Source organism: Capnocytophaga haemolytica (assembly GCF_001553545.1).
GTDB classification, from domain to species: Bacteria; Bacteroidota; Bacteroidia; order Flavobacteriales; family Flavobacteriaceae; genus Capnocytophaga; species Capnocytophaga haemolytica.
The window spans coordinates 902,672-960,342 of record NZ_CP014227.1 but is presented as its reverse complement, the minus strand read 5'-3'; the positions used below and the strand labels follow the sequence as shown (position 1 = coordinate 960,342).

General features: G+C 43.9%; 51 protein-coding genes (2 of these 51 running past the window's edge). 16 read left to right on the top strand and 35 right to left on the bottom strand.

Translation table 11 applies throughout. The features are described 5' to 3' along the window. From tig to AXF12_RS04250, 11 genes are all read right to left on the bottom strand, one after another. Window positions 1–332: the start of a trigger factor gene (gene tig / locus AXF12_RS04300; RefSeq protein ID WP_066428624.1), read on the bottom strand. The gene continues 1,006 nt to the left of window position 1, outside the view; only the first 332 of its 1,338 coding nucleotides appear in the window; its start codon is at window positions 330–332; its stop codon lies off the left edge, out of view. Between the two features lie 135 nt (window positions 333–467). Then, a complete protein-coding gene (locus AXF12_RS04295) occupies window positions 468–3,497 on the bottom strand; it encodes a PD-(D/E)XK nuclease family protein (RefSeq protein WP_066428620.1) in 3,030 nt (1,009 codons plus the stop codon). Window positions 3,498–3,566: 69 nt separating this feature from the next. Further along, the gene (gene lepA, locus AXF12_RS04290; RefSeq protein ID WP_066428619.1) at window positions 3,567–5,363 is read right to left on the bottom strand and encodes a translation elongation factor 4; all 1,797 of its coding nucleotides are present in this window, start codon (window positions 5,361–5,363) and stop codon (window positions 3,567–3,569) included. A 73-nt stretch (window positions 5,364–5,436) separates the two neighbouring features. After that, entirely contained in the window at window positions 5,437–8,340 is a 2,904-nt protein-coding gene (locus tag AXF12_RS04285) for a glycoside hydrolase family 3 N-terminal domain-containing protein (RefSeq protein ID WP_066428616.1), read from the bottom strand. A 94-nt stretch (window positions 8,341–8,434) separates the two neighbouring features. Continuing rightward, the gene (locus AXF12_RS04280) at window positions 8,435–9,490 is read right to left on the bottom strand and encodes a hypothetical protein (RefSeq protein ID WP_066428614.1); all 1,056 of its coding nucleotides are present in this window, start codon (window positions 9,488–9,490) and stop codon (window positions 8,435–8,437) included. Window positions 9,491–9,496: 6 nt separating this feature from the next. Beyond that, on the bottom strand, window positions 9,497–9,847 hold the full coding sequence (locus AXF12_RS04275; RefSeq protein WP_066428612.1) for a hypothetical protein: 351 nt from the start codon (window positions 9,845–9,847) through the stop codon (window positions 9,497–9,499). Between the two features lie 95 nt (window positions 9,848–9,942). Further along, a complete protein-coding gene (locus AXF12_RS04270) occupies window positions 9,943–10,401 on the bottom strand; it encodes a hypothetical protein (protein WP_066428611.1) in 459 nt (152 codons plus the stop codon). A 2-nt stretch (window positions 10,402–10,403) separates the two neighbouring features. Beyond that, entirely contained in the window at window positions 10,404–11,645 is a 1,242-nt protein-coding gene (locus AXF12_RS04265) for a type IX secretion system plug protein (protein WP_066428609.1), read from the bottom strand. Between the two features lies 1 nt (window position 11,646). After that, window positions 11,647–12,210, bottom strand: coding sequence for a Maf family nucleotide pyrophosphatase (locus AXF12_RS04260; RefSeq protein WP_066431764.1), 564 nt, complete (start codon window positions 12,208–12,210; stop codon window positions 11,647–11,649). 93 nt (window positions 12,211–12,303) lie between these two features. Beyond that, entirely contained in the window at window positions 12,304–13,293 is a 990-nt protein-coding gene (locus tag AXF12_RS04255; RefSeq protein WP_066428607.1) for a glycosyltransferase family 2 protein, read from the bottom strand. After that, window positions 13,290–13,742, bottom strand: coding sequence for a type I restriction enzyme HsdR N-terminal domain-containing protein (locus AXF12_RS04250; protein ID WP_066428606.1), 453 nt, complete (start codon window positions 13,740–13,742; stop codon window positions 13,290–13,292). The genes AXF12_RS04255 and AXF12_RS04250 overlap by 4 nt, the downstream gene beginning before the upstream one ends. 38 nt (window positions 13,743–13,780) lie before the next feature. Between AXF12_RS04250 and holA the strand changes: the two genes are divergently transcribed. Continuing rightward, window positions 13,781–14,788 carry a DNA polymerase III subunit delta gene (gene holA, locus AXF12_RS04245; RefSeq protein WP_066428604.1) on the top strand — a complete coding sequence of 336 codons (1,008 nt, stop codon included), beginning with the start codon at window positions 13,781–13,783 and terminating at the stop codon, window positions 14,786–14,788. Here holA and AXF12_RS04240 read toward each other — a convergent pair. Both AXF12_RS04240 and AXF12_RS04235 read right to left on the bottom strand, forming a co-directional pair. Continuing rightward, the gene (locus AXF12_RS04240) at window positions 14,769–15,707 is read right to left on the bottom strand and encodes a D-2-hydroxyacid dehydrogenase (protein WP_066428601.1); all 939 of its coding nucleotides are present in this window, start codon (window positions 15,705–15,707) and stop codon (window positions 14,769–14,771) included. The genes holA and AXF12_RS04240 overlap by 20 nt on opposite strands. Before the next feature lie 25 nt (window positions 15,708–15,732). Then, entirely contained in the window at window positions 15,733–16,014 is a 282-nt protein-coding gene (locus AXF12_RS04235; protein WP_066428599.1) for a GNAT family N-acetyltransferase, read from the bottom strand. Window positions 16,015–16,131: 117 nt separating this feature from the next. Here AXF12_RS04235 and AXF12_RS04230 point away from each other — a divergent pair, with 117 nt between their 5' ends. After that, window positions 16,132–16,809, top strand: coding sequence for an alpha/beta hydrolase (locus tag AXF12_RS04230; protein WP_066428597.1), 678 nt, complete (start codon window positions 16,132–16,134; stop codon window positions 16,807–16,809). On the opposite strand, the gene AXF12_RS04225 is transcribed toward AXF12_RS04230, so the two are convergent. The 8 genes from AXF12_RS04225 to AXF12_RS04190 all read right to left on the bottom strand — a co-directional run bounded on the left by AXF12_RS04225 (window position 16,796) and on the right by AXF12_RS04190 (window position 25,408). Continuing rightward, entirely contained in the window at window positions 16,796–17,806 is a 1,011-nt protein-coding gene (locus AXF12_RS04225; RefSeq protein WP_066428594.1) for a 3-oxoacyl-ACP synthase III family protein, read from the bottom strand. The genes AXF12_RS04230 and AXF12_RS04225 overlap by 14 nt on opposite strands. A 33-nt stretch (window positions 17,807–17,839) precedes the next feature. Next, the gene (locus tag AXF12_RS04220; protein WP_066428593.1) at window positions 17,840–18,802 is read right to left on the bottom strand and encodes a type I phosphomannose isomerase catalytic subunit; all 963 of its coding nucleotides are present in this window, start codon (window positions 18,800–18,802) and stop codon (window positions 17,840–17,842) included. Between the two features lie 133 nt (window positions 18,803–18,935). Continuing rightward, window positions 18,936–19,301, bottom strand: a complete 366-nt coding sequence (locus AXF12_RS04215) for an ApeI family dehydratase (protein WP_066431762.1) — start codon at window positions 19,299–19,301, stop codon at window positions 18,936–18,938. 5 nt (window positions 19,302–19,306) lie between these two features. Next, window positions 19,307–19,924, bottom strand: coding sequence for a flexirubin biosynthesis protein LolB2 (gene lolB2, locus AXF12_RS04210; protein WP_066428591.1), 618 nt, complete (start codon window positions 19,922–19,924; stop codon window positions 19,307–19,309). A gap of 4 nt (window positions 19,925–19,928) precedes the next feature. After that, a complete protein-coding gene (gene lolA2 / locus AXF12_RS04205) occupies window positions 19,929–20,543 on the bottom strand; it encodes a flexirubin biosynthesis/transport protein LolA2 (protein ID WP_066428589.1) in 615 nt (204 codons plus the stop codon). Next, window positions 20,540–21,274 (bottom strand): polysaccharide deacetylase family protein, encoded by a 735-nt coding sequence (locus tag AXF12_RS04200; protein WP_066428583.1) that lies wholly within the window; start codon window positions 21,272–21,274, stop codon window positions 20,540–20,542. Before AXF12_RS04200 ends, lolA2 begins: the two co-directional genes overlap by 4 nt. Then, window positions 21,271–22,239 (bottom strand): beta-ketoacyl synthase N-terminal-like domain-containing protein, encoded by a 969-nt coding sequence (locus AXF12_RS04195; RefSeq protein ID WP_066428582.1) that lies wholly within the window; start codon window positions 22,237–22,239, stop codon window positions 21,271–21,273. Before AXF12_RS04195 ends, AXF12_RS04200 begins: the two co-directional genes overlap by 4 nt. Then, the gene (locus tag AXF12_RS04190) at window positions 22,229–25,408 is read right to left on the bottom strand and encodes a cytochrome c biogenesis protein (RefSeq protein WP_066428581.1); all 3,180 of its coding nucleotides are present in this window, start codon (window positions 25,406–25,408) and stop codon (window positions 22,229–22,231) included. Before AXF12_RS04190 ends, AXF12_RS04195 begins: the two co-directional genes overlap by 11 nt. Before the next feature lie 217 nt (window positions 25,409–25,625). Between AXF12_RS04190 and nhaD the strand changes: the two genes are divergently transcribed. Beyond that, a complete protein-coding gene (gene nhaD, locus AXF12_RS04185; protein WP_066428580.1) occupies window positions 25,626–26,948 on the top strand; it encodes a sodium:proton antiporter NhaD in 1,323 nt (440 codons plus the stop codon). Between the two features lie 95 nt (window positions 26,949–27,043). Here nhaD and AXF12_RS04180 read toward each other — a convergent pair whose 3' ends face one another. Genes AXF12_RS04180 through modA form a run of 3 tightly spaced genes read right to left on the bottom strand, consistent with a single transcriptional unit; the run spans window position 27,044 to window position 29,103 of the window. After that, window positions 27,044–27,658 (bottom strand): ATP-binding cassette domain-containing protein, encoded by a 615-nt coding sequence (locus AXF12_RS04180; RefSeq protein WP_074860782.1) that lies wholly within the window; start codon window positions 27,656–27,658, stop codon window positions 27,044–27,046. Then, the gene (gene modB, locus AXF12_RS04175; protein ID WP_066428578.1) at window positions 27,655–28,332 is read right to left on the bottom strand and encodes a molybdate ABC transporter permease subunit; all 678 of its coding nucleotides are present in this window, start codon (window positions 28,330–28,332) and stop codon (window positions 27,655–27,657) included. The genes AXF12_RS04180 and modB overlap by 4 nt, the downstream gene beginning before the upstream one ends. A 6-nt stretch (window positions 28,333–28,338) precedes the next feature. Next, on the bottom strand, window positions 28,339–29,103 hold the full coding sequence (gene modA / locus AXF12_RS04170; RefSeq protein ID WP_074860779.1) for a molybdate ABC transporter substrate-binding protein: 765 nt from the start codon (window positions 29,101–29,103) through the stop codon (window positions 28,339–28,341). Window positions 29,104–29,828: 725 nt separating this feature from the next. On the opposite strand from modA, the gene AXF12_RS04165 reads away from it, so the two are divergent. From AXF12_RS04165 to AXF12_RS04140, 6 genes are all read left to right on the top strand, one after another. After that, window positions 29,829–30,233: a DoxX family protein gene (locus AXF12_RS04165; protein WP_066428577.1), complete on the top strand. Its 405-nt coding sequence runs from the start codon at window positions 29,829–29,831 to the stop codon at window positions 30,231–30,233. A gap of 88 nt (window positions 30,234–30,321) precedes the next feature. After that, window positions 30,322–31,554 carry a 3-phosphoshikimate 1-carboxyvinyltransferase gene (locus AXF12_RS04160; protein WP_066428576.1) on the top strand — a complete coding sequence of 411 codons (1,233 nt, stop codon included), beginning with the start codon at window positions 30,322–30,324 and terminating at the stop codon, window positions 31,552–31,554. Between the two features lie 172 nt (window positions 31,555–31,726). Then, window positions 31,727–32,032 (top strand): HU family DNA-binding protein, encoded by a 306-nt coding sequence (locus AXF12_RS04155; RefSeq protein ID WP_066428575.1) that lies wholly within the window; start codon window positions 31,727–31,729, stop codon window positions 32,030–32,032. A 260-nt stretch (window positions 32,033–32,292) separates the two neighbouring features. After that, entirely contained in the window at window positions 32,293–33,834 is a 1,542-nt protein-coding gene (locus AXF12_RS04150; protein ID WP_066428574.1) for an Rne/Rng family ribonuclease, read from the top strand. A 62-nt stretch (window positions 33,835–33,896) separates the two neighbouring features. Then, entirely contained in the window at window positions 33,897–34,568 is a 672-nt protein-coding gene (locus AXF12_RS04145; protein WP_066428573.1) for a uroporphyrinogen-III synthase, read from the top strand. An 82-nt stretch (window positions 34,569–34,650) separates the two neighbouring features. After that, the gene (locus AXF12_RS04140) at window positions 34,651–37,047 is read left to right on the top strand and encodes a DUF2339 domain-containing protein (protein WP_066428571.1); all 2,397 of its coding nucleotides are present in this window, start codon (window positions 34,651–34,653) and stop codon (window positions 37,045–37,047) included. A 16-nt stretch (window positions 37,048–37,063) separates the two neighbouring features. Here the strand turns inward: AXF12_RS04140 and AXF12_RS04135 are convergent, their stop codons facing one another. The 8 genes from AXF12_RS04135 to AXF12_RS04100 form a co-directional block, all read right to left on the bottom strand. Then, on the bottom strand, window positions 37,064–41,560 hold the full coding sequence (locus AXF12_RS04135) for a hypothetical protein (protein WP_074860776.1): 4,497 nt from the start codon (window positions 41,558–41,560) through the stop codon (window positions 37,064–37,066). After that, window positions 41,557–43,398, bottom strand: a complete 1,842-nt coding sequence (locus tag AXF12_RS04130) for a TonB-dependent receptor (RefSeq protein ID WP_143325009.1) — start codon at window positions 43,396–43,398, stop codon at window positions 41,557–41,559. The genes AXF12_RS04135 and AXF12_RS04130 overlap by 4 nt, the downstream gene beginning before the upstream one ends. A gap of 130 nt (window positions 43,399–43,528) precedes the next feature. Further along, a complete protein-coding gene (locus AXF12_RS04125) occupies window positions 43,529–43,981 on the bottom strand; it encodes a MoaF-related domain-containing protein (protein ID WP_143325008.1) in 453 nt (150 codons plus the stop codon). A 21-nt stretch (window positions 43,982–44,002) separates the two neighbouring features. Further along, window positions 44,003–45,085, bottom strand: a complete 1,083-nt coding sequence (gene gcvT / locus AXF12_RS04120; protein ID WP_066428564.1) for a glycine cleavage system aminomethyltransferase GcvT — start codon at window positions 45,083–45,085, stop codon at window positions 44,003–44,005. Window positions 45,086–45,223: 138 nt separating this feature from the next. Then, entirely contained in the window at window positions 45,224–46,105 is an 882-nt protein-coding gene (locus tag AXF12_RS04115) for a DUF6048 family protein (RefSeq protein WP_074860773.1), read from the bottom strand. Continuing rightward, complete coding sequence (locus AXF12_RS04110) at window positions 46,071–46,550, bottom strand: DUF6452 family protein (protein ID WP_066431752.1); 480 nt, start codon at window positions 46,548–46,550, stop codon at window positions 46,071–46,073. The genes AXF12_RS04115 and AXF12_RS04110 overlap by 35 nt, the downstream gene beginning before the upstream one ends. A 16-nt stretch (window positions 46,551–46,566) precedes the next feature. Then, window positions 46,567–47,322, bottom strand: coding sequence for a S24 family peptidase (locus AXF12_RS04105; RefSeq protein WP_066428563.1), 756 nt, complete (start codon window positions 47,320–47,322; stop codon window positions 46,567–46,569). A gap of 376 nt (window positions 47,323–47,698) precedes the next feature. Beyond that, window positions 47,699–47,953, bottom strand: a complete 255-nt coding sequence (locus AXF12_RS04100; protein ID WP_143325007.1) for a hypothetical protein — start codon at window positions 47,951–47,953, stop codon at window positions 47,699–47,701. Between the two features lie 416 nt (window positions 47,954–48,369). Between AXF12_RS04100 and AXF12_RS04095 the strand changes: the two genes are divergently transcribed. The 4 genes from AXF12_RS04095 (at window position 48,370) to AXF12_RS04080 (ending at window position 51,870) form a co-directional block, all read left to right on the top strand. Then, window positions 48,370–48,927 carry a porin family protein gene (locus AXF12_RS04095; protein ID WP_231909950.1) on the top strand — a complete coding sequence of 186 codons (558 nt, stop codon included), beginning with the start codon at window positions 48,370–48,372 and terminating at the stop codon, window positions 48,925–48,927. A 197-nt stretch (window positions 48,928–49,124) separates the two neighbouring features. Continuing rightward, a complete protein-coding gene (locus AXF12_RS04090; RefSeq protein ID WP_066428557.1) occupies window positions 49,125–49,415 on the top strand; it encodes a hypothetical protein in 291 nt (96 codons plus the stop codon). Then, on the top strand, window positions 49,399–49,809 hold the full coding sequence (locus AXF12_RS04085) for a PIN domain-containing protein (RefSeq protein ID WP_066428555.1): 411 nt from the start codon (window positions 49,399–49,401) through the stop codon (window positions 49,807–49,809). Before AXF12_RS04090 ends, AXF12_RS04085 begins: the two co-directional genes overlap by 17 nt. 24 nt (window positions 49,810–49,833) lie before the next feature. Further along, a complete protein-coding gene (locus AXF12_RS04080; RefSeq protein WP_066428554.1) occupies window positions 49,834–51,870 on the top strand; it encodes an HD family phosphohydrolase in 2,037 nt (678 codons plus the stop codon). 25 nt (window positions 51,871–51,895) lie between these two features. Here AXF12_RS04080 and AXF12_RS04075 read toward each other — a convergent pair whose 3' ends face one another. The 3 genes from AXF12_RS04075 to AXF12_RS04065 form a co-directional block, all read right to left on the bottom strand. Then, entirely contained in the window at window positions 51,896–52,663 is a 768-nt protein-coding gene (locus AXF12_RS04075; RefSeq protein ID WP_066428552.1) for an exodeoxyribonuclease III, read from the bottom strand. Window position 52,664: 1 nt separating this feature from the next. Next, window positions 52,665–53,321 carry a deoxyribose-phosphate aldolase gene (gene deoC, locus AXF12_RS04070; protein ID WP_066428551.1) on the bottom strand — a complete coding sequence of 219 codons (657 nt, stop codon included), beginning with the start codon at window positions 53,319–53,321 and terminating at the stop codon, window positions 52,665–52,667. A gap of 243 nt (window positions 53,322–53,564) precedes the next feature. Beyond that, entirely contained in the window at window positions 53,565–55,694 is a 2,130-nt protein-coding gene (locus AXF12_RS04065; protein WP_066428550.1) for a S46 family peptidase, read from the bottom strand. Window positions 55,695–56,026: 332 nt separating this feature from the next. On the opposite strand from AXF12_RS04065, the gene AXF12_RS12250 reads away from it, so the two are divergent. From AXF12_RS12250 to AXF12_RS04055, 3 genes are all read left to right on the top strand, one after another. Beyond that, window positions 56,027–56,200, top strand: a complete 174-nt coding sequence (locus tag AXF12_RS12250) for a hypothetical protein (RefSeq protein WP_159429707.1) — start codon at window positions 56,027–56,029, stop codon at window positions 56,198–56,200. A 356-nt stretch (window positions 56,201–56,556) separates the two neighbouring features. After that, window positions 56,557–57,345, top strand: coding sequence for a DUF6291 domain-containing protein (locus AXF12_RS04060; protein WP_066428549.1), 789 nt, complete (start codon window positions 56,557–56,559; stop codon window positions 57,343–57,345). A 61-nt stretch (window positions 57,346–57,406) separates the two neighbouring features. Further along, window positions 57,407–57,671 carry the 5' end (the start) of a hypothetical protein gene (locus tag AXF12_RS04055; protein ID WP_066428548.1) on the top strand. 617 nt of this gene lie beyond the right edge of the window, so the window shows 265 of its 882 coding nt (coding positions 1–265); the start codon lies at window positions 57,407–57,409; its stop codon lies beyond the right edge, outside the window.

Genomic DNA, 57,671 nt, shown 5'->3' with positions numbered 1-57,671 from the left:
AGCTCAAAGTCAAAGGTATAGTCGTCGGCATTCTCATCAAAAGCGTTCTTTTCGACAGGCAGTGGGTTGCCCAAGTACTCGACCTTCTCATCAGCTAAGTACTTGCCTAAGCTATCTTGTAACAATTTGTTGATCTCGTCAAACTTCACTGCCGAACCATACTGCTTCTTAATCATACCCGCAGGTACGTGTCCCTTTCTAAACCCAGGTATATTTGCAGTTTTTCTGTAATTATTGAGCACTTTCTCTACTTTATCAGCGTAATCGCTCTTCTCAATCGCCACTGTTACAACAGCGTTCAAGGCATCGGTTTGCTTCCTTGTGATATTCATTTTCTTAAATATTTGTGTCTATTTTTTTTCAGCGGGCAAAGGTACAACTTTTTATCGAAGTACAAAAATATTTTATACTTTTTAAAAAGCAGCAAGCAGAAGTTACTATTCCGCATCTATCAGAAAAACACCTCTCTACATCTCTACAAAAGGCACCTGATCGCTAAAAATCTCTAAGAGTAACGCACGCGTTTGCTCCCAGTACTGAGCGAGGATAGCACTGTCAACTATGTAATTATTAGGCGCTTGCTTATAATCCTCCGCACTCTTATCTTTCTTGGTATAAAACCTGAGCAACCCCTGATTCAGTCGCTTGAACGAGATATTCCCCACCGTGAGATCCTCCTGCACTGCAAAAGTCTTTCTGTACATATAGGCATAGGTAAGCAGCTGGAACGCCTTGCTGTACTTCACGTCTTTGAGCAGCAGCTCCCACTTATCTGCATCGGTGATCCCCACGTCGCTACTCTCTACCACACCCGTCTTATAATCAATGATATGCAGTACACCATCGCGCCTATCCACACGGTCGACGATCCCCCTGAGGTTCACCTCAAAAGGAAAGCCATCTGCCTGCGTACCCAACGGCACTTTGAGCCCTTTTTCCAGATAAAGCACCTCAATACGCTCACGCTTCACCTGCTCGCATTCCATATCTAAAAAACGGTGTAAATACTTATCTATTACATTGAGAATAAGCAAGTTTTTTCCAGTCTTAAAGTCCGCATTGTGGTACTCCTCCTCAAAGAAATGCTCAATGAGCCGCTCAGTCTTCAATCGCTTTCGCATCTCGTGGATATCCCCCTCAGTAAGGTATCGCGGCTGCCCACTGCCCTGCTGCGAAAGATAAGGCTTGTACAAGCTCTCCAGTGTGCTGTGCATTATTTTGCCAAACGTGCGCGCCTCAACTGTCTCCTCAACGCTGTCCTCTTCGTATACCTCTAAGAGGTTTTGCTGGTAAAAAATCATCGGGTTGCGTACGTAGTTCGTTATTGCCGAAGGTGATAACCCCTTCTCAGCCATCTCTTTAAGCCGCTCCATCACCGCAGCCGTTTTGACTACTTCGAGCTTTTGAGCCCCCACAGGATACACCTCAGGCACCTTCACCTGCACCCAATCTTCCTTATGCGCCTCGGAAATGCGCCCCCGCTCAGTGAGCAACTGCAATATAAACCGACTTCGTTCCTTACTCTTCAAGCTATCCGTCTCAGTATCATAGAGTAAGTGTACCTTACGCGCCCGCTGCAAAAGGCGGTAGAACGTATAGCTATACACCGCATCACGTCCTTTAGCTGTAAAAAGATCGAGCTCCATACGCACATCGTAAGGGATGAACGAGTTTCCACTTTTTCCTTTGGGAAGAATTCCCTCATTAAGTGAGGTAATAATCACATTATCAAAGTCTAAACTCCTACTTTCAAACAAGCCCATTATCTGCAATCCTTCAAGCGGCTCGCCTACAAATTGCAGCTGATCTTTTTGCAGAACCTCCAAAAAGAAGTGATATAGCGTCTTTACCGTATCAATCATCCGATACGTGTGTTGCAAAGCCTTGAGTTGCTCAAAAAGCTCATAAAAACGATATAAACTCTCAAGGGTAATCTTATGTGGAAGCGCCTCAGCAGCCACCTGCTCCCTAATCGCCTCGGCAAGCGCCATTGCATTATTGATCAAGGTAGAGATAAAGTCACCATCCTTTTCAGGAAAGAGTAGCACAACACTCTCTTGCACAAGCCCTTCTGTAGCCTCCAACAACTGATGGCGGGTCACATAGCTGTAATTATGCGCATTGATATACCCCGTGATCGCCCTGACCACCTCGCCCCCAAGAAGGTTGTACACAAACGGCTGGGTGATCAGCCCCAGCACATCCTTATAGTAAAACCGCCCTGTGAGATGCAACCTAAAATAGGAAGCGAACACGTCACGGATCGGTAACTGTTCCAATGGGTAGCCCATCGTGATGTTCACCAAGGAAAGTGGCTGCACTGTCCGCATCAGCTCAGAACGCAAGCGCGCATTGGGTACCACCAAAACCGTCTTCTCGAGCGCTGTAAAGGTTTTCCCTTTTAAAAGGGCGAGCACCTCTGCAAGTTTTTTGTCTTTTGTATCAATGTATTCCTTAGAAGCGTCTTTCATCTCAGGCTCCTTCTCAACTACTGATACACTGAGTGATAGCAACGGCATCACCGCTTCTAATACAGGCAAAAGCAGTTGTTCATCACCCAGCACAATAGCAGTGCGCTCCAGCGAGGCAATAGTGGTGGTTTCCTTAGGAAGAAGTTCAGGTAAAATCTCGGCTATACAGTGCGCCTGATTGATGCTTTTCGGCACCCCTGTGATATGTATTTCTTTATTGTTCTTGTAGTTATCGCTTTCCCACTTAAAGCTGCGCCTACCCATCAGGTAAGCGTCCCAGCCTTTGTACTTGCGAATAAAATAACCCGCATCGTGCTCTTTATCTTTGAGAAAATAAGTGTCTATATCCCAGTAAATCTCACCGCGAAGTGTGTCTAATATATTGATGATGAGCTTTCTCTCTGCTTTAGTAAGCGCATTGAAGCCCACGAAGATAAATATTTTGTCCTTGTTCTCACGCAAGAAAGGATCGATAGCCTCATTAGCCTTGCGTGCGATAAATCCCTTGTAAGCCTGTCTCCTCGTGGTGAGCTTCTCCTCAAAAGCGTGGTAATAGCTCCCCAGTTCCTTCCAAAACTGCAAATATTCCTGCTGCATCGCAGTGAGCTCATCCGCACCCGACCAGTGCTCTGCTTCTTTGAGCAACTGCATATAAGGGAATATACGCTCAGGAAGCACTAAGTTCTCATCAATCTCGTTGAAATCTTGCAGCGTGGTACTGCCCCACGAAAGAAATTCCTCAAAGGTGTTGGGTTCTTCGCCTGACTGCTCTTTTACAGTGCGATAGCTGTCGTAAAACTCAAAGAGCAGCGGTAAAGGCTCCATCTCCTCAAATCCTGAAATACGCTCAAAAAGCTCACTGATACTTACAAAAGTAGGCGCAAAGACGGTCCCTCGTACCTGTTGTGCGAAGTAATTGCGTAAAAACACAATCGAGCGCTTATTAGTGGTGACAAACACAAGGTGCTCTTCCTCACTGCTAAACTGCTCTAAAACATCGGTAATAACCTCTTCTAAGTAATTCATTTTATATCAGTAATCAGAAGTAAGAGATCAGTAATCAGTATTTTAGGAATATGTGTTACTCTCTAAACACTAATCATTCAACTTCAACACTGCCATAAACGCACTTTGCGGTATCTCCACATTGCCCACTTGGCGCATACGCTTCTTCCCTGCCTTTTGCTTTTCCAAGAGCTTGCGCTTACGCGAGATGTCGCCCCCGTAACACTTGGCAGTAACGTCCTTGCGCAAGGCTTTGATAGTCTCCCGCGAGATGATCTTTGCCCCAATAGCCGCTTGTATGGGTATGTCGAACTGCTGACGCGGAATGAGTTCGCGCAGCTTCTCACACATCTTCTTGCCGATGTTGTAAGCGTTGTCGGCGTGTATGAGTGCCGAAAGCGCATCGACAGAGTTGGCATTGATAAGGATATCTACCTTCACCAAGTTGGACGCCCGCATCCCAATAGGCGAGTAGTCAAACGAAGCATAGCCCTTGGAGACGGTCTTTAAGCGATCGTAAAAGTCGAAGACAATTTCCGCCAGCGGCATATCAAATGACAGCTCCACACGCTCAGGGGTGAGGTAGTGCTGGTTGGTGATCTGCCCACGCTTCTCAATACAAAGACTCATCACTTGCCCTACAAAATCCGACTTCGTGATGATGCTCGCCTTGATATACGGCTCCTCAACTCTATCCAACTTCGAAGGGTCGGGCAGGTCGGAAGGGTTGTTTACTACAATCACCTTCTCGGGTTCTTTCTTGGTAAAAGCGTGGTAACTCACGTTGGGTACGGTGGTGATCACCGTCATACCAAACTCGCGTTCCAGTCGCTCTTGCACGATCTCTAAGTGTAGCATACCGAGGAAACCGCAACGGAAGCCAAAGCCTAAGGCTGCCGAACTCTCAGGGGTAAACACCAGCGAGGCATCGTTGAGTTGCAACTTCTCCATTGAGGCACGCAACTCTTCGTAATCTTCGGTATCTACGGGATAAATCCCCGCAAAGACCATCGGCTTTACGTTCTCAAAGCCATCAATCGCCTCTGCACAACCATCAACGGCTGAGGTAATCGTGTCGCCCACTTTCACCTCGCGCGCATCTTTAATCCCCGTGATGAGGTAACCCACATCGCCTGCCGAAATCACCTGCTTAGGCACTTGATTGAGTTTTAAGGTGCCCACCTCATCGGCATCGTATACCTTGCCATTGCTCATAAACTTGATCTTCTGCCCTTTGCGTATCTCACCATTCATCACACGGAAGTAAGTCTCCACCCCACGGAAGGAGTTGTACACCGAGTCGAAAATGAGGGCTTGCAGCGGAGCCTTTGGGTCGCCCTTAGGGGCAGGAATACGCTCAATAATAGCTGCTAATATATCCTCCACACCCAAGCCCGTCTTGCCGCTGGCAGGGATAATATCCTCAGGCGAGCAGCCAAGCAAATCGACAATATCGTCCTTCACCTCCTCAGGGTTCGCGCTGGGTAAGTCTATTTTGTTGAGTACGGGTATAATCTCCAAGTCGTTCTCCAACGCCAAATAGAGGTTAGAGATGGTCTGCGCCTGAATGCTCTGTGCGGCATCAACGATGAGCAGTGCCCCCTCGCAAGCAGCAATGGAGCGCGACACCTCGTACGAGAAATCCACGTGGCCAGGCGTATCGATAAGGTTCAGGATGTAGGTCTCGCCCTTATAGGTGTATTCCATCTGTATGGCGTGGCTCTTGATAGTGATACCGCGCTCGCGCTCGAGGTCCATATTGTCGAGCAATTGGTCTTGCTTCTCGCGTTCGGTAACCGAGTTGGTAAAATCGAGCAAGCGGTCAGCCAAGGTACTCTTGCCGTGGTCGATATGGGCTATAATGCAAAAATTACGAATATGCTTCATTTATCTAATTGAAAAAAGTGTATTTATAAAGGTGCAAAAGTAAGCATTTTTTCTGAAATAGCAAACTAAAAAACTACTGCATTGCTTGGTACACCACGCGTTGTATGCGCTGACGGATGTTCTTATTCACTAATAGCTTGCTCTCCGAAGGATAAGTGCGGTTGGAGAGAAAAACAATCACAATCTCGTTCTCAGGGTCAGCCCAAGCGTAAGTGCCCGTGAACCCCGTATGCCCGAAGCTGGTCATTGGCACGCACCCACACGTAGGTCCCGCAGTGCCCAACTGAGGCTTATCAAACCCCAACCCACGGCGGTTGCCTTCTGTACAGAAATAGCAAGTGTTAAATACCTTTATAGCCTGTGGTTGCAAAAACCACTCGCCACCGTAATAGCCTTGTTGTACGTACATCTGCATCACTTTGGCTACATCGTCGGCAGTGCCAAAAAGCCCTGCGTGTCCACCCACCCCACCGAGCATTGCTGCCCCTTGGTCGTGCACGTGCCCACGCAGTATCTGATAGCGAAACGACCGATCTTCCTCACTTGGGGCTATATTTCCCTCAGAAAAACGCCTCAGGGGGTTGTAAAGCAGCTGATAGGCACCCAGCCCACGGTAAAAGTACTTCTCCACCACTTCCTCCAAAGGCTTCTTTTCTTTCTTCTCAATAAACTTCTTAAAATAATAAAACGAGAGGTCGCTGTACAAGTATTTCTTTGTGGCAATCAGTTCACTCTCGTCGATGCGTTTGTAGATACTATCAATATAGCTCTCCTTCATATAGAGGTTCTTAGCTACTTCTATGGGGAACTCTTTGCTCTGCGTAGTGCTGTAATACTCGGGCGAAGGCTTTTTGTCCTCACCGAGGGTACGCCTGTAAAACGGTATCCACGATTGCAGCCGCGCATAGTGCGAAAGCACATCCTTCATTGTCAGCTCGCCCTTATTGGTATGCCTGAGCTTGGGCAGGAGGTCTTCAAAAGTATTCACAGGCTTAAAATCGCCCTTTGTGTATAGCCGCATCAACTCTGGCAAGGTGGCAAGTATCTTAGTAAGCGACGCCAAATCGTAGAGCGTGTTGTCATTCACTTGGTTGTTAGGGTTGTAGTCCAGCGTACCGAAGTTCTTCCGATACACAATGCGCCCGTGCTTGGCTACCAATATCTGCATTCCTGGGGTCATACGCTCACGTAGCGCTTCCTTAGCGATCGTATCAATCAAACTGAGACGGAGCGAACTAAAGCCTGCATTCTCAGGCATTGAGTACCCCAGCCTACCTATCTTCTGCGTTGTGATAGAAGTACCTACAGGCAACTCAGGATGTGCCGTCACAGGCAGTACGCCTCGCCCTTCAATAGCCCCAAAGATCAGCTCTGCGGCTTTCTGCTGAGCTACTTTATGGTTCTGATAAGCAAATACAATAGCTTTTATCGGCGCCAAGTGCTTCACATCAAGCATCGCATAAGGACTGGTGAAAACACTCAGTATTACTTTCTTCTTCTTAGCGATGTACTCAAGCCAACGCAACTCATTAGCGGTAAACTTGTACCCATCCCACGGGGTCTTGTCACTCTTGTGCAGCCCTATAACGATAGTTTCATAAGGCTCGATAGCTGCATAGAGCTGTGCCTCATCCTTAGGCTCAATAAGGGCTACCTCGGCATATTTGCGTAGCGCCTTGTAGAACTCCCATCCACTGGCATTGCCAAACTTCACATAGGCAATACGACGCTTTTCCAAGGCTTTCAGCGGCAGAATGTCCTCCTTGTTCTTCCCCACTGTGAGCGCATTCTCAAACAAACTCTCAGTGAGAAGGTCATCATCCAAAGTGTGTAACCTTCCAGACAATGCCGAGGGGTCAATAGGGTTAAAAGTCGTCAGCCCCACTTTATATTTAGCCATCAGTATCTTCTTAACCGAATATGCCAGCCGCTCCTCAGTGATCTTACCATTGTTGTAAGCCTTTTTCAAAGCCTCAAAGCCCTTGGGCACATTCGAGGGCATCAGTAAGATATCGTTCCCCGCTAAGAAAGCCGCTACTTCCACCTCACCCACAGGCAGATAGTCAGCCACCCCCTTCATTCCGAGCGCATCGGTAAAGATCAGCCCCTCATAGCCGAGCTGCTTCTTGAGCAAGTCAGTAATAATCGCTGACGACAGTGATGAAGGCAGCCCCGCTTTCTTCTCCAGCGAAGGAACGTTCAAATGTGCCACCATCACGCTGGCAACCTCATCCTTTAACATCTTAAACGGGTAGAGCTCCACCTGCCCAATACGCTCAGCCGTAAAGCCAATAGTAGGCAACGTCTTATGCGAATCGGTAGCTGAGTCGCCGTGCCCAGGAAAGTGCTTAGCACTGCCCAGCACCCCCGATGCTTGCATTCCCCGCGTAAAAGCCAGCCCCTTCTGAGCTACATTCTCCTTGTCTTCACCAAAAGACCGATTGCCAATAATAGGATTGTTGGGATTGGTGTTGATATCCACGTCAGGCGCAAAATTGAACTGCATCCCGAGTGCCTTGCAGTGCGCCCCAATACGCCTCCCCGTACGCTCAATCAAGCTATTATCTTTGATAGCGCCAAGGGTCATATTCCAAGGGAAAGCATAGGTAGAGTCCAGCCGCATCGCAAGCCCCCACTCCGCATCCATAGCCATAAAGAGCGGAATGCGCGAAAGCGCCTGATACTCATTGGTGAGCCGCGCCTGACGACGAGGACCTCCCTTCGAGAAGATAATCCCTCCGATGTGGTACTTCTTGATAAAATCCTTGATCTCCTCAGCCTTCTTTGTGCCTATATGGCTGGAAAATACCGACACCATAAACAGCTGCCCAATCTTCTCATCAAGACTCATCTGGCTATATGTCTGCTCCACCCACAGCCGTTGAGCCGCAGCATCCTCGGAGGTAAGAGGTGTCTTTATTTGAGCGTTAAGCGTTTGAATAAGAAGTAGTAAGCATATTGATAAAGTTCTTTTCATATTCGTCTTAAATCTGTGTGATAAATTGCGTGCTCGCAAAACGGCTGCAAAGATAACACTTTTTGGCAAGATAACCAAAAAAAGCACACACAATCTAATCGCTCACCTGCACCTCAAGGGGCACTTTCACCTTCCCTACTCGAAAATGCGCCTGAATCGTATCCGACGGCTTCCTCTTCAAGTCGAGCTCCAATGCAGGCACCCCACCACCCGAAAGCGAGTCGATAGCCCTCAGCCCTCTGAGCATTTGCTCCAAATCAAAAGTCAATTTTCGGTTGTTCCCACTGTAAGAACCTGTCTGTTCATAACTCCATTCAAGGTAAATTTCATCAGGTAACGCACTGAAAATGCTATCGGTAGCCTGCTTCTCAAAATCATAATTGTCAAAAGAGTGCTGCGGATAGGTATGAAAATAAATGCTAAAATGATCCAATGCGCTTTCCTTCGCCCAGCTGCCCAAGCGCCAGTGATAACGCCCCGCAAAAGCCTCAGGGTGTGCCAATTTATTAGCCACGTACGCCTCCACCTGCTCATCATCAGAATCCTTGAAGAAACTCACTTGCTCAGCACTGATCTTCTTAGGAGAAAAAACCGCCAAAACTTTACGATCGAGTCGCTCAATACCACCCGTATAAGTGTAGTCCTCAGGATCCTCATCCTCAAAATGAGGATCTTCCTCCCAAGCAAGACGCGCCCCCACCGAAAGCTCCACCTCAAAAGTAGGCAACACACGCAAGTACAACGAAGCATCCCTCGGTAACGATTTCACCTCAGCACGCAAACGCGCATAAGAATAGCTCCCCCGAAAGCGATAGCACTGCCCATTGGCAAAACTCAGCCACTCCAAATGAAACACATTGGGCAAAGACCTCTCCGAACTGCCCAACCAAACTACATCATCCTCAGTTACATAAGCCCTCCTATGAAAGTAACACGGAGAGCCCATTTCAGCTTCCTGAGCCTTCTGGTAATAAGCATCACCCCCATAGAGGTATAAATCACTACCACTGCTGTTTATCAACACTATATCCCACTTATGCTTACCCCAGAATCCTCTGAAGAACAACGGATTGAGCAAAAAGAAACCCAAAACCACTATCACGCCCAGCAGCGCAATATTAAGAACCGTATAACGAGATTTTCCCCACATAACTCACTAAATAAAACCACCCCCAGAAAATAGCGCCACGAGAATTAAGTAACCTACCACCCACAGTATCCATATCGAAAAAAGAATGATAACCAGCACTTTAAGCGTTCGCCGAGAAATGCTCTCTTTGGGTGCCATACGGAAAATCACATACCAAAGCAACATCACGGTCGTATAGCCAGCAAAACCAGCAAAGTCATCGAGAGCATAATATGGAAAATAATCCGTAATATAATCGCTATCAAGCACTTGAAAAAGCAATACCCCTACTACCACCGACAGCCCCACAGCGAGCCATAGCTGTGCCCCTTCATCTACCTGAGTAGCCTTAACTCCCTCTATTTGATCCTTTTCCATTGCATATCATTAGTTTAAAAAGAAAGGCATTTCACTTCTACCTCTGCTTCAAAACTGATAATAAGTTCATTACAGGAGATAGAAGTGTAGAAAACCTATGGTATCTCACCTAAGAAAGTATAATTCTCATTAGCAAACTTCATAATTTCCCGATGATTTCCTATAAATTCATCAGATATTCTAAACAAGGGAAAATTACTCCTATAAAATACAGCATAATGATAAGTAACTCCCTTTAAATAGAAACTACCTGTGTAAAAACCTTGTATTTGTATCTTAGGATAACGCAATTTACTCCTACCCCAAAAATCTAACAATGTAATTCCATCTTTCTCTATCCGTATTCTTGTCATTTTTTCTCTAAATACCACGAAAAAAGATAACATAAGTGAACAAATCGCAAAAAGAAAGAAAAAAAACACCCACAGCTTCCCCTCATAAGAGGATTGTATGAAAAGGACAAGTAAAAAGACTACTGAAGCCAAAATTTGAATATGAACTGTCCAAGAATATTCACTCTGTACATAAGTAGTACTGTTTTTCTCCTTTTCCATCACTACATCGAAATGTTAGCTCCACTGGCTGATCCTATACCTACAACTTCATCATAAAGTGCTCCTGGTGCGCGATAGTAAACAAGTATGAGATAAACATTCTCCGTTTGGTAGAAGTTCCCACCTATTTCATTAAAATCTATACTTTTTTTGTCCTTTGTAGCAAATTTATAATTATAAAAACCCTGTTTCAGAAGTACTTTACCTTTAAAAATACCATCTTTTTCATCATAAGTGAGTTTATACTCATCTTTTAGCTCATAATTTGAAAATTTTCCATATACATACACTTCTTTTCCCCACAAAGAAGATTTCCCTTCAAGCGAAAAGTGTACCCAAGTATAGTCAGCCTCGTTGCTGGCATTTTGTCCATTGAGTGTGTTGATGAGAAAATCGCCGTTGATGTCAGGAAAATAGGTATACACACTCGTAGCTCTACTCTGATTAGTAAATAAAAAACTATTGACAAGCTTCGCACGCTCTAACCTATAAACGCCTGCCGTTGCTGTATGTATATCTTTGCTATCAAAGTTAAAATACTCATTTCCTCCCCAGAACGAACTCTCTTTATCGTAGCGATACGACAAATCTACACCCGTAATATATTGCGGTTTGAGGTTATTTATCGCATTATCCCAGCGATAATTCTGCAATATAGATACTTTTACGGCAACTTTGGGATTATCCAACCTGAAATCCTTCTGATTTATAGAAAAATGCACCGTCTGTTTAGTATCGAAGTATTGCAAATCGCGCATACGCTTTACTTCTGCACTCACTCCAACCTTAGGAGTATAAATTACGAAGCGCCGAGAAAATAATTCTGTACCATAACTATCCGTTATCGATAGTAAATAGTTTCCAGAAAGTGTAATACGAGTAAGTTCATTAGGAAAAGTTACTCTATAGTGAGAATAAAGCTGCAAAGTACCATAAGAATTACTCTCTGGCTGAATAGGTTGTCCATCTAACCCTTTGAGATAATCGCTTTTCAATAGTTGAGAAGGCGTCCAGTCAGCATTACAATGTGTAATTTTATAGTAATACGTCTGTTCATCTCCTCCTAAATCATCAAATTGTAGACTAAATGACTCATTTTTTCGTACAATTGGGAATTGATTTTTTTCATTCCCATCAGCTTTAAAGATAATTGTCTTAATAAACTCAGGAGGCGACTTCTCTACGAGCACCTGTGCTGAAATATTTATAGGTAACCACAATATAAGATATAAAAAATACTTCATATCATTTCATTTTAGTAAGATAATCATAAATAATATGGGTAGGTAGCCCCACTACATTATTATAAGAACCCTCAATAGAGGCTACTACTGCTGCCCCAATAAAGCCTTGAATGGCATACGCTCCTGCCCAATCAGTTACGATGTAAGTGCGCAAGTACCAATCGATTAGTACCTCACTAATAGGGTTAAATGTAACGCGACTGATGCAATGTGCCACCGTTTGGCTTTCTTTGGTAGTGAAGCACACTGATGTGATCACTTCGTGGGTTTTTCCCGATAGAGATCGCAGCATTTCGGCTCCCTCACCGATATTTTTAGGCTTGCCAAAAGCCTTTCCTTCGTGCCAAACGATGGTGTCTGCGGTAATCACAAGGGTATCATCTTCAATGTCCTCTGCATAAGGTTGAGCCTTTAGCTTTGCCAAATAATCGGTGATTTCCTCTCGTTGTAGATGGCTCGGATACACCTCTTCAACGGGGCGTACCTCCACATCAAACCCTATAATGAGTTCACTGAGAAGCTCTTTCCTTCGTGGCGAGGCTGAGGCTAAAATAATATTCTTTATCACAGTCCACTAATTTTTGCAAAAGTATAAAATAAAACGGAATACAAGCCCCTTTATCAAAAAAAATCAATAAGAAGTCACACCCCTAAGCCTTTATTCCAATTGTGTATAGCGTTTCTTACCTTTTATAAAATACGCCCAAACCACTGATTTTAAGGCGTAATACTGTTGCAAAAGCTCCTTAGGTCGCTTCCTCTTGAAGTGAAAAAAACGACCATAAAAAGCCCAATGCGCCCGCACTATAGCCCACATAAAAGATGGCTTTCCTTGAAAAAGAAAACGAACCCCCGCCACCCCGTCAAGCAACATACGCAACAAAAGTGTAGTATACAAACCTCGTGAAGGTAAATTCTTTAACAACATAAAAAGACTATTACGAAAGTTGAGAAACGTCTTTGTTGTACTCTGCGACGAAAGTGTTGCCCCCCCTACGTGCCATACGCTACTCTCCCCACAGCAAAGAACCTTCTTGCCCAAGTGATGTGCCCGCCAACAAAGGTCAATCTCCTCCTGATGAGCAAAGAAATCTTCATCAAAACCAGCAAGCTGCCAGAAGACTTCCGAACGAATAAAAAAGCACGCCCCTGAAGCCCAAAAAATAGGTATATCACTGTCATACTGACCGTTATCCTCTTCAACAACATCAAACACCCGTCCGCGACAATAGGGGTAACCATACTTATCAATAAAGCCCCCAGCAGCCCCAGCATATTCAAAACGCTCAGGAGCTTTCTCATCGAGGATCTTAGGTTGTACAATAGCCACATCCTGCCGCTCAAACAGCTCTTTGATCGGAGAAAGCCACCCCTCCCCTACCCTTACATCTGAGTTGAGCAAGCAGTACACATCCGCTTCAACAGACTTTAAACCAACATTGTAGCCCTTAGCATAACCTTCGTTGGTAGCATTCTCAATAATCCTCACCGTCGGAAAATTCTCCCTCAGAAACCCCACACTGTTGTCAGTTGAAGCATTATCTACTACATAAATGTCGTATTCAGGTGAAAAAAGCACTACTGAGGGCAGAAATTGCTGTAAGAGCGCCCGCCCATTCCAATTCAATATTACAATGGCAAAAGTCATATAAAAGATTTATAATGAGGAAGATCCTCTATAAAACAATACTGATTCTTCTCATAGTCTACCTTACAAAAATAGTGTTGTATCCCGTTGCTCACCATCAGATAAGGCGCCTTGAGCGCTAAGTTGTAACGCGCTATTTGGTCAAACGGAGCCTGACGGATCCGTATCGAAGGCGCCTTGCACTCCACCACGAGATGCACCCGCCCCTCAGGAGTAAAAACCACCACGTCATAGCGCTTGGTCAGCCCTCCCACTACCAACTCCTTTTCCACATTCATCAATGAGAGAGGATACCCCTTTTCCTCCGCTAAAAAACGGATAATATGCTGTCGCACCCACTCCTCAGGCTGCAAAGCTACGAATTTCTTACGGATAGGGTCAAAAATAAACCGCTTACTATCAATCTCTTGTATACGAAATGTATAGTTTTTAAAATTTAATCGATCCATTGTGCAAAAGTACACATTTTTTTCATAACTTTGCCGCTATGAACGAAGTAAAAAATATCATCGCCAATATTAAGAAAGGAGTTATCGCACCTATCTACTTTTTGATGGGTGAAGAGCCTTACTTTATTGATACTGTCGCTAACTATATTGAGAATCATCTACTTACAGATGACCAAAAAGGCTTTGACCAGAGCGTCCTCTATGGGCAGGATGTCAATATAGCTACGATTATTGACTATGCACGCCGATTCCCTATGATTGCTGAGCGTCAGGTGATTATCATCAAAGAAGCACAAAACCTCAAAAGCACTATTGATAGCCTCGTCCCTTACGTTGAAAATGTCACATCAACTACTGTACTCGTATTCTGTTACAAATACGAAACCCTCGATAAACGCAAAAAACTCAGTAAAGCCTTAGAAAAAAACAAAGAATGCGTAGTACTTGAAAGTAAAAAACTCTATGAAAATCAGGTGATGAGCTGGATCCCTACCCTATTGCAGAAAAAAGGATTTACAATACAACAAAAGGCAACACAAATGTTGGTTGATTTCTTAGGTAATGACCTAACTCGCATCCAAAACGAGGTCAATAAGCTCGCTTTGGTAGTCCCCGCTAAAAGCGAAATAACCCCCGAACTCATTGAAAGAAATATAGGTATTAGCAAGGAATTCAATAACTTCGAATTGAAGAACGCCATCGCCGTACGCGATGACTTTAAGGCTGTGCGGATCCTCAAACACTTTGCAGATAACCCTAAGGACAACCCTTTAGTGGTAACCCTTAGCGTGCTTTACACTTTCTTCCAGCAGCTGCTCGCCTTCCACGGACTGACAGACCAAAGTGATAAAAATGTAGCTGCAACATTGAAAATCAATCCATACTTTGTAAAAGACCTACGGGCAGGCGCCCAGAACTACCCAATGAAGAAAGTAAGTGCTATCATTGAGGGCATACGTAAAGTAGATGTAAAAAGTAAAGGGGTCGGCGCAAACCTTCCCCCTGCTGATCTCGTAAAAGAACTCATTACTTGTATTCTTCGATAAAAGCCTCTACTTGAGCCTTTAATGTCGTCCAAAGTTTATTTTGGGCGTAATCGCTTGCCCAAGCGCTATGCGGTGTGTACCACACCCGCGGATGAGTGCACAGCTTCAACAGTGGATCATCTGTCAAAGGCGGCTCATTCTCAAAAACATCTGCTGCAAAGCCCAAGATCTTATCCGCCATTAGCGCATTGTAAATCGCCTGTGAATCTACCACTCCACCACGTGCTACATTTACAATCACTGCTTTCTTTCCTAACTTAGCAATAAAATGATCATCAACCAAGTGATGTGTTTCAGATGTCAATGGGCAGTTCAGCGAGATAATGTCACTCTGCGATAGTACCGTGTCAAAGTCTGTGTAATCGCTGTTGCGTGGGGTAGCCCCTTGACGTTCAGCCCAAAGCACCTTCATTCCAAAAGCCTTAGCCCTATCAGTGATGGCACGACCAATGCTTCCTACCCCTATAATCCCTAAGGTGCTGGTGTGTAGGTCAAAAACCGTAGGTTCCGTAAGGCAAAAACGCCCATCGCGCTGCCAAGTGCCATCCTCCACCGCTTGGTGATAAGGCTTCAGCCCACGCATCACCGCAAGCAGCAACATAAAGAAGTGCTCAGCAACACTCTCTGTTGAGTAGCCCGCAACATTCTTCACCTCAATCCCCAAAGACTCAGCAGCCTTCAGATCAACGTTGTCCATACCCGTAGCAGTAAGCTGAATGAGCTTCAAATCAGGAAGTTGTTGAAGTATATCCGCTGTGAGTTTTACCTTATTAACAATCGCAATCTCATACCCTCGAAGACGCTCAACTACCTGTGAGGCGGGCGTACTTTCATACACCATCCACTGGCTGATCCCCATAGGTTTGGTGAGTTCAACAGCACGAGAAAGCGTATTTCTATCTAAAAATACAGCTTTCATAGGCTTAAAATTTATTATAGTTCTGTTATATACATATCCCAGCAGGAAGAATATCTCTGCAATCCTTATTGCGCTTGAAGAAGGCAATCGCAGCATTGCAGACAGGCACAACTCTGTATTTCTTTTCAGCTACCAAAGCTATCACACCCTTGAAAAAATCGTCGATTGTAGCCTCATCCGCCGATTCTGGTATGGAGGTTTTGGTGAAAAATATCTTTCGCTCCTGTATGGCATACTCTACGTAAGCCTTTTCCCCATTGAGCTTTGCCTGATACTGACGGGCAAATTCACTGTTAATTACTTCCATCTTTATTACTTTTTTAGTTAGAATATCTTTTATTACGCAAAATAGTTGTACTTTTACCCCCTAAATAAGCCTCCGTCATTTTCGGGTGCAAAGATATGAAAAAAAATTAAAATGTCAATGGAGAAAAGTCAAAAAAATAAAAAACACATTTATCTGATGCCTGGAATGGCTGCCAGTTCACGTATCTTCGAGAGGCTGCATCTACCTGATAATTACATACTTCACCCTTTAGAATGGATTGAACCTCACAAGAGAGAAAGTCTACCTGACTATGCAGGTCGCATCGCTAAAGAAATAAAACACAACACCCCTATACTGCTCGGTGTATCCTTCGGGGCAATCATAGTACAAGAAATTGCAAAACTTATAGACTACGACAGAATTGTTGTTATATCAAGTGTGAAAAGCGAGCACGAACTCCCTAAAAAGATGCTATTAGCACGCTACACCTACTTGCATAGGCTCCTACCTGTAAGCATTATCAACCATCTGAGTTTTTGGAGACGATTTGCCCCCACCAAAGCACTGCGCAAACGCATTTGGCTTTATCAGCAATACCTTGGTTTGCACTCAAAAAAGTACCTTCGTTGGGGGATTGATCGCATAGTAAAATGGAAACAAAAAAGCCCTCTACCACGCACGCTGCACATCCACGGTGATAAGGATATTGTATTCCCTATCAAATACATAGATGCACCTATGGTGGTACAGGGTGGCACTCATATTATGGTTATAACTCGTTATAGATGGCTCAACGAGCATCTACCAAAGCTTCTTGAGCTTACCAACGGATAATAACACTTCCCCAAGTGAAACCACTACCAAAAGCAGCTAATACTACTAAATCACCATTTTTAATACGTCCTTGTTGTACTGCTTCTGTAAGAGCAATAGGCACTGAGGCAGCTGTGGTATTACCATACTTCATAATATTGTTGAACACCTGATTATCTGTAAGTTTGAACTGGTGTTGTACAAATTGTGAAATGCGCAAATTAGCCTGATGGGGGATCAGTACATCAATATCTTCACGGCTAAGCCCATTGGCTTTAAGCCCCTCCTCAATCACCTCAGCAAAACGCACTACAGCATTTTTAAACACAAACTGACCATTCATATAAGGATAGTACGACACATCGTCTGGATCATTCTCTTTCAGGAGCTCTGTCACCCATTTCGTACCTACTCCTGGGGTAATCATCGCTAATTCTTCAGCATATTCCCCTTGGCTATGCAAGTGCGTAGAGAGGATGCCGACCTGCTCATTATCAGACCTTGACACAATAGCTGCTCCAGCTCCATCGCCAAAGATAACAGCCACACCGCGCCCACGTGTAGTCATATCCAAGGCTGGTGATTGTGTTTCTGCCCCGATGACTAAAATATTGTTGTACATCCCTGTTTTGATGTATTGATCGGCTACTGAGAGAGCGTAAATGAAGCCTGAGCACTGGTTGCGGATGTCAAGCGCTCCAACGGTTTTCAAGCCTAATTCTTTCTGTACCAACACACCACACCCTGGAAAATAATAGTCGGGGCTGAGTGTCGCAAAAATGACAAAATCGATATCATCTTTACTGATTTGAGCCGCCTCAATAGCTTTAAGACTGGCTTTTACTCCCATCGAAGTAGTGGTATCTCCGCCTTTGATCGCGTGACGGCGCTCTTTAATCCCCGTGCGCTCAGTGATCCAAGTGTCGTTGGTATCCATCAACTTTGAAAGGTCGTCATTAGTAACTACATTCTCAGGCACATAGAAGCCTAATCCTTTGATTTTTGAACGATATAACATATTTGTTGTATTATAGTGTTGTTTCTTGTTGTATTATATTCTTACTTCTAAGAGATCAATTCCTTTGGTTTTTACCACTAATTTGTTGCAAGAAGCAGGAAAGAGAACTGTCTCTCCTTGGCGGATAGGCAAAGCTACCTCACCGTCAGAAATAGTTCCTTCGCCCTTGACACACATATAGATATGGAAAGAATCATCAGCGGAGAGGTCTTTGCTAAAATCCTTCGTGAGCGGTAGATAATCAGTGATGAAATAGGGACAATGGACGAGTGGATTCGTTACGTCTTCGTTGTCGGTGTACCTCACTTTGTAATCATTTCTATAAGTGTAGTCGATGGCATCGAGAGCGAGTTCAGTATGCAATTCGCGCAGATTACCATTCTTATCGCGGCGATTGAAGTCGTATACACGGTAGGTAATGTCGCTCGTTTGTTGTATTTCAGCAATGATAATACCTTTGCCAATGGCGTGGATAGTTCCCGTCTTGATAAAGAAAGTATCACCTGCTTTTACCTCCTCATAATTAAGCAGTTCTGTGAGTTTCCCACTATTGAGAGCCTCTTGATATTGTGCTTTAGTTACCTCTTTATTGAAGCCTACAATGAGGTGTGCATCAGGATCTGCTTGTAGTACATACCACATTTCAGTCTTCCCAAATGAGTTATGTCGTTTTTTAGCAAGCTCATCATTAGGGTGCACCTGAATGGATAAATCCTCACGTGCGTCAATAAACTTAATCAAAATGGGAAAGTCAGTTCCAAAAGCCTTGTGGACGTGCTTTCCGAGGAGTTCATTAGGGTATTGCTCGATCAATTCTTGGAGAGATTGCCCTGTAAATTTGCCGTTAGCGACAACAGAAATGTCGCCTTTTACAGCAGAAACTTCCCAACTTTCACCAGTAATATCAGTTGTAATAGGTTTGTTAAACAGTGTTTTGAGCTTGGTACCGCCCCAAATACGCTCTTTTAAAATAGGTTGAAACTTTAATGGATACATTTTTTGTAGTTTTGGCTCATCCCTTTTCCGTTGGGTATGAGGCTGTTATTATTTCGGGGCAAAGGTAGGTAATTTTGTTGGAAATCACAAGTAATAAGCGTTTTTTTTATTTATTGACTTGTATCACAAGCGATTATACCTTATTATAGTAATTAGTGAGCTTCAATGCCACTGTATCACCAAAGGAAGTTGTACTTTTCACCTGATAGCCATCGGCGTAAGGCAAAATGCTCAGTGTGAGGGTCAACTCTGGGTTCTCGTAAGGGTTGATTAGTGCCATAAACTTCACATTAACGGTTTTGTAAAGAAAGAGTTTGTGAGCGGTAATACTTTCAACTATGTTCTTAATAATCTGTAACATACACACCCCTGGAGTGATGGGTTTGTCAGGAAAATGTCCTTTAAAAATAGGGTGTGCAGCATTGAGTGTGAGCTCACAGATGTAGTCATTCTCAGTGGTTGGTTGTAAACTATTAAGTGTGTAAAAATCGTCTAACATATTCATTATTGTAAGGGGTTAAGTGTAATTTGAATGTCCAATGTGTGGTGATCTACAGTTATAGTTTTATGCTTTGCGTCACCATCAAAAGGACTGTAAATGAAGGTAGTATAGGGTTTCTCTCTATGGAGATTGAGCTGTGTGAAGGTGTTTTTGTTGTCATCTTTAAAAATGTAGACAACATTTTTGCCGTCATTGCATTGCCACGCCTGTACCCCTTCATTGTTGTAAGCCTTCAATACCGTAAAAGAAGGAGTAAGTAGACTTTCAAAGTCATTAAAGAGTGTCTTGACCACAATCTTATGATTGAGTGCTTCTTGTATAGAGTTGATTTTTCGTTTGTTATCCTCTAAAGAGAGGTCGAGCAATGTATTGCCAAAATCGGTAGTGAGGGCGGTGCGCCAGCTGTGCTCCCCTGCGATTTTTATTACTAATAAGCCCCCGAATTGGTGTCCGTAGGCTTTTATAGAAGCGCGGTAGAGGTACTCCTCCCCTACTCTAAACTGTGGATTATCAACAGTTTGAATATTTTCGCTTACAAGGGTATAAGTCTGAGGAAGCTCATAAATCGTACCACAGCTTACGAGCAACATAAATGTAGTATATAGAAGGATTTTCTTCATTGCTTTACATCTTAAAAATGTTGTCATTTATCGGTGTATTGAGCTTCTTGTTTGTAAAAATAATCTCAGTGTAGTCTTTTGAAGGCTCAATGAGTTTTACAGTATCAACCGTATAGTCTGAAGCAAGGTAAAGATGTATCTCACTCATATATTTCAATAGTGTTTTATCCTTAGGAATAAGCCTTGCAAGGACTTTATTTCCTGCTTTTGAAAGTGTTATAGCAAACTCTTTTCCACTGAATATATCACCACTTACTGAACTGACAATAAGATTGTTAATCCTCTTAAAGACTTTGTTATCTGCCTTCAATTGTGAGACGTTGCCCTCATCGTTGATGGTGATATGATCTTTATTGAAAACCACACGGTATTTGTAAGGCTTATTGTACTGCCAATTGAGGCGATCAGGCTTAGAGAAAGCCATCTCCCCAAAGGTCTCAATATCCTTGCTCATAAAGTCTAAGTGCTTCTTTTGCTGGAAAGTAGCCTGCATTGTCTGTATACTTTTATTTTTAGCAACTACTTTCTTTTTAAACTCTGAAGCCTCTGCACTTGAAAGTGTCTGTGATGCTACTATACTGCTAATGAGCAGTGTACATATTAAAATAAGGTGTTTCATACGATCTTGTTTGTTGTTGTATACTGATTTTGTGAGAGGTACTGCAATAAGCGTTCCAAAACGTGCAAACTCTGCTCTAAGCGGTCGTGCATCAGTATGATATTGCCATTAGTGAGCTTGCGTGTGATGCGCTTCAGCAACCTATCCTCATTAGTGATCATTGTGTCGAGCGAACGAATATCCCAACCTATCACCTTCTTTTTAAGACGCTTAGCAGCACTTGCTATCTGTGGATTCGTGATGCCATAAGGCGGTCGGAATAGTGCAGTAGTGATACCTAATTTTTTTAGTGCTATATCGGTTTGCTCAAGTTCTTTTATCATCGTTTGGGTACTGGTATGAGTGTTTTTTGCCTTGTGTGAATAGGTGTGATTACCGATTAGATGTCCTTCAGCAATAATGCGTTTTACAACATCTGGATACTTTTCTATCTGCGCCCCAATACAGAAAAATACAGCTTTTGTGTTGTATTTTTTAAGCGTATCAAGGAATAGTGGTGTCAATTCAGAAGGTCCGTCATCAAAGGTAAGTGCTACAGTACGCTTAGGACGCCCTTCAAGGTGGTAAATTGTTGGTACAAAGTAAGATAGACGAATATCAAACACACCCCACGATAGTAGTCCTAAATAAACGACTACAATAATGATGTACACCCAAAAAGGAGCTCCTACCAACAGGGTAATACCAATGGTTAGAATACACAGCAAGGTAATATAAAAGTGTTTGCTCATCTTCTTATAAGGGTTAGGCTGTAGTCTTTTCCCATAAAGGAATTGACTAATAGAATGTTTTTCAGACTTTTAGGTGGTTTTCCCGCAACTAATGTAGCGGGAATATGCTGGTGTTTAAGAAAGGTACACGTCAGCCACAAACCAAAAGCAGACGCTGTATAGTACTCCCCACAGAGACTTTTATAAGCAATTGTAGGCTTCTGGTAATTACGCTTACAGTCTTCTCCTGTTAACACCAAGTCAATATCAGAATAAGAACAACTGTTTCGTTGTAAAAAATCGTCTACAAAATTTTGCCATTCATCAGGCTCTACTACGTTTCTAAGGGTAACATCTACCAGCGTTGCATAAGTGTTATCCGTCTGTTTATCAGAGAGAACAAAGAAGCCAGCCCCCTCTGACTTCAAGGGTAGTCCTATCAAGTCATACAAATATAAAGTGTGTGGACTGTGCTCATCTACCCCCCCTACGAGTGCCGTGGAGAGCTCGCCGAGTTCCATCTGCATCTTGGCATCTAACAAGGCGGACTCAAAGGAAACTGCTCCATTTACATAAGTGAAATTGAGCCCTTTACATTGTAGTTGCAAGGCTATCTGTCCCGCTACCGTATTGTGAGTGGATTGGATAAATGCCGTTGGTGTAAGGTGTTGTTCATTGTTGTCGAGGAGTGCTTTGAGAAACTTCTCTGAGTCTTGCAAGCAGCCTATCCCTGTGCCTACGAGGATAGCATCCAAGGGAGGATTACCAGCCTCTTTGAGTGCCTCAGTAGTGGCTACTACTCCCATTTTCACACCCTTAGCCATCCTGCGGATCATCGTCGGAGGAATATATTCTTTATAAGGTGGGTCGATAGCGTTAAGCACTTCACCAGAAACGATAGACTTTATTGACAACAATTCTGTTGCCTTGAAAGTGTCTTGTGTCGATATGCAGCACGCTCCGTTGATATATGTGTTAGTTTTCATAACGTTTATTTCTTATATAGGAAAGAACAGCGAGTAAAATTACAACACCTACGGCGTAGTATACAAATGTTGGTGTAATAATCTTTTCACCTGAAGCATAACTGTGCATCCCTGAAAGATAAAAGTTTACACCAAAATAAGTCATCAATATGCTGAAAAATGCCAGTAAGCTCATCAAGCTAAAAAGCCATTTACCACGCATCCCTGGCACCAATCGCAGGTGGATGACTAAGGCATAGACCATTATGCTCACCAGTGCCCACGTCTCTTTAGGGTCCCAGCCCCAATAGCGCCCCCAACTTTCATTTGCCCACATCCCACCGAGAAAGTTACCAATGGTGAGCATCACAAGCCCCACAGTAAGTGATAACTCATTTACTATCAACAGTTCTTTAAGTACAACGTGCACTTTATCTCTATTCTTTATCGTGGTGAAAATCATCAATAGCATACTCAAAGCTCCAAGGATAGCACCCAAAGCAAAGGGACCGTAACTGCCTACAATCACTGCCACGTGGAGCATCAACCAATAGCTGTTGAGCACTGGCTGGAGGGTTCCTATAGACGGGTCGAGCCAATTCCAATGGGCAATCATTAGTAACATCGACGACACAAATGAGGTAGAAGCCAATGCCCACCACGAACGACGACCAAATAGTAGTCCTGCCCCCATCGTAGACCACGCCACATAGATCATACTCTCATAAGCATCGCTGAAAGGGGCGTGCCCTGAAATGTACCAACGCACTATAAGCCCTGCCGTATGAGCGATAAAGAACAGCCAAAGAAGTGTTTTACCAATAGTCAACAGTCTATTATAGAGCCTCTTAGATGAGAAAACAGCTAATACTAAGACTGTAAAAAGTAGCAAACTCACATATAAATATGCTTGAAAAAGTTGCTCAAATACATTAATTTTGTTGTACCACAACTCCGCTTTTATCTTTGTCTCTGAGGGGATGAGCATCTTTGAGTAACGCAATTGATTCTGTTTCAGCCCTTCAAGGAAGTTATCTGCTTGTGAATAATCACCCGTGCGGATACCTTCTTTTACTAATGATAAGTACACGGGGATAGCCTCTCTAATCACTTTCCCATAAAGAGTATCTTTCACTATTTCAGGGTTTTCTACGTAATCCAAACGCGATATCCACCGATGATTAGGGTCTGCAGGCACAGGAAAAATCTTGAAGATCTCACCATAGAGTGCCCTATTGAGTAAGCCCAATCGCTGGTCGACTTCCTTAATATCCTTTTCAAACTGATTAGGATTGTTAGTAGCATAAACTTTCTCTAAAAAAGGTGCTAATTTATAGCCCCCATCTGCTTTATAAAGGCTTATCGCAGGAATGCGCTTTACACCTTTCTTCACTCCCAGATAATTATGAAGACTGTCATTATCCTTCTTAACGTACATAATATCAAAGTAATACCACATCGCAGAGGCTTGTAGCATCGAGAGTAGCACCTGGTCAGAATTCATCCCTCGGAAAGTGTCGCGCTTACCTACTTTTCGTAGTAATTCAGATGAAAATGTATTTACAGGCTTGATGCGCCCTTCGTCTTGGATGAGCAGTGCCCCAAATTTAGCCGCGTGTTCACGGCTTACCGTAGTGGCTTTTAATATTGAATCTAACTGTTTTTCAGAAGGATACTGTTGTGCTGAGGCGATTCCTACACTGAGCAACAGCAATACAGTTACTACTTTATCAATACGTTTTTGTTGTAACTCTCGCAATTGAGCACTGAGCTTTCTAAAACGTGACTTACCGACAAACATAAAAGCTAATAAACTCAAAAAGAGTAAAATATATCCTATGTAGGTAAGTGTAGTCCCCAAGACATCGTGATTGACGGAAAGTACTGTCCCTTTCTCATCAGGGGAGAAAGACGCCTGAAAAAGTCGATAGCCTTTATAGTTGAGGATATGATTCATATATATCGGGTAATCAAACGGTTGCCCTTCCTTAGGTAGTACAGTCACCTCACTTTTATAGGAAGCATAACTGCGCTCGGTGCCTGGGTATTTAGTAGCGATAAAATCGTTCAAGCGCACGGAAAAAGGTAGTTGCTCTTCGCGCGAACCATAGCTCAGATGAAAATCTAAGTTATTCACCCTCACAGTGGTAGGTATTCCTACCTCACCCTTTTTGCCCATCACTGTCACCTCTTTTGCCTCTCCCCCACTGCTAATGCGCAGCACAATGCCATCTGCACTATCCTTGGTGATTTCACTGTGCTCCAAAGGAAGGACTGCCTCACGCCCACGCACGATTTCAGAAGCCACAAACTCCACATTTCCAAAGGCATACATCGCCCGAAGATACAATTCAGTAGGCGCATTGGCTGCGATAGGCGTCATATAATCATATATAGAGGTAGCACCCTCAGGGATCTTACCAATATCACGCATCTTTATATAGCTACCCTCAACAGGGGCATTAATATAAATAAGTGTATCGCGCTCAGTGATTTGCAACGCTCCAGGCACCTCTTGGTTAAAGGTGAAAAGTGCCCCAGCAATCATTTTAGCCCCTCCGTCTTTTATGTAATACTCCTCCCGCTGAGCCCCTACAGGTACAACTATTTTGAGGTAACGATCGCCTTTTTCATCCTCTTCAAAGTCCTTCTTCACACCGTGAATAAACTTTACATAAGAAATGTCGTATTCCTTACCCTTAAAATCTGACTTCCAATGATAATAATTCCTCGCAAAAGGAGAAAAAAGCACTTGTTTTTGCATCCCTTTACGCAAATCTTTCCCCTTATAATTACCGTCAACAAAAGCCGTAATATACGTATTATCAGAAATATAAGTATCAGAAGTTTCACCCTCACGCAGCGATAGCAGCCCCTCATCACTCACATAGCGCGTTACAAAAGCCCCGAGAATGATAAATACCCACGAGAGATGCAGCACCAATACCGCCCAATTCTCACGCTTTTGCAGACTATAACGCTTGATATTTCCTATGAAATTTACAACAAAAAGCAACACCAATAGCTCAAACCACCAAGCGTTGTAAATCCAAATGCGCGCAGTAGCAATACCGTACCTATCCTCTACAAAAGTGCCCAAACCCATTGCAAATCCGAATGTTACGAATAGCAATGCCATCAATTTTGTCGAGGAAAGTATCACCCAAAAACTATGTAATATTTTATTCATTCTATTGATTGTAGTGCAACCAACGGCAAAAGTACGTAAAATTCATCAATTGGCAAAATGTTGCTACATATAGAATCTTCTTTTTATTTGCCCATTTAATTTATTGGGGCAAAGATACACTTTTTCTCTCAATTAACTATTTATTTCACTCATATTTGGTTATTTTAAAAACATTTTCTAACTTTGCCGCCATTCATTCACAAAAAAACATTTTAATATGGAGACTTGGATTATTGTTGTCTTTTTTATCGGTTACCTATTTATTACTATTGAACATCAAGTGCGCATTGATAAAACTATCTCTGCCTTAGCGATGGCAGTAGTGTGTTGGACACTCTTGAAAACCCTCAACCTCACTGTGGTAGCGCTATCACCTGCGAAAGGCTTAGTGGCGGTGAACCCTATGGATAACCCCACAGTGATTGATCAAGCCCTCTTGCATCACTTAGGGACTATAGCTGAGATTTTATTCTTCCTCATCGGGGCGATGACTATCGTGGAAATCATTGATATGCATCGTGGTTTTGAACTGATTAAGCAGGCCATAAAGACCCGACAAAAAGTAAAACTTCTGTGGATCATAGGGCTTATTGCCTTTTTTCTTTCTCCATTGATTGACAATCTGACTACGACTATTATTTTGATTACTATAGTACGCAAGCTTATTCCCTCACAAGCTGAGCGCTATTGGTATGCTTCGCTGATTGTGATTGCAGCTAATGCGGGTGGGTCGTGGTCGCCTATTGGAGATGTTACCACTACAATGCTTTGGATAGGCAATAAGGTGAGTGCTGCCAAGCTCATTGAATACGTTTTTCTCCCCTCGGTGGTATGTTTTGCGGTGCCTATGCTCATTGCTTCGTTTCTACCTCCTTTCCGTGGAAATATCGAAGTGAGTACCCAGCAAGAGCGCAATGCCTATAAGAGCAGTCTGCCTGTATTGCTCGTTGGTTTTGTATCGATCATTGGTGTACCAATATTCAAATCCACAGTGCATCTTCCGCCTTATATGGGGATGCTCTTTGCCTTGGCTTTAATGTGGTTTATCTCTGAGAAATTGAAGCCTATAAAGGAGCTTAGTACCGAGGAGAGCGTTCTTTTTTCCACTCATAGAGCCCTTTCGAAGATTGAGTTCTCAAGTATTCTTTTCTTCTTAGGAATACTGCTGGCAGTGGCGGCCTTAGAGAGTATTGGGGTGCTCTTTCACTTCGCTGAAAGTCTCAACAGTGCTATCCCCAATGAAAATCTTGTAGTCTTCTTGTTAGGGTGTGCCTCGGCGGTGATTGATAATGTGCCGCTGGTGGCTGCCAGTATAGGGATGTTCCAAGAGCCACTGGACGCGCCTTTGTGGCACGAGATTGCATACGCCGCAGGTACGGGGGGCAGCCTACTGATCATCGGTTCAGCAGCAGGGGTTGCTGCTATGGGTATGGAGCGCATTAGCTTTTTTTGGTATGCTAAGAATATCCTTTGGATGGCACTCTTAGGCTTTGCCGTGGGCTTCCTATCACTTATAGGAATGGAGCATTTTAGCTTTTAACATTCGATGTATAGTATGTAGAAATCATCCCGAGCGCCATGATATAGTGCTCGGGATATATTTTAGTTTTTAGTCAGCAATCTGAATACTGAATACTATATGCTAATTGCTTTAGTGAGTATAGGGGTAAGCTCCTCGCGGTTGTGAGAGATGATCAAGATGGTGGTGCGTTGCTGTGCTTCGGTGAGCAGCTGCATCATCTTTTGGCGCATAGGCGTATCTACGGCAGAGAAGGGTTCGTCCAAGAGGAGGATGTCAGAAGGCTGCAAGAGAGCGCGGGCAAAGGCGATGCGCTGCTGCTGCCCGCCCGAGAGCTGATGAGGCTTTCTATTCCTTAAGGCGCTCATCTCCAAATAATCTAATAAGTAATCTACTGCCTTACTATCTTTTGTTTTCTGGGCGAAGAATAGGTTTTCTTCAGCAGTCATATTGGGGAATAGAGCATAACTCTGAAACATCAGGGCTACATGGCGCTGCTGTGGAGGGAGGTTTATCCTTTTGGTTGTATCTACAAAAGTCTTGTCGTTGTATATCACCAAACCTTCATCGGGGTAAAGCAGCCCTGCGACGACCTTGAAGAGGGTTGTTTTTCCCTGCCCTGAGGCACCGAATACGCCTGTGATGGTGTTCAGAGCGAGGGTGGTATCTACGCTGATGGTTTTCTTTCCTTCAGCGGATTGAACGGCTTGCTTAAGGCGGATATATATCATCGGTAGGTGATTTTAAACTTACGATTGACGCTGAATATCAGCAGTAAGATACTGAATGAAAGCACAAAAAGGATGAGTGCGTAGCGGTTGGCCGCCTCAAAGTTGATGGCTTGTACCTCGTCGTAAATGGCGATAGAGGCGATGCGGGTTTCGTGAGGGATACTGCCACCGACCATTATCACTACGCCGAACTCGCCAATGCAGTGGGCAAAGGTGAGCGCTATGGCAGTGATAATCGAGGGGCGTATGTTGGGGATGAGCACTTTGAGCAGTGTTATGGTCTTTGATTTACCCATAGTGTAGGCAGCCTCGCGCAGCTCTTCACCGAGGGAGGCAAATCCACTTTGTAGGGGCTGTATCATAAAGGGTAGATTGGTGATGATGCTGGCAATGAGTATTCCTTCAAAACTGAAAGCCAATCGCTTGTCGAAGACTTGCTCAAAGAAGTGCCCCATAGGACTCTCAGGGCGAAGGGCAACTAAGATGTAGTAGCCTAATACTGTCGGTGGTAGTACCATCGGCATTGCAATGAGGGTCTCGATGAGGATTTTAGCTTTTATCTTACTGTAGTTGAGCCAATAGGCTATGGGGAAGCCTATCGCCAATAGTACCAAGGTGGTCAGGAGGGCGAGTTTGCCTGTCAGCAGGAGGGTGTAGAGGAAATCGCTATCCATAGGGGTTTATTTCTTTTTGATGGGGAGGGCATAGCCGTATTTCTGCCATATCTTCTGCACTTTGGAGTTAGTGATATAGTCGAGGAAGTGTTGTGCTTCTTTGGCTTTTGGGGTGGCGAGCACTACGGCAGCTTGTGGGATGGGGGTGGTTTGTGCTTCTTTAAGGATGAGGTACTTACCCTTTCCTTTCATCTCGGTAGCTACGGCGCTTGAAAGGGCGATAAAGCCTACATCGGCGCTGCCTGTTGCGGCGTATTGGGCGGCAGCCCCTATGTTGTCAGCCCATACAATTTTGTTTTCTACTTTTGAATATAGTTGTGCTTTTTTGAGGGCTTCGACAGCGGCGGCACCATAGGGGGCAAGTTCGGGCTTTGCAATGGCTATCTTCTTGATTTTAGGGTCGGTGAGGAGCTTAAGCCCGACGGAAGGGTTGTAGTTCTTACTCCACAAAGCGAGCTTGCCATAGGCGTAAGGGGTTACCTCGCCGACGGTTTTTCCTGCTTGATGGAGCTTTTCGGGCTTGGCAGTATCGGCTGAGAGGAAGAGGTCGAAGGGGGCGCCATTTAGGATCTGCTGGGTGAAGGTGCCTGAGGCGCCATAGGTGATCGTCAGCTGGTTTTTAGGGTATTCCTTGTGGTAAGCGCTGACTAATTCGGGCAGGACGTAGCGCAGGTTGGCAGCCGCAGCTACGGTGATTTCACTATTGCTTTGCGCCCTCAGTGGGGCACTTGCAGTGAGGATTAGGATTAGTAAGGTGATGATTCTTTTCATTTTCTTATTGTTTTTTCGTTATGACTTATTTAACTGATGGCAAAGTTAGGGGTTATTCTATTATCTAAATGTTAATATAATGTTAAATTTCTATATTTTTTATAGGTTGCTTTGTGGGGGTAGTTTTTGGGCTTCCGTTGTGTATCCGTTGTGTATCCGTTTAGGTGTTCGGGTGATTTGGTATGTGTTTGTTTTTGTGAGTGTTTGCCCCCAATGGCACCCCACCTTGACCCCAATGGCACCCCATCTTGACCCCTAATGTAAATGTAAATGTTAATGAAAATGTAAATGTAAAGGAGAATGTAAATGTATAGGGTATAAATTGTGTTGTGTGTTTTATTTTTAGTTGTATTTTTTTCTTGAAAGCGGTTTAAACTTTTAATCCCAAATAGTTGATATAGCTCAACTCAGTTGTTTTTCTTTTTGTTCTTTTGTCTTGATACAAAAGAACCAAAAAATCAAGGCTGTGGATGCTTAGGCGAGAAAATCAACGTCCCTCGCTAAAAATCTCTAAACTCGCTCCCTGCGGTCGCTCAAACAGTAGAGATTTTCTACGCTCGTTCCTATGATTTTCTCAGCCACGCCTCCAAGGCCACCAGAGAGTACTAAAGAAGATAAAGTTTAAACAAATTTCTTGAAAAATAGCGTTAAATAGTGCTAATTATTTGTGTGTTTCAATAAAAGTTCTTACCTTTGCGGTGATTTATATTTAAAAGCATTGTATTATGAGAAATGTGAATTCAGGATTGTTGATTTTGCGCCTGACTGTGGGTTTGCTAATGATCCCTCACGGTATCAATAAGTTAGTGCACCCTGCGGCGCTTGATTATGTGAAGAGTACGCTGGTGGATAAGGGTTTGCCTTTTTGGATTGCGTACTTGGTGTTCCTCAGCGAGATTATCGCACCGCTATTTGTAGTGTTGGGTTTCCGCACGCGTGGGGCGGCTTTTGTGATGTTCCTCGGTGGGCTTATGACGCTTTATCTGGCGTACTCTAATGTACTTTTTGCAACGACGGAGCACGGTGGTTGGGCGCCTGAGTTGCCTGCCTTGTTTATGTTTGGCGCATTGGTGTTATGCTTTACAGGCGGGGGCAAGATGGCTGTTTCGCATAGGCACAAATGGGATTAACCTGTAAGGGGAATAGCTTGTTTTTGCTTGGGTTCTCAGCTTGTGCAGATGGGCTGGGTGTGCTTTTTATGGCTTAAAGTGAAAGGTTTTGGATAAGGTTTTAGAACGATCGGTGTTGTGCAGTGGTGGTTGTTTGCACTTGGGTGGCTCGAAGTCGGAGACGGCGCGGGCGTTGGTGTTGCAGGCACTACTGCCTTCATTGGAGTTGGAGAATGCCTCTACGAGTGATGACTCGGTAGCGATGGTGAAGGGGCTTGCTTGCAAAGGGCAAGAGGTGGATATTGGTTACGCTGGCACGGCGATGCGTTTTCTGACGGCTTACTTTGCTTGTAGGCAGGGCAGGGAGGTGCTTTTGACGGGTTCGGGGCGTATGAAAGAGCGCCCCATTGATGTGTTGGTGAGCGCTTTACGGTCGTTAGGGGCTGATATCAGCTATGTGGAGCGCGAGGGTTTTCCACCTTTATATATTAAAGGTGTGGCGGTGCGTGGTGGTGAGGTGCGTATGGAGGGTGGTGTGAGCAGCCAGTATGCCTCGGCATTGTTGTTGATAGCGCCTTTTTTACCTGAGGGGCTGAAACTTACTCTTGAAGGGCGTGTTACCAGCAGGCCTTATTTGGAGATGACGGTGAGCTTGTTGCAGGAGGTTTTTGGCAAGCGTATCGCCTCGTGGAAGGGCAATTGTATTGAGGTGTTTCCTCAGGAGGGGGAGCTGAGAGGCAAAGGGGCTCTTCGCATTGAGTCGGACTGGTCGTCGGCGAGCTATTGGTATAGTTTTGTGGCGCTGAACGATGTGGGTACGGAGTTGTGTTTGAAGTATTTTAAAGGTGATAGCTACCAGGGTGATAGGGCTTTGGTGGAGCTGTACGAGTTGCTCGGGGTGCATACGGTGTTTGAGGGGGATGGCATTAGGCTTCGCAGGGTGAGTGCGCCGCGCCTTGAGGTGTTGGATTTGGATTTGAATGCTACGCCTGACATTGCGCAAACGGTGGCGGTGACTTGCTTGGGGCTGGGTATTGGGTGTGAGCTTTGGGGCTTGCATACGCTGAAAATTAAGGAGACGGATAGGCTTTTGGCGCTGCAAACGGAGATGAGGAAGATGGGGGCTAAGGTGGAAGTGAGCGATGACTCGCTGTGCTTGGAGGCAGGAGCGAAGTTGAAGTCGGGGGTGCGGATTGCTACTTATGATGACCATCGGATGGCGATGGCTTTTACGCCGTTGATGCTCAAAGTGAGGCTTATAATCGAAAATAGTGGGGTGGTGAGCAAGTCGTATCCTGATTTTTGGGAGGATGTGACAAAAAATGTTAGATTGGCGGAGTGATTTACTTAGGGCTGTTTATCAGTAAGTTATAATATATTGAGCGGCTAAGTGCTCTAAATAATGAGTGTTTAGATGTAATTTTTTTTGTATAACATTGTGTGAGTTAAAGAATTAATTCATATCTTTGCCGCCAGAAAGAAACGTTAATCATTTTATTAAAATAAATATAAAGATGACAAAAGCAGAAATTGTATCGAAGATTTCCGAGAAATTGGGTCTTGATAAGAACGATGTTCAACAGACGGTTGAAAACTTTATGGACGAAGTAATCGCTTCATTGGAAAGCGGTGAGAATGTGTATTTACGTGGCTTTGGTAGCTTTATTATCAAGACCAGAGCAGAGAAGACAGGACGTAATATTTCAAAGAATACGACCTTGAAGATTCCTGCGCATAATATACCAGCTTTTAAGCCTGCGAAAGTGTTTGTGGAAGGTGTAAAGGCTAAGGTGAAAGTGACTAAAGCTAAGAAGAAATAAGTAATTAATTATAAATTTAATAGTTATGCCAAGCGGTAAAAAAAGAAAGAGACATAAAGTGGCAAACCACAAACGTAAGAAGAGAGCGAGAGCTAATCGCCACAAGAAGAAGTAGTTTTTAACTACTTTTTCGCTTTAAGAGGTTAGAAATTAGGAAGGGTAAGGGCTTGGATTGGCAGGTGCTGCGTTTTCTAATTTCTATCTTCTTTAAAAAAGTTCATTGAAATATTATAATGTTTAACTAAAAAATCCATAGAAGAGTGAATAAGGAATTAATTATTCGTTCTGGTTCCTCTTACATTGATTTTGCTTTACTTAGGGATGGGCGGCTGATTGAGCTTTACAAGGAAGAAGACACGAATGGCTTGGGTGTAGGCGACATTATGTTGGCGAAGATACGCAAGCCGATACAGGGGCTGAATGCGGCTTTTGTGAATGTGGGGCACGAGAAGGATGCTTTTTTGCATTATCACGACTTGGGTCCGCAGTTGGCTTCGCAGTTGAAGTTTGTAAAGATGATTATCTCGGGCAAGCTGCGAGATTTTTCGCTGAAGGACTTTCCGTTAGAGCCTGATATTGACAAGAATGGTGTGATATCGGAGGTGATTAAGCCGAACCAGCCTGTGCTGGTGCAGATTGTTAAAGAGCCGATATCTACTAAGGGGCCGCGCATTAGTTCGGAGCTGTCGATAGCGGGGCGCTACTTGGTGTTGGTGCCGTTCTCTGACAGGATTTCTATCTCGCAAAAGATTGATAGTAAAGCGGAAAAGGAGCGCCTGAGGAAGCTGATGCAGGGGATGCGCCCCAAGGGCTTTGGCGTGATAGTGCGCACGGTGGCAGAAGGTAAGAAGGTTGCAGAACTGGACAAGGATTTGCAAGGGCTTTTCAACCGTTGGATTTTGATGTGTAAGAAGATACAGAAGGCGGTTTACCCCTCGAAAGTGATGAGCGAGGTGAGCCGTACGGGGGCGATATTGCGCGATATGTTCAACGATACTTTTACGGGTATACACGTTGATAGCGAGCCTCTTTACGAGCAGGTGAAGCACTATGTACACGAGATCGCTCCGCAGAAGGAGGATATAGTGAAGCTCTACCGTTCGAATGTGCCGATTTTTGAGAAGTTTCACATTGAGCGTCAGATAAAGACGGCTTTTGGGCGTACGGTGTCGATGCCAAAGGGGGCTTATCTTGTGATTGAGCATACGGAGGCTTTGCACGTGATCGACGTGAACAGTGGCAACCATTCGAACAAGGCGAATGACCAAGAGACGACGGCGCTGTCGGTGAACTTGATCGCTGCGACGGAGATTGCTCGGCAGCTCAGGCTTCGCGATATGGGTGGCATCATCGTGGTGGACTTCATCGATATGGGCAGCTCAGAGAACCGCCGCACGCTTTTTGACCATCTGCGTAAGGAGATGAGCGAAGACCGTGCGAAGCACAAAATACTACCACCGAGCAAGTTTGGGCTTATCCAGATTACAAGGCAGCGGGTGCGCCAAGAACTCAACATCAAAACAAAGGAGGAAAATCCAAGTAAATTGGGCGAAATAGAAGCGCCCATCGTTCTGGTTGATAAAATCAACGCAGAGCTTGAAAGTATTATTAAGGAGGATGCTTATAAGGGCAAGATTGTGCTGAATGCACACCCTTTTGTGGCAGCATATTTCACTAACGGGTTGCTGTCGTTACGCCTGAAATGGTTTTTCAAATACAAGCGATGGATCAAAGTGTTGCCTCGCGATGCGTATTCGTATTTGGAATATCGCTTTAAAACCAATGAAGGGACGCCTCTTTAAAGAATCACAACTCGGTATATGACATCATTTGTGTTGTATACCGAGTTTTTTTATACAACAATATGAAAACTGTTTTATCTACAAAGGTACTGACTGAGGAGCTGCGGCAACATTTGCTTGTAAGTGGCGGAGTACGGCTTATAGAACACGACTTTATCGTTGTGCAATTGTTGCCTATTGAGGTAGTTACAACAGCGGATCTACTGCTTATTACCAGTGGCAATGCAGTGCGCAGTATGCTGCAAATGAAGGAAATAGAAGCGCTTCGGAGGATGCCTGTTTTGGCAGTGGGGGCAAAGACGGCGGCGAGGCTCTCTAAGAAGGGCTTTCAGGTGTTGCTTTGGGCAGAGAGTGCTAAAGCGCTTATTACAGTGATGCTCTCAGAGGGCAATTTGTTTCAAAAGGGAGGAAGTGTGCTATTCCTTAAAGGGGATAAAGCGTTGGATACGCTCCCTAATTTCTTGAAGGAGAGAGGTTTTTCAGTTGATGAACGGATCGTTTATAGGACTGTTTTGACATCGAAAAAGATAGTTGACGACGTAGACGTTGTACTTTTTTGTAGCCCAACTGCGGTAGAGAGTTTTAGTGAAAAGAATGCGCTGGGTAGGGCTTGGGCAGTGTGCATTGGTGAGACGACAGCTGCGGCAGTACGTAAATATACAGATCGGGTTCTTATTTCGCAAACGGCTTGTATAGAGAGTGTTATAGATAAGATGCTCGAAGTATTGGCATAAGGTGTGTTAAAAAGATGTCTATTTTTTTGCAGAAGTGGTTTTGTTTTGCTACTTTTGCTTCGTTTTTTAATCGAATAAGATAATGGCTACTGACAAAGATTTATCGGCTTTGAGTGAGCAGCTTGAGGCTATCTTGCGCAAGCAGGACGTTTTTATTGAAGAAGTAAAGCAGGTGCAACAGACGCTTTCGCAGCTTCGCGAGGTGCAATTTGCATCGCATAGTGCTGGTAATCAGCAGGAAGTGTCGGCGTTCGTTACGTCTTCGACAGCGCTTCGAGAGGAGGCTGAGGCAGCTGAAAGAACTGGGGAGCAGGAGGCTGCAACGGTGGCTCCGCCTGTGGAAGAGGTGAAGCCTGTAGAGGTACAACCTATTGAAAAAGAACCTGTTCAGACAGCAGTACCGCCTGTTAAAAAGCGGGTAGTTTTTGCTTATACGAAGGATGCACGCTCAGGTTTCCCCGTATCAGAGGGTGAGCGCCCTGAGGTGAGTTTTACCCCGCAGAAGAAGACGGACTGGGAGCGCTTTATTGGTGAAAATCTCTTTAATAAGATTGGGATTGGGATTTTGATTATTGGGGTGTTTATTGGGGTGAAATACTCGATCGATCATAACTTGATTAGTGCTGTGATGCGGATTGTGCTGGGCTATCTTATGGGTGTTGGGCTGTTTGTTACGGGGGCGCTTCTTTATGGTAAGTATAAGAGTTTCAGTGCGATATTGGTTAGTGGGGCGATGACTATCTTCTATTTTGTCACCTATATTGCTTATACTGTTTTTGGCTTTTTTCCTCAGTCGGTTGCCTTTGTGCTGATGTTTATCTTCACGGTTTTTACGGTGGCGGCTTCGCTACGGTACAACCAAGTGGCTATTGCGTTGATTGGCTTGGTGGGCAGCTATGCGGTGCCTTTTTTGCTCAGCGATAACTCGGGAAGGGTGGGGGTGCTGTTTGCTTACACGGCGATTATTAATATAGGTGTGCTGGTGCTTTCATTTTACAAGCGTTGGCGAGTGTTGTATTATTCGGCGTTTGTATTTACGTGGCTTTTACTGCTGAGTATGTACAGTTTGGGGAATACGATACTTCATTTTTCGGAATTCTTTTTGTTTGACATTGCGACTTTCTTAACATTTTACGTGGCATTTATAGTACAACAAAAGGCAACAGAAACGTTGGAAATATCAGATGGAATGCTATTCTTAGCTAATAGTTTGTTTTTCTACGGAATAGGGGTTGCCTTAGTGAATGAGGTAACGATAGGGCGCACTTTTCTGAGTGTCTTTACATTGGCTAATGCGCTGTTACACTTTGGAGTAGCGTATTATTTCCACCAGAGGAGAAGTGCTCAGGCGTTGAAGTATTTGGTAGTGGTGCTAAGCCTTTCGTTTGCGACGTTGGTAGTGCCGATACAATTCGAAGGTAGCTGGATTACGCTGCTGTGGTCGGTGGAAGCGGGCTTACTTTTCGTGTTGGGCAGGCGTAAGGATCTGCTTGTGTATGAGCGGATTTCGTATGTGGTATTACTCTTAGCGACCATCAGCTTGTTGATGGATTGGGGCGGGAATTTGCTGGGAGGGGTATCGCTTTCGCCTACGGGTAATATGGGGTATAAAGAGTTGCCTTTTGTGAATTTACTTTTCTTTAACTCGTTGATATACGGAGTAATAACAGGGTTTATAACATACGTGATGTACAAGTATCCACGTGAGGATAGCTACCAGCGAGGGCTTGTGGTTTTGCTGAATGTGGTGTGTGTGGGCAGTGTGTTTTTTACATTCCTCAGAGAGTTGTCGCGTTGGTCAGATTACGCATATCTGTTTTTGTATGAGGATGTTATCTTTGTGATTTACACTTTATTATTCTGGATGTTGTATATATGGATCAATCGGAAGTTTATTGGGGAAAGGACGCTGGCAGTGGTGCAGGGTGTTATAGCTTTGCTTTTGCTTTTTAACTTCTTAACGGTTGGTTTGTACAAGATTAGTGAGATGAGAGAGAGCTATTTGGCACTGGGTGATGCTTCGCAAGGGTGGCTACTGGGCTTACGCTATGTGGCTTTGGTGGTGTTTGCGGGGTTCTGCTATACGGTTTATGGCTTGAAGCGACAGTTTGGGCTGTGGACTGAGCAGGCGCCTTTGGTGACTTTGGGCTTGCATACGATTGTGCTTTGGGTGGCGAGCAGTGAGCTATTGCACTGGTCGGATCTATACCAGTCACATCAGAGTTATAAGCTGGGATTGAGCATCTTATGGGGTGCTTATGCGGTGCTTTTGGTGGTCTTGGGGCTCTTTGGAAAGAAGCGTTATTTGCGCTATGCAGGTATTGGCTTGGTAGGCGTTGTATTGCTAAAATTGTTTTTCTATGACACAACACATTTGGATACGTTAGCCAAAACTGTTGTATTTGTTGCCTTAGGTATTTTACTGTTAATAGCCTCATTTTTGTACAACAAGTACACTAATTCACAAGAGGAAGAGTAGTGCTTTTCCTCTGCTATTATGGTCGGAATTCGTAGTAGATGGGGTGTTCGGAGCTGATGCTGCCGTCGGGGAGACGATACCGCAAGAGGGCGTTGTATTGTCCGTAGGCAGGCGCTGGGAAGTGGGTGCTGAGAAATCTATTGGTAAGTGCTTGTCCCATAGGGTAATTACCACTAAGACGTTGCCTTTCGAGGTAGGTGTCTAAGGCTTGCCAATCTTGTTTGTAATACTGCCAAACGTCATAACGGAAGGGAAGCACGCGCCTTAGGTCGGGGTCGTATTTGCCTTCGCTGATGAAGGTCTCATAGAAAGAGAAGAGCACTACGGCGTCTTTTGGAGGAGAGGAAAGGGATCTGCTACCAGTGTTTAGCCTGTTGTAAATCTGCTGAGCCTGAGTGTTATAGAGGTATTCTCGGAAAGGGGCATCGTGGGGAGCATCAAGCAGGGCTTCTGCTTGGAGGAGTGGCTGCTTGGTGTAGGTGTTCTTGAGGAGCTCAACTTTATCGAAGGGCTCGTCAGTATTCATATCATTTTGCAGGAGTACCACGTCGGAACTTACCTTAATAAATAGCCCACGTTGTAGGTTGAAGGCTTGTACTTTTGCCTTGAGATTTTGGTATTTACTAGTGCGGAAGTCATAGCTAAGTCTTTCTATTTCATCTTCTTTACTACTTGCTTGTGCCTTGGTGTTCTGCACAGTATAGGTTGATTCACCTTCGCCATTATCATAGCCACCTTTATTTTGAGTGAGTGTTCTTGTTGTTTTATCGCTTTTAGCGGTATTACTATTTTTACTAACTCCTACGATAGAAAGTTTGTATGATTGTTGATTTTGTAGTACTGGCAAGGTATAGTATATTCGGTTGATGGATTTGTCATAGTGTAGGTCGGCAGAAATAGGATCACCAGTTTCAGGAGTGAAGTAAAGTTTTGATTGCCAGTTGGTATCCTCAAATAGATAATCCTGCCCTTTGTAGAGCTGTATGAATCCTTCAGGGTTTTCCTGTGGGTAAAAGTTCTGTTGGGCAAGCACAGGGTAGGCGTATTGTATGTTTTTCTCTGGGATATGAACAGGGGCAGTTCCTGTTGTAAATTGTATTTCTTTTTGTTCAATGGCTTTTTTGCCGTTCATCATTACAGGTTGGAATCTACCATCTTTAAATTCGTCAAGGCTTACTTGTGCTTTGATTTTCAGTTGGGTATTCTCAGGTAGGACGTCATCAGGAGTGAAATTAAGCTCGTAGCGTGAAGGGCTCAGCTCCCATTTCCCTGCAACAGGATTGCCGTCGGGTGTGGTAATTGTTGTATTTTCTAAGCGAATGATATATTGATGGTCACCTTTGTCGTCGGGAATGGTGATATTTTTATCGACTTCAAGGTTAAAACTGATTTGTGGTGAAGTGAAGACATCGACGTTTTTCTGGTTTTCAGATGGGGAAATGTTAGCGATAATCTTGATATCAATTGGAGTTTCCTTCTCGAATTCACACTTTTCACCAAACTCCATTTTCAGGCGGAAACGCCCTTTTACCAGTCCACCGAGTACTTCATAATAGCCTCCAAGATAACCTTTTGCCCAGAAAGGATTGGGGCCAGCACCTTGTAGGAGAGCAGCTACTCCAGCCTTGATAATTGAGATGCGTTTACGGATAAAGAAGAGCTTGATCTTAATACCGAGCTCACCCTCAAGGTACACGTAGGTTTGCCCTGTTGCGTACCAGCCATTGATACCGATGCTACCCGTGCGGTTCTTGCAATGGGTATCTTTATCGTAATTGATGAGCATCATATCGGCACCGAGCCCTGCTGCAAATCGGGCATAGACAATACCCGCAGTCATATCACCCGTGTCGAAGGCAAAGCGCGCTCCGAAGGCAAACCCACTCCCTTTAGCTAATTGGCTTTTACTATCGTAAATCCTTGTTTCTTTGTCACTTACCCTGAGTATCTCGGCTACTTTAGCTGGTGGATCGGGCATTGGTAATATATAGGTGCCGACCATAAAATAGGTTTTAGCCTCAAGAGATAGACCTCCAAACCCAATACGTAATCCCATCATTTCCTTTGAGTTACCGATATGAATGTACCAATCTTCTGGAGAGACGTGTACCACAGCGCGACCTGCTAAGCCATTTTCGCCAGTACCTTGGATGATGCCTCCAGCCACATTGATATATGCTGCCATATTGGCGTGAAATGCCTTTTTATCGAAGTCGTAACGCATAGACATCGAAGCGTAAATAGGTGCCTGTTTCACTGCACCACTATCATCCATTACGATTTGCTTTTCACTGCTGTCGAGTATACCGTTAAGTCGAGAGTTAGTTTGCCTTTCAATAGAGCTGTTCAGCTGAGTGAGCTGGGTATCAAATCCCTTTTGAAGCTGCTTAAATGGAGCACTTATTTTATCTCCTAAAGCCGACATTATTGTTGCATCTCCATCAATTCCAATGTAAGCTAATCCGCCGTTTTTATGGGTAGCTATTTCAAGCATTGCCATAAATGAAGCAACTTTTTCACTCTGGAAGGCTCCGAGGACACCTGCTTTGAGTCCTAATCCCATTGTTTCATCTGGTTGAAGATCAAAGGCTTTGTTGTTATTTTGGGAAGAAAGTGTATTAGCGGGACGCATACGCCAATAGGCACCTCCTACAAAACCCGTGATGGTGATATAGGTAGCAGGGATGTGTAGCCCGTCGACCTTGGCATCGAACCCCCAGTAGCGGAAGTCCTTACAACCGAATACACCGCTTGCTTCGACCTCTATTTTGGGATTTTGAATGGAGGCTTGTAGCTTGGCTTTGAAGGCATTACCATAAGTGGGGTCATCTTGCATTAGTTGCAATTCACCACTGAGTTTTGCTACACCTACATCGACGTTATCAAGGCGTAAACTAGAGACATCAAAACTGTCGTATTGCCAACTATTTGCTTCTTTTTTGGCGTATATATTGAATTTTCCTTTAGCTGAGAATTTCTCCTCTTGCAGTCCTACTCGTATGGCAAATTGTAATGCTGCTTTCTCATTTTGGATATATAAGTTGATGTCACTGACGCTTACAGGGAGCCCTGCGATGCGCTGTTCACCCTTAGCACCGAAATTTTTAACGCTGATCTGCGGGCTTTCGGTGGTAAAAGTAAGTTCTTCGAAAACAACATTTTTTATGTTGTAAGTGTTCTTTTCTGATGTAAAATCCATCTTTCCGTTGAGCACTACTTTGGGGATAAAGCGCTTGTCTTTTACTTTGAGTTCAAGGTACGAGCTCTTGTCAATTTCGGCTGTAGACTTCCATATATTAAAGCGTATGTCTTTCAGAGATGAGGCTTTGAGTTGATATTCGTTTTCGTCAAAGCTTCCTTCAAAGCGAATACCTTGTGGATTGTTGTCTTTTGATGTACTTTGTTGTACAGGAAGTTGTATGCTTCCGATGAGCTTTCCTCCTTTGATTTTTGAGCAGGAAAAGGTTGCTTCAATTAGGTCGAGAGTATAGTGCCATCCCGAGGCGTCTGCGCTTGTAGTCCCTTGATTGTCAGCGATAAGGTTTTCTATACTGAATTTACCTGATACACCGTAGGTATCCAATAGAAAGTTTTCTGCAGAGAAACTCACAGGCTTTCCAGTACGCTTAAATTCTTCAGGTAGTGTAACTTGTAGTTTTCTCATATAAAAACCACGCCAACTCTCTTTTCCTGCTACAAAATGGGTGTCATATTCAGGAGGGAAGTTTATTTGAGGGTCATTCTCAGTGTCGCTCATATCAAGGACAACATCTTGAGATTCAAATATAAAAGCACCTTTATTACTATTCTCAGCCTGTGTTCTTAAGGCAAAAGGAGGAAGACTAATTTTTAGTAGTAAATTGTTCCAATCTTTTGATTTTATTGTAATATTGCTCTGTACAAAGTTGTTGAAATCAGGGGTAAGTGTTTGTTTATCAACAGGGACGATAAGCTTGTTCGAAATGCGCACCAACCCATTTAAAGCAATTTCTTTTAGGCCTTCACAGCCGATAGTCACATAAGTATTAGTTGTACTTTCGCCAGTTTCACGATTCAGATGCCCTCCTTTGAGGATGAGCTCCCAGTTAGGATTACTACTTAGTCGTACGTTTCCCAGCAGGCTCAGGCGGGTGTCGCCCACCAGTTGCCCATCGTGTGAAAATTCGAGCCCTGTTGCCCCGAAATACAGTTGTCGCCTGCCCTGAGGTGAGTGGCTATCAGGCACAGTAAGGCGGGCATAAGCGTTGATAACAGTTCCTTCAGGAGTGAATTTCCCTTGCGTGATGATGATAGCGTACTCAGTCGAACCAATATTTTCGCGGATACCTATAGGCAGCTCAATATAAGGTTGCGTTGCGATAGCAGCAATTTGCGATGTCCAGTTGCCTCGTTTTTCAGCTACCTCAAAAGCTGCTTCAGCTTCGGCACTTTCATTGTTAGGGACAATTTCTTGTCCATAGGTTACAACAAAAATATTGAAGATAACAAGTATTGTAAGTATATAGTTTCTCATTGTAAACCAGTATTTAAGGGTTCTTCATTAGAGTTAGGGGCTTCCTTCTGCTCCTCAATAGGTTCATTAGGTTCTTCAGGAGGAGGCAAAGAGCTTTCTTCTTCTGGTGTATCGGATATTTTTCTACGGAACTTAGGTAGTGGAATAGTGTGTTTTTCAAATGTATAGGTATAACCGAGGCTCAGGTCAAAGCGCTGTGCCTCCTGATTTGAGGTAGCACTCTTTTGAGTTCGGAATGTCTGTATTGCTGTTGCCGATAATTGGTGATTTTTGTAGGGTAAGAAATTGATAGTAAGCCGTATATGAGTATTTTCAGAGCTATTGTCATTTGATTGTGAATAGTTGTAATTTCCTCCAAGCGTAGTATTTAGCTTGTCTTCGAAAAAGAGCTTGCTAATATTCAGTGAGGGACCGTAGATATTCGTTGTACTATTAGAGAGGTAGTTATTACTATAATTAAATGAAGGAGAGATTGTTAGCTTACTTTCTAAGAAACGATAATGATAATTCACACCTGCATTGTGGAAACGTGTAGTAGTATTAGCATTAGGATTGTTATCCTCACGATTAACCACATCATTTAAGTTGTAAGTAATGCTAATATCTTGTCTTTCTGAAAAGTTGTACGATGTGATAACACCCACATTTTGTGATACTTGTCTATAATTGATAGAGTCTTGCAGTTGAGGGTACAGCTGTGGATTATTCAACCTCTCAAAAGGGTCGAGTGCCTGATTGGTATACATTGTGAAGTTGCTGTAATTGGCTGTAACTTGCAGTCTATCAGAAGCCTTTACAGCTATATTAGCCGAACCTACCCATTGGTTAGCCTGTTGTACTTTGCGGCGCTTCAGGTTGTCGTGCTGCTTACCAATACTTGCACTTAAGTTTACCCTATCGGAAAGGAATGTGAGAGAACCATTCAACGTAATGTTTTCTAGATCATTAACGAAATAATAAGCACCTAAAGTTCGGTAGTCAGGGTCAATGTATTCATATTTTAAGCCAATACTCCCTTTGCTAAATAGGAAGTTAAGTCCCGCATTATAAGCGTGGTATGTATTTGTAGCATCACCTATATAAGAGAGTTGACTGAGCGCATATTCGCCGAAGAGCTCTACAAAGTAAAGCGGATTGATTTTCCCAAAAGCCGAATAGACAGCGTTTTGCATTGCTGAAATGTGTTTTCCCTCAGGGATAGGGTGCTGTAAGGAGCCTGCCTTGTCCTTAGCAAAAAAGCCAATGAGCCCTAACTCATAAGCCTGCCCTTTGTGTTGTACTTTTCCACCATAACCCCAGCGTTCAAAAGCAGGGATTGTCTGTGGATTACCGTCATATTCTACAGAACGTTGTAATTGACCACCCATTACAGCTACTTGCAATGGAAATGTTGTAGGATTGAGTTCTATACCTCCCCCAGTAAACTGCCATCCGCTGAGTGTATAAGGTGAAAAGCTCATACTCACATCGCCAATATGAGCTTGAATCCAGCGGTATTTAGGGTGTAAACTCAGGCGGTTGAATTTGAAAGGAATCTGATAATCAAGCATACTTCCTTGATTCGTATAGCGGTACGTAATTGGGATACTCCAGTCGTACAAGCCAACGGTCATCGCACCTGTAATGTAGTAGATAAGCGGCTGGCTAGCACCTCTTTCAGTGCCATCAATATACGACGCACTACCCGAGAGGCTACCAGAGATTGAAAGGGGCTCTTGCTTGAGCTTCTCTTTTAGGCGCTCTCCAAAGTGCTCCACATCTACTTCTTGGGCAGAAAGTACACTTAAGGCTGTGATCCATAGTATTATAATAATAATATGAAAGCGGTTGGTCATCATACTTCAGTTAATGGTATTTATTATAGTGCAAAGGTAGTACTTTATATACTACAAATACATACATAGCGTTGTAATAATATTGCAAAGTAAAACAAAAAGATCGTAGCGTGTTGCACTACGAGCTTTTATATTACTGCTGGAGCTGCCAGCTGCCTTCCATTACCATAGCAGCGCGCTTGTTGGCAGCTTTTTCATCAGTCACTGTGCCGTAGACTGTCACATTACCTTTTTCAGTATCAACTACTTGACTTATCGTCATACCACTATTTTCCACCCAGTTCACGAAAATGACTGTCGGCGTGATATTACGTATAAAGGCTGGATTAGTTTCCTCTTCCACTTTGCCATCCTTATCAGTCGTCTTCCAATGTACTTGATTTTCGCTGAGATACTGTATTTCAGCCTTCAGCTCTGGATAAGTGATTACAGCCGCTTTCCCGATGAGGTTCACGGGCGCTACGCTTGCCATCTCCGTAGTGGCACTTACAGTTCCTTCTGCATTGCATTCTTTTTTGCAGCTCTCGTTGCAGTTGCACGCCACCATAGCAGCAGTGGCTGCCAACATTAATAAAATTCTCTTCATATATTACTATTAATTAAAAGTTTACGATTTGTAGAACGGTAACTTCACTACTGTCGCAGGCACTTGATTCTTACGGATTTGCACCCATATAGTACTACCTACCTTCGCATAAGCCACTGGCACATAACCCAGCCCGATACCTTTTCCAAGTGAGGGCGACATTGTTCCGCTGGTAACTTTTCCAATTACAACACCTTTTTCGTCCACAATGTCGTATCCGTGTCGTGGGATGGCTTTTTCTTGCATCTCAAATGCCACTAATTTACGGCTAACTCCCTGTTCTTTTTGTAGTTTGAGTGTTGTACTATTGACAAAATCCTTTGTGAATTTGGTAATCCAACCCAAGCCTGCTTCCAAAGGCGAAGTTGTATCATCAATATCGTTCCCATAGAGGCAAAAGCCCATTTCAAGGCGTAAAGTATCGCGAGCTCCTAAGCCTATTGGTTTGATACCAAATGCTTTACCAGCTTCGAAAACCTTTTCCCAGACGTGGCGAATATCCTTGTTCTTTACGTAAATCTCTACCCCGCCAGCGCCTGTGTAGCCTGTGGCTGAGATAATTACATCTTTTATACCTGCGAACTCTCCAATAGTAAAATGGTAATAAGCTATTTCAGAGAGATTTACAGAAGTGAGCGGCTGTAATGCTTCCAACGCTTTTGGTCCTTGGATAGCTAAAAGGGAGTAGGCATCAGAAGCATTCTCCATTTCTACACCAAAAGTGTTGTGCTTGCTGATCCAAGCCCAATCCTTCTCAATATTCGAAGCGTTGACAACGAGCATATAATGCTCATCTGCAATCTTATAAACTAAAAGGTCATCGACGATGCCCCCCTTGTCATTAGGCATACAACTGTACTGAGCGCGCCCATCGGTAAGCACAGAAGCATCGTTAGAAGTTACGCGCTGAATAAGGTCTAAGGCGTGCTTTCCACGAAGAAAAAACTCTCCCATATGGCTCACGTCGAACACCCCTACACCCTTGCGAACAGTTTCGTGTTCAGCGTTTACTCCCTCATATTGCACAGGCATATTATAGCCTGCAAAGGGTACCATCTTCGCTCCGAGAGCGATATGTACATCGGTTAAAGCTGTGTTTTTCATATTGTTATAACTTTAGTTACATCATTCATCAATAGCTGTATTCACAACTATTAGCGTGATAAGTTTAGTTTCGCAAAGTAACGAAATTTATTTTGAAGAAACAAATAATTCGCTAAGAATATTTTCTGTAAAAAAACTTTAACGGCGCTTGTGTCGCTTAGGCAGCTGATCGTCAATACCTTTGGCTTTCTCAGGAGCCGTCTTCGCCTCATCCTCTTTCACAGGTTGTGCCTTCTTATATAGAGGTATCAAATACGAAAGCGTGTAGTTGAAGCTCGTACCAAAACGGCTGCCCTCATATACCCGTCCAAATCCAGGAATATAGAAATTAGGGAACCCGCCCGACTGGTTATCAGTCAGTTTAAGCCCCACACGCACACTCATCCCCGCATAAAGGCCTCGTAGCAATTCAGCCTTGATACCCAGCACCAACTCCAGCCAATGTGCTGTTCGACCGCTGTAAGTGCCTAACCAAGCAGGATCGGCACCTTGCACATTCTCTGTCCAATATTGGTTATCTTTGTGCAACACATAGTTTGTAAGTTGTTGTGAAAATAAAGAAAAACCGTATCTTCCACCTACGTAAATCAGGTTCTCCATACCGTACCAATTGCCGTAAGTGTTGTAATCTACGCCGAATCGTATAAACTGACCCTCAGTGCGATAGGTAAAAAAATCCTCGTCTTTTGTTCTGCGTTCAACGCCTACTTCAGCAGCTGCAAAGTACTTGTACGACAGGCGATAATCACCCACCAACTCGAGCCCGTAGTAATCTTCTTGGAAGAATGACCGTACGGGGCGGCTCAAATCGACCCCAAGGCGCAGCCCATAGCGCTGTTTGTAGACAGGTGCCTCTTGCTTTTCAGGAAGCGCAATTGAAGTGCCACTGCGGGTCTTCCCCACGGTGGCAGTGCTGGTTCCTCCGAGAGTATCTCCCTTGGTTACAGGCTCCTGAGCGAATGATAATACGCTGAGCAGCAGCGTACTAATGAAACAAATACAAGTGCGCCTTTTTCTCATCTTTAATATCTGTGTTTCTGATTTCCAAGCCCTTCAGCCAGCCCCCTATAGCAGGAGTAAGCTCCGCCGAAAGACCGCTAAAAGTAGTGTTAAAACCACAAGCCTTACTTACAAAATCATGATGTGACTCATAGCGCAAGGTTAAGGTGGCTGTCTGAGTGACCGTTGAAGAGACAACACTTTGCAACACAAACGTTGTCGGACTTTCTATTTTCAGCGGAAGCACCAACGAGTCAATCGCAGCATTGCTGACCACAGGTGTCGCCGTGCCTTCACCATAGACGGTCAAGCCGCTCGTGTTCAGACTGATGCTATGATTCTGAGCATTGTAGAAGCGCACCACCAAGCGTGGTGTATTCACCTTGCGGTCACAAATATCATCCGACTCGCAACCGATAACCCCTATAAAAGTGACCAGCGCAAGTATACATAAAAAATGTTTCATATTGTTGTATAAACTACTAAAATACAATCTTTGAGTTTACAATTTTCTCAACCGTGAAAAGCTGATAAATCTGCTCAAAAGGTATTTTATAATCCTCATAATCAGGGTTAAATGAATGGCACTTGATGTACTGCTTTTTCATATTTACCTCAGTAATCTGCTTGATAACACTGCCACGCTCTGTTGTAATTACAAACAATTTGCGCCTAAGTGGTATGTACTCAATCTGCTCCTCCCATTTGCGCACAAGCACCTCATCGCCCTCAGCAATCGCTTTCTTTGTGCCATCGTCCATACTATCGCCATAGACCTTGATGACAAGGTAATGCCCCTTAGCATACTCACGCGGCATAAGGCGTGTAACCCTCTGGCTTTCATCTACTTCATCCATACCGAAGCCCAGTTTGCCCCCTGAGGTTTCCAGTGGCACATACTCTACTTCCATATAGTCATCCTCAGGCACTTGGATGACTTCATTATGAAGGTGTGACTTGCGCTTATCGACCATCTCACCCTCACCAGTAAGTAGCCAGTTGAAGTTAATCTGAGGGAAGGCTTTACTGAGTTTCAGCGCCAAGCCCTCTGTCGCATACTTAGGGTTGCCGTTGATTGCACTTGAGAGGTTGCTGCGCGACTCAGCCATCTTCTCAGCTACCATCGTTTGCGTTACATACTCGGTACTCTTGCGAATATGTTGAAACGCCTCACCAATACGACCTGAAATTTCAGTTTTTTCTTCTTGGGTCTTTCTTTTTGATTGTCTTTCCGCCATCGTAAATAAAATTTAATTGTCGGTTATACATAAAAAATGTTGTCAATAGCACCTATATATACTACACAACGCCGCTGCAAAGGTATAAAATAAAATCTAATTACAACAAAAAAACAACAAAAAAATGTTTTTCCAATACAAAAGTATCGTAACTTTTGCCCCACCCGTGCCCCACCCGTGCCCTACCCGTACCCCACCCGTACCCCACCCGTACCCCACCCGTACCCCTAATGTAAATGAGAATGAGAATGTAAATGTGACTGTAAATAAGAATGTAAATGTAAATAAAAATGCTTAGTGCATCGCTTCGCTGTTTTTTTATTGTATATAGGTGTAGTTTTGGCAATTAATTTTTAGTTTATAGTTTTTAAAATGCTTAATTGTTTTTGCGGCATATATTGTTTGTGTGGCACGCCTGCAAATGCTTGTGCGAAATTGTGTAAAGCTCTTCGATAGCAATACCGAGTTTTGTGCACTTATCTTTGTGGAAGACAAGTACTTCCGCCCTATAAAGTGCCTCGCGGTACAGTGCTTCTGCCTCTGTGAAAGCACCTCGTCCAAGCGCTTCTTCTGCCATCGCATTCAGTTCTTCCCAATAGCTGAGAATATGACACATACAATAATCACTCATATACTTATTGTTTTAATAATGAATATCTTACAATCTAAACATAAACAACTTACGTCGTAAATATTCGCAAAGGTGCAAAAATATTTTTAGACAAGCAAAAAATATAATATTTTAGTCTATAATTTAGGGTAGCGTTCTATATTTTGAATGTTTAATTGCTTTTGTGGTGCGCTCAAATGTGTACTCTTGCACCCTCAGCGGCTACAAATTTTACAACACTGCGCCTACTTTCTCCCAACAAAAAAATACTTGACAGAAAAAAAAGTATTGCATACAACAGATTAGTAACAAGATAATTATACCTAAAAATACATCTAATGAAAACCTTCGTGGCACATTCTGGCATAGAATTTGTACTATACACTGTGGAGGCATAAAAAACTCAATTTATGAAAAAAACTTTTTATTACGCAGCAATGCTCATCGCACTACTTGCTTTCGCACCAATGCAGGCACAGGAGTTCCACATCGGAGCCAAGGCTGGGGCTAACCTCGGTAAGGTAGATGGGGTACGCTACGACAACCAGTTCAAGCTGGGTTACCAACTTGGGGGTGTAGTGGAATTTGACTTCAACGACAAATGGGGGCTGCAAGGTGAAGTGCTTTTTAATCAGACAAATACAGACCTAAATAGCTCAGTAGATGAGATTTGGAACAAAAAGTTTGATAAGGGAAAAACCTTGAACTACATCAGTGTGCCAGTGCTTTTGAAGTTCAACCCAGGCGGGGTGCTCTCGCTCCACGCAGGGCCGCAGTTTAGCTTCTTGGCAAACTCTGACCAGAAATGGACAGCCAACGCCAAAAAGCTCTTTAAGGACACTGACTTTTCGCTCGTGGCAGGTGCTGAGGTGAATATCCTCAAGCCGCTTTACATCTACGGTCGCTACGTATGGGGCTACTCGGATATCGACAACGCATTCGATGAAAAGGCCACCACACAGCAAATACAACTGGGTGTAGGGCTTAGATTCTAAGTACTTCACTTTACAACAGAAATGAATTAAAATCATATCCATACATACGACAAAATAATTAAATTAAAGATTTCATAGTAGTAGTATTATTTTAATTTTAAACGGGAAGTCCCCTGCTTTGAATAAGCAGGGGATTTTCTTTATAAAAACTTGCATATCTAAAAAAAACGAGCTACCTTTGCAAAAAAATAACCGCTATGGAAACACTCACACGCCCAAGGAATAAAACAAAAACAAACTTCCTCCGCAAAAAGGAAGTGACGAGTTTTGCGCCACAAAAAATACGCACAGAGGCTGAGCAAGAGGCTCTTATAGAAGAGCTATCGTCACTCTCGAATCACAATATGTCACTTAGGCTTGCTGAAAAGTACCTCAGAGAGCGCTATTCAGAGGAAGAAATTCAGGAGATATTAGCACAGCGTGGGCAACAAATGACCATAGCGCTGGCTATGGAACTTTGCGATCAACGATATGATTTTAATCACTGATACGAATATTGTGTATAGTGCTCTGATCAACCCTCAAAGCATCATTGCTTCTATTTTGAAGAAGGCCCCTGAGCATCAATTTGTAGCACCTAATTATTTAAAAGAGGAAATTAAAAAACATTGGCATAGAATCATCTCAGGAAGTAGCCTCTGTGAAAATCAAGTTATCAAAGAATGGCTTTTTTACCAGCAACACATCCTTTTCTTTGATGAAAACCATATCCCAATAGAGCACTATCGTAAGGCCTTTACCATAGTTAGTGATATTGACCCTGACGACACTATTTTTGTAGCAAGCCATTTTTATACAGGTTATAAAATATGGACTTCAGATAAAAGACTAATTCAGAAAGTACAAGCAAAAAGGATATACAGATATTTTTATAACCACTGATCAGCTCAAATAAACCACTTCCCTATGAAATATACACTCCGCCAAATCACCAAGAGATCCCTATTAGTCAAGGTTTTACTATTTGCGGCTGCCTTATTCGCCATCTTGCAAGTATTCCCTGAAAAAGCTAAATTCAAGTATGAATTTCGCAAGGGAGAGCTATGGCAACACGACAACTTATACGCTCCTTTCGACTTTCCTTTGAAGAAAACTAAGGAACAAATCAACGCTGAAAAGGCTCATATCAAAGCTTCTTCGACCATCTATTACCAAAAAGACGACAGGCTTTACAACGTTATACAACATAAATTCCAGCAAAAGCGGCAATATTACTTCACCTCAGTGCCCTCACCCAAGCGCAATGAGCTCATCGGCAAAGCGCAACAGTTCCTCGCTGAGGCATACGCCCGTGGGGTTATCGTTAGCCTACCAAGTCCTACCCCAGCTAAGATAGCTATCATTAAAGATAAGCAGATCACTGAGTTGCCTACCGCTCAGCTTATCTCGCTGAGGAACCTTTCTGCTGCCTTGAAAGCCTACTTCAACACCCCTCCTTACAACGAATACCTCAAGAGTTACAACGATCTCTTCTTCGACCTGTTGGAGCCTAATATCACTGTTGATCAGACTTTTACCCAAAAGGCACTCGAGCAGAACCTGCGGCAGATCGTCTACACGCGCGATTTGGTAAGCCGTGGGAAGCTCATCATCGCTAAAGGGGAGCTCATTGAAGGTGAAAAGCTGACAATGCTCAACTCGCTCAAAGAAGAATACGAGTCGGACAGTTGGAACCAAAATAACTATACTTGGCTGCGCATAGGCTACTACACTCTTGTAGCTATTGCGCTCTATCTAATTGCGCTCTACCTGAAGACATTTGACCCGAAAACCTACCGTAGCAACCGTAAAATAGCTGTGATCCTGATCAATATGATCTTGATGATCCTCTTAGTAGGGGTTACAGCACAACACTTTCCTGACTACATTTATGTGGTGCCTGTGACGATGATGATGCTTATTCTCAAAGCCTTTTTCGACCTTCGTACGGTGACCTTTATCTACCTGATTACCATACTCATACTTGGCTTTATTGTGCCTGGCAGCTTTCAATTTGTCTTTATTCAGAGTTTGGCAGCCATAGGTGTGATTATCACCCCCAAGGGTGTCCATTACCGCTTGAGTAACTTCATCTCAGCTATCCTGATCACCAGTGGGTACCTGATCACTTACACGGCTTTTCACACCATTACTGAGGGTAGCCCGAGCGGGATTGACATCTCGCTGCTCACTCTTTTTGTGATCAATGGTATTGGGGTACTCTTCTCATTGCCATTTACTTATGTGTTTGAGCGACTTTTCTCACTGGTTTCTGACGTCTCACTGCTTGAGCTTTCGGACACCAATACGCCGCTGTTGCGAGCGCTCTCTGAGAAAGCTCCTGGTACCTTTCAACATTCGATGCAGGTGGCTAACTTAGCTGAGGCGGCGGCGGCTGAGATTGGCGCCAATGCCTTGCTGACCCGCGTGGGGGCACTCTATCACGATATTGGGAAGATGGAAAACCCTGCTTTCTTTACTGAAAATCAGAAGACAAGCCTTAATCCTCACGACCGCCTTTCTCCTATACAGAGTGCACGGGTGATTATCAAGCACGTTACTGATGGGATTGAGCTGGCGCGGCGCTATAAGCTTCCTGATAGGCTTATCGACTTTATACGTACACATCACGGGCGTAGTTTGGTGTACTTTTTCTACCGTAAGGAGCTGGATACCAACCCAGAAGCTAAGGAGGAGGACTTCCGCTATCCAGGGCCGACGCCTTCGACCAAGGAGACTGCTATCTTGATGATGGCTGACTCGGTGGAGGCGGCTACTAAGAGTCTGCAAAATCCTACCTACGAGCAGATTGATGATTTCGTGGATAAGATCATTAAAAAGCAGCTCGACGACAACCAGTTTGCCGCTGCCGATATTACTTTTAAGGAAATTGAGACGGTGAAAAAGGTGCTCAAAAATAAACTTACTAACATCTATCACACTCGTATTCAATATCCTGAGTAGAGAGGAGATTTTTAATCATTACTTCTTAGGTGAGTTCTAAGAGCACGGGGCAGTGGTCGCTGTGTTTTGCCTCTGGGAGTATCACCCCGCGGGTAAGGCGTGGCTTTAGGGGCTCGCTTGCCAGCAGATAATCAATGCGCCAGCCTTTGTTATTGGCGCGAGCATTGGCGCGGTAGCTCCACCACGAATAATTGTGCGGCTCGGGGTTGAAATAGCGGAAGGTGTCGATAAATCCACTTTTGATAAAGGCGTCGAGCCAAGCGCGTTCCTCGGGTAAGAAGCCCGAAACGGTGGCATTGCGCACGGGGTCGTGAATGTCGATGGCTTGATGACAGATGTTGTAGTCGCCGCAGATCACCAAATTGGGTATGGACTTCTTCAGATGATCGATATAGCGTTTGAAGTCGTCCATAAAGGTGAATTTGAAGCCTAACCGTTCGGGATTGGTTCCCGAAGGGAGGTAAAGGCTCATCACCGAGAGGTTCTCAAAGTCGGCACGCAGTACGCGCCCTTCTTTATCCATATAATCGATGCCTGTACCTACCTCGACGTGCTTGGGTTTGTGCTTGCAGAGGATCGCAACGCCACTATAGCCTTTTTTTTCCGCGCTGTAATAGTACTGATAGGGGTAGCCCAATGCCTCAAGGGCGGCTCGTTCGGTGGCGATTTGGCTTTCGGTGGCTTTGATCTCTTGCAAGCAGAGCACATCGGGTGAGGCACTTTTAAGCCAATCGAGCAAACCTTTGGCAATGGCTGCGCGGATGCCATTGACGTTGTAGCTGATAATTTTCATCTTAGTAGCCCTCTCCTTTCTCTCCTTTAATGATGGCGATGCCGTTGGAGGTGCCTATGCGGCTTACTCCAAGGTCGATATATTGCTTGGCGGTGGCGTAGTCGCGCACGCCGCCTGAGGCTTTGAGCTTGGCTTTGCCTGCGACGGCTTCGCGCATCAGTGTAATGTCCTCAGGGGTTGCCCCACCTGTGCCAAATCCTGTGGAAGTCTTTACAAAATCGGCACCTGCTTCAACCGATAGGCGGCAAGCTAAGCGTTTTTCTTCATCGGTTAGATAACAGGTCTCGATAATGACTTTCAGCACTCTTTCTTTGCCTACCAACTGCTTGATGGTGGCAATTTCGGCGCGTACTTGGTCGATATTGCCTGATTTGAGGTAGCCCACGTTGATGACCATATCGATCTCGTCGGCGCCATTGCTGAGTGCGTTCTGGGTTTCGAACATCTTAGCCTCGGAAGCCATCGCCCCGAGTGGGAAGCCTACTACACTGCACACTTTTACCCCGCTGCCTTGTGTGAGGTGCTTTGCCAAAGCGACGTAACCGCTATTGACGCAAACGGAATAGAATTGGTGCTCAATGGCTTCCTTACAAAGTTTTTCGATGTCGGCAGTAGTGGCATCTGCCTTTAACAATGTGTGGTCGATAAATTTATTCATTTTTTATTTGATAATTAATGATTAACAATAAAGTTGTTTAAACTTTTAATCCTAAGTGGTTGATGGAACTAAACTCAGTTGATTTTTTCATTTTGTTCTTTTGTCTTGATACAAAAGAACCAAAAAATCAAGGCTGTGGATGCTTAGGCGAGAAAGGCAAGGCACTCGCGTAGGCATAGCTGAGCTTTGAAGCCTCACTTTTGAAGCCTGCGAGCTCCTACCTCGCACCTCACACCCCATACCTTACTTCACTATTTTCATTTCGTTGATGAGATAATTGGCATCGGCGTATTTGTCGATGATAAAAAGTACGTAGCGGATGTCGACCATAATGTTGCGGCAGAGTGCGGGGTCGTAAAGTATGTCGCTCATAGTGCCGTCCCAGACGCGGTCGAAGTTTAAGCCTATTAAATTGCCTTTGGCATCGATTGCGGGGCTGCCGGAGTTGCCTCCTGTGGTGTGGGCAGTGGAAATAAAGCACACGGGCATCTTGCCGCCTTTTCCGTAAATGCCATAATCTTTTTTGTCGTAAAGCGCGCGGAGTTTTTCGGGCACATCGAACTCGTAATCACCGGCTTTGTACTTTGCCATCACGCCATCGAGGTAGGTAAAAGGCTCGTAGTGTGCCTCGCCAGAGGTGTAGCCCGCGATTTTTCCGTAAGTAACGCGCAGGGTGCTGTTGGCGTTGGGGAAAATGCGGTCGGAAGGCTTGGAGAACTCGAGTATTGCTTTCATATAGGTCTGCTGAAGGTCGGCGATCTCGCGTTGTAGGCGATAATCGGTAGAAGCCACGCGCATATAGTAGGTGGTGAGCACATCATCGACGAACTGCATACCGGCATCGTTGTGCAGGGCTGCGATAAACTCATTGGCGGGGAGGCTTAGCACGCGCTGCACGCCCTCTTCGGTGGCTAAGAATGAGGTGTTGTAAATCTTCTCGGTGAGTGCCTTGGCATCTACGTCGATCAGGCTTCGGGGTATGAATTGCTTGGGGAGATGGGCTGCGTAGAAGGCTACGGCTTGCTCGAAGGAGGCTTTATCTACCGCCCGATCGTAGTCCTTAAAGGTTTTTTCCATTGCGGCTTTTAGGTTTGCCTTTCTATCTTCAAAGGATTGGTTGCCACGTACTTGTAGTGCTGTGCGCAGTTCTGAGAATTTGTTGCCGTTTTTCATCAGGTCGATATTGCGGAGTACGAATTCGGAGAATAGGTCGGTGGCTAATGAAAAATCTTGTGCTTCGGTGTACGCCTTGTTGAGTTTAGGGAGCAGGTCGCCATATTGCTGTTCTTTGCCTGCTTTTTTAATCATTTCTTGGAATTTTACTTCCTGCGCTTGCTTAATGGCTACGGCATCGGATTTGATAAGCCCCTTGGTTTCGCCGATCCACTTTTTCCAATAGTTAGCAATGCGTGCGTACTTTGAGGCGTACTTGATTTTGATGGCTGGATCCTTGCGCATATACTCGTCTTGGGCTTTGAGCACTACCTCACGGATGCCTATCTTTGCGGGATTGAGCACCTCAACGATTTGCTTTACTGCCACTGCGGGGAGGTACTCTTGGGTTTGCCCTGGATAGCCCATCACCATTGTGAAATCGCCTTCCTTGACGCCTTTAAGGGATACGGGGAAGTAGTGTTTGGGTTTATAAGGCACGTTTTCAGGGGAATAGGCTGCGGGGTGGTTGTTTTTGTCGGCGTATACGCGGAAGAGGGAGAAGTCGCCCGTGTGGCGTGGCCACATCCAGTTGTCGGTGTCGGAGCCGAATTTTCCTATTGATGAAGGGGGTGCCCCCACTAAGCGCACGTCCTTAAAGGTTTCGACAACGAAAAGTATATACTGATTGCCCTCGTAAAAGGCTTTGATACGGTTTTCCTGCCACGATTCCTTGGGTGAAGTCTTGACGATTTGGGCAATATTGGCTTCGATTTTCTGAGCCTTGGCTTTGTCAGAAAGTCCCTCGGTGCCTGCGAGCACTTTTGTGGTAACGTCATCGATACGCACGATGAAGGTAACCTCTAAATTTTTGTTGGGAAGCTCTTCGGCTTGGTTTTTTGCCCAAAAACCGTCTTCTAAATAGTTGTGTTCGACGGTGGAGTGTGCTTGAATCTGCCCGTAACCACAGTGGTGATTGGTGAGCAGCAGTCCCTTAGGGGAGATGATCTCGGAGGTGCATCCGCCATTGAAGTGAGGCACGGCGTCCTTAAGGCTCGATTTGTTGATGTTGTAAATATCCTTTACGGACATCTTCATTCCCAGCGAACGCATTTCTTTTGCGTTCATTCCTTCTAAGAGTGAGGGGATCCACATACCGCCCTGCTGTGCGAAGGCAAACCCTGCTGTGAGTAGCAGCAATAAAAAGGCTATTTTTTTCATTTATAGGTGTATATTTGATATGAAGGCACTTTTAAGTAGAAAGTGCAAATACTATAACCCCGCAAAGGTACAACTAATTTTCAATATACCAAATCTTTATGGTGAAAAAATAGTGAGTGAGGTGTGTAAATAATTAATAATCACAATGTTAATTCACTCGTGCTATTGTAGGTTCATTTTTTTAATCTAAGAGCTAATTACTACGATCTAAGTTACAACACTTTATAAATTTTACAAAAATTTTCTTTCAAATAATTATATAGGTATTCATAAAAGTTGTACATTTGCATCGTGATACAAACAAATGATGTAAATATTTATAATATACAACAATGAAAATCAAAGAAAAAGAACTCTCAGAAAGTCGCTTTAAGCAGCTGCTTTTGCGTCTTACTCCTCACCCTGATAGCAGCCTTGAGAACTTGGTGCTACTGGCACATTGTGGTATCTATTATCTTGATGTTGCTTTAGGAGGTGATAGTTATAAAGAGTTGGATAACAATTAATTTATAAAATATGGAGAGACTTTGATCTCAATTGTGCTTACCACTGAACAGTGTGCTGCGCTCGACGGTTATTTTACAGATGAATACTGCCGACAAGAGCGACTCATTGAGGCTGCTCAGGGAGAACATACAGAATTTAATTACAACATTTACGTGGCTTGTGACCCTACAAAATCATACGAATAATGTTGTAAAAAAAGTGTGTTACACAACAGACATAAAGACAGGTATTTATACATCATAAACGTATTAATATATAAAAAATACTTAAAAATGTTTGTATGATTTTAATAGTTGTTGTACATTTGCAGTATCGAATAAAACAATATACAATACGCCAAAAACCTATATATACTATGGAAAGAGAAAGTTTTATATTCTATCGCAGTTTCTTTGAAGGCATTGAAGAGCTTCCTGAAAGTATCCAGCTTGCAGTACTACAAAAGCTATGTAGGTATGCCCTCTATGGTGAGCTCAACGATAGCGATGATGTTGTTGTAAAATCGATCTTTAAGTTCATCAAACCACAGATTGATGCCAATAACGAGCGTTATCTCAATGGCAAGAAAGGGGGTAAAAGTGGCATATTAGCTGCTAAAACTAAAAGAGGACGAAAAGAAATTGATGATAACCAAGTAGTTGTAGGAGAAGTACCTACTATTTCTGAGGAAAAGTCTGCCACTGAGGTACTACCAGCTTCTGTGGTGGAGGCGCCTAAGGCTGAAGAATGTACGACTAAAAAGTTGTCATTCAATTTTCGTAAAGCGCTCATTGCTGAGGGTTTTTCTCCGTCACTGGTTGAGGATTGGATGCGCATCCGCAAGGAGAAGAAAGCCATCAATAGTCAGCGTGCTTTTCACGATTTCTGCTGTGAGGTCAGTAAAGTACAAATGGATAAAAATCAGCTACTTGAACATATTGTCAAGCGTCAATGGAAGGGATTTGAGGCTAACTGGCTGAGCACCTCACCGCTTCCTGCTAATGGTGCGGCTCCTATTATTGAGCTTGCTCCCGACGGCACCCCCATAGGCGTTAGTCCACCCGCCTACACTTATAACCCTAAGAATGTAAAGCCTTTACAAACAAATTACGTGGCTGGACGACAGACGCTTATAGACTTTGTGAGCAACGGACAAGGTTGGTAGGTTAGCTTTAAATGATAATACAATTTACAACTATAAAGTTGTATGAAAATAATAAAGACAAATGTTAGAAAACGCAATACATACCGTGATAGAAAGTATAGAGGTTGCCCCTGCAGTTAGCCTATCTGTGCAGATGAATGGGGCGAGTATACCTGTGCAAAGCAACCTCGGTTTTGCCTCGCAATGCATTTATTTTAAGAAGATTAGAGAATATTCTTCTGAGGCTATTTCCGACTGTTTTGCACAGCTTTTCCAGCGAATAACCCTTCTGGTGGGCTATAGAGGAAGCATTGATGAGCTCCAAAAGGGTGAAATCAAAAATGCCA

Bases quoted from the DNA above. Each gene is read 5' to 3' on its own strand.
- AXF12_RS04085 (WP_066428555.1), top strand. From the start codon at position 49,399: ATGATTTTAATCACTGATACGAATATTGTGTATAGTGCTCTGATCAAC.
- gcvT (WP_066428564.1), bottom strand. From the start codon at position 45,085: ATGAAAAACACAGCTTTAACCGATGTACATATCGCTCTCGGAGCGAAG.
- AXF12_RS04100 (WP_143325007.1), bottom strand. From the start codon at position 47,953: ATGAGTGATTATTGTATGTGTCATATTCTCAGCTATTGGGAAGAACTG.
- AXF12_RS04135 (WP_074860776.1), bottom strand. From the start codon at position 41,560: ATGAGAAACTATATACTTACAATACTTGTTATCTTCAATATTTTTGTT.
- AXF12_RS04270 (WP_066428611.1), bottom strand. From the start codon at position 10,401: ATGGAAAAGGAGAAAAACAGTACTACTTATGTACAGAGTGAATATTCT.
- AXF12_RS04250 (WP_066428606.1), bottom strand. From the start codon at position 13,742: ATGGATCGATTAAATTTTAAAAACTATACATTTCGTATACAAGAGATT.
- AXF12_RS04165 (WP_066428577.1), top strand. From the start codon at position 29,829: ATGAGAAATGTGAATTCAGGATTGTTGATTTTGCGCCTGACTGTGGGT.
- AXF12_RS04220 (WP_066428593.1), bottom strand. From the start codon at position 18,802: ATGTATCCATTAAAGTTTCAACCTATTTTAAAAGAGCGTATTTGGGGC.
- AXF12_RS04235 (WP_066428599.1), bottom strand. From the start codon at position 16,014: ATGGAAGTAATTAACAGTGAATTTGCCCGTCAGTATCAGGCAAAGCTC.
- AXF12_RS04130 (WP_143325009.1), bottom strand. From the start codon at position 43,398: ATGATGACCAACCGCTTTCATATTATTATTATAATACTATGGATCACA.
- AXF12_RS04105 (WP_066428563.1), bottom strand. From the start codon at position 47,322: ATGGCGGAAAGACAATCAAAAAGAAAGACCCAAGAAGAAAAAACTGAA.
- AXF12_RS04190 (WP_066428581.1), bottom strand. From the start codon at position 25,408: ATGAATAAAATATTACATAGTTTTTGGGTGATACTTTCCTCGACAAAA.
- AXF12_RS04140 (WP_066428571.1), top strand. From the start codon at position 34,651: ATGGCTACTGACAAAGATTTATCGGCTTTGAGTGAGCAGCTTGAGGCT.
- AXF12_RS04080 (WP_066428554.1), top strand. From the start codon at position 49,834: ATGAAATATACACTCCGCCAAATCACCAAGAGATCCCTATTAGTCAAG.
- AXF12_RS12250 (WP_159429707.1), top strand. From the start codon at position 56,027: ATGAAAATCAAAGAAAAAGAACTCTCAGAAAGTCGCTTTAAGCAGCTG.
- AXF12_RS04065 (WP_066428550.1), bottom strand. From the start codon at position 55,694: ATGAAAAAAATAGCCTTTTTATTGCTGCTACTCACAGCAGGGTTTGCC.
- deoC (WP_066428551.1), bottom strand. From the start codon at position 53,321: ATGAATAAATTTATCGACCACACATTGTTAAAGGCAGATGCCACTACT.
- AXF12_RS04285 (WP_066428616.1), bottom strand. From the start codon at position 8,340: ATGAAAAGAACTTTATCAATATGCTTACTACTTCTTATTCAAACGCTT.
- AXF12_RS04155 (WP_066428575.1), top strand. From the start codon at position 31,727: ATGACAAAAGCAGAAATTGTATCGAAGATTTCCGAGAAATTGGGTCTT.
- modA (WP_074860779.1), bottom strand. From the start codon at position 29,103: ATGAAAAGAATCATCACCTTACTAATCCTAATCCTCACTGCAAGTGCC.
- AXF12_RS04280 (WP_066428614.1), bottom strand. From the start codon at position 9,490: ATGTGGGGAAAATCTCGTTATACGGTTCTTAATATTGCGCTGCTGGGC.
- lolB2 (WP_066428591.1), bottom strand. From the start codon at position 19,924: ATGAAGAAAATCCTTCTATATACTACATTTATGTTGCTCGTAAGCTGT.
- AXF12_RS04125 (WP_143325008.1), bottom strand. From the start codon at position 43,981: ATGAAGAGAATTTTATTAATGTTGGCAGCCACTGCTGCTATGGTGGCG.
- AXF12_RS04195 (WP_066428582.1), bottom strand. From the start codon at position 22,239: ATGAAAACTAACACATATATCAACGGAGCGTGCTGCATATCGACACAA.
- AXF12_RS04095 (WP_231909950.1), top strand. From the start codon at position 48,370: ATGCTCATCGCACTACTTGCTTTCGCACCAATGCAGGCACAGGAGTTC.
- AXF12_RS04110 (WP_066431752.1), bottom strand. From the start codon at position 46,550: ATGAAACATTTTTTATGTATACTTGCGCTGGTCACTTTTATAGGGGTT.
- AXF12_RS04090 (WP_066428557.1), top strand. From the start codon at position 49,125: ATGGAAACACTCACACGCCCAAGGAATAAAACAAAAACAAACTTCCTC.
- AXF12_RS04180 (WP_074860782.1), bottom strand. From the start codon at position 27,658: ATGATATATATCCGCCTTAAGCAAGCCGTTCAATCCGCTGAAGGAAAG.
- lepA (WP_066428619.1), bottom strand. From the start codon at position 5,363: ATGAAGCATATTCGTAATTTTTGCATTATAGCCCATATCGACCACGGC.
- AXF12_RS04225 (WP_066428594.1), bottom strand. From the start codon at position 17,806: ATGTTATATCGTTCAAAAATCAAAGGATTAGGCTTCTATGTGCCTGAG.
- AXF12_RS04295 (WP_066428620.1), bottom strand. From the start codon at position 3,497: ATGAATTACTTAGAAGAGGTTATTACCGATGTTTTAGAGCAGTTTAGC.
- AXF12_RS04275 (WP_066428612.1), bottom strand. From the start codon at position 9,847: ATGGAAAAGGATCAAATAGAGGGAGTTAAGGCTACTCAGGTAGATGAA.
- AXF12_RS04240 (WP_066428601.1), bottom strand. From the start codon at position 15,707: ATGAAAGCTGTATTTTTAGATAGAAATACGCTTTCTCGTGCTGTTGAA.
- AXF12_RS04060 (WP_066428549.1), top strand. From the start codon at position 56,557: ATGGAAAGAGAAAGTTTTATATTCTATCGCAGTTTCTTTGAAGGCATT.
- AXF12_RS04075 (WP_066428552.1), bottom strand. From the start codon at position 52,663: ATGAAAATTATCAGCTACAACGTCAATGGCATCCGCGCAGCCATTGCC.
- holA (WP_066428604.1), top strand. From the start codon at position 13,781: ATGAACGAAGTAAAAAATATCATCGCCAATATTAAGAAAGGAGTTATC.
- modB (WP_066428578.1), bottom strand. From the start codon at position 28,332: ATGGATAGCGATTTCCTCTACACCCTCCTGCTGACAGGCAAACTCGCC.
- AXF12_RS04115 (WP_074860773.1), bottom strand. From the start codon at position 46,105: ATGAGAAAAAGGCGCACTTGTATTTGTTTCATTAGTACGCTGCTGCTC.
- AXF12_RS04215 (WP_066431762.1), bottom strand. From the start codon at position 19,301: ATGTTAGACGATTTTTACACACTTAATAGTTTACAACCAACCACTGAG.
- AXF12_RS04265 (WP_066428609.1), bottom strand. From the start codon at position 11,645: ATGAAGTATTTTTTATATCTTATATTGTGGTTACCTATAAATATTTCA.
- lolA2 (WP_066428589.1), bottom strand. From the start codon at position 20,543: ATGAAACACCTTATTTTAATATGTACACTGCTCATTAGCAGTATAGTA.
- AXF12_RS04255 (WP_066428607.1), bottom strand. From the start codon at position 13,293: ATGACTTTTGCCATTGTAATATTGAATTGGAATGGGCGGGCGCTCTTA.
- AXF12_RS04200 (WP_066428583.1), bottom strand. From the start codon at position 21,274: ATGAGCAAACACTTTTATATTACCTTGCTGTGTATTCTAACCATTGGT.
- AXF12_RS04230 (WP_066428597.1), top strand. From the start codon at position 16,132: ATGGAGAAAAGTCAAAAAAATAAAAAACACATTTATCTGATGCCTGGA.
- nhaD (WP_066428580.1), top strand. From the start codon at position 25,626: ATGGAGACTTGGATTATTGTTGTCTTTTTTATCGGTTACCTATTTATT.
- AXF12_RS04145 (WP_066428573.1), top strand. From the start codon at position 33,897: ATGAAAACTGTTTTATCTACAAAGGTACTGACTGAGGAGCTGCGGCAA.